This window comes from Shewanella sp. 8A (assembly GCF_023475945.1).
In the GTDB taxonomy this organism is placed as follows: Bacteria; Pseudomonadota; Gammaproteobacteria; order Enterobacterales; family Shewanellaceae; genus Shewanella; species Shewanella xiamenensis.
The window spans coordinates 1-57,671 of the sequence record NZ_JAMDJP010000014.1 but is presented as its reverse complement, the minus strand read 5'-3'; the positions used below and the strand labels follow the sequence as shown (position 1 = coordinate 57,671).

Genomic DNA, 57,671 nt, shown 5'->3' with positions numbered 1-57,671 from the left:
ATGTATTACACGAAACACTCTTTCCAAAATATGATATTCAACATATAGCGCCAAGGGAGATACTTGCCAAGGCCTATACCAAACAACTTAATGTGTTTCGCGCTAAAGTGGCGCTTAATTTTTATCAGTCTTTAAAACAGCAAAGCTATCCCGATCTACAAGCAGAGTTTAGTAAGAGTTTTGGCGCAAATTGGGAACAACCAATTGACTATGCATATAGTTTCAATGCAATCGCTAATGAAGGTCCACGCTATTATCAATCCCTGTGGCAAACGCAATTAGCGAAATTTGTCTATTTATCCACACAAGACTGCCAAGATAAACTTGGGTTGTTTAATATGCTGGTGGTCAATGAGGCTGCACTCACCATAAGTGAGCAACTGCGTGACAGTATTGGCGAACCCGTTGATGCGGTATCGCTTATTCAACGGATTAGCACTGTCTCAGGCTCCCACGCACCCAATAGTCATTGCGCTTTTTAGCGGTTTAACGCTATGGCTAACATGGTCGATTTGCACATACGGCGCAGCTACTTAACAAACGTTAACCTATCAATCTTGCATCAGCGATAATCTCGGCGCCACGCCCGACGGGATGATCGTTTTCTCAATAAAATCATCGATACTATTGAAAAAGTGATCATCGCTCGCCAATATAGCGCTAAACCTATCGTTTTTTTAGTATCATTTTTTAAAACCTGTTGGTAAATATTAGGATCACCATGACTCGCGCTAAATCCACCCTTGAGCAATGGCGTATTTTACAGGCTGTCGTCGATTATGGCGGCTACGCGCAGGCGGCAGAAAAACTCAACAAGAGCCAATCGTCTCTCAACCATGCTGTCGCCAAGTTGCAACATCAATTGGGAATTGAGTTACTCGAAGTCCGTGGGCGTAAAGCCTATCTGACGCCACAGGGCGAAGTATTATTGCGCCGTTCACGCCATGTCACTCAATCTGTGAATGAATTAGAGCAATTGGCCAGTAATCTTGAGCAAGGTTGGGAGCCAACGCTGACCATTGCCCGTGAAATTGTCTATCCGATGGAAAGCCTTGTATGTGCGCTAAGTGACTTTCTACCCCATAGCCGTGGTACTCGCATTATTATGCTTGATTCAGTGATCACTGGGACGCAGGAGCTGATCCTGCAGAATAAAGTCGATATCGCCATTTGTGCAGGCATCCCACCCAAAGGCTATTTATCCGAGCCTCTATGTGAACAAGAGCTGCATCTGGTTTGCCACCCGAGCCACCCCTTAGCCGACATTGGCACCTTAGATGATGACAAACTGTTGGCACAGCATCTGCAGTTAGTGATCAAAGACACGGGCGTGCAATCTAACATTGATATCGGCTGGCTCAAAGCCGAGCAGCGCTGGACAGTATCTAACTTCCATGAGGCGAAAGTTATTTTAAACCAAGGAATTGGTTTTTGTTGGATCCCATCCTTCCTTATCCAAGAAGAATTAGCTGCGGGTAAACTGGTGCGTTTACACCTGCAAGGCAGCCAGAAACGACGGATAATGCTTAGCCTTGTGATACCCAACCGCGATCACCAAGGCCCCGCCTCGAAACTGCTGGCCTCTTATATCCTAAAGCACCATGGTGTGAGCACTACCGATTGATAACGCTAAGGTTGTTTCCTCTAGCACAGCAAAATGAGCACTTGGGTAATAGGGAGTCACTGTTATTTGATTTATGGCTACTGAACTTGCAAACAGAGCACGCTTAAGCGATAGGCCTTAATGGGCAAACGCTACTCGGTTAATATTTGCGAGAATATCGAGAATTAGAGGCTAGGGCGTGTTGACGTTTCAGGGTTATTTTTGCAGCAATGTGGCTGGCTTTTATGCAAGGCAAAGTCCGTGCTGTGTAGTTATTCTACATAAACGGACGATAACGCGGCAGAAACGGCAGCCAAATGCTGCCCGAAGGGTTCGTCTGGCAAACACTTGCTCTTACTTTCTGTCATAAGAGCCGCTCGTCATTTGAGTAGAATAACTACACATCATTCCTCGTTTCGCGAGCACGAGCTTGCCAGAACGAACAAAATCTAATCTCGAAACGTCAACACGCCCTAGACATTCACATCTAAGAAACGCGGACGATGCAGTGCTAAAGTTTGAGGGTTGAACAGGCCGCGAGTGTCTTGGCGGTTTGATGACTCAAGTGTTAATCCATTGGAAATAAGACTATTCTCCCCATAAACAGTCGAGCTAGACGCCAATGCAGAATCGTCTATTGGTTCAGCTATCTCCCCACGATGTGCATCAACACTCGACTCATTGTGCACTAGTGTTGAGTTTTGATTAATGGCTAGCGCTGCTACGGCTACCGCATCATAGAAACGAACCGCATTGCTGTCCCTTTGGTTAAGATTCAATGCACCCTTGTTGAATAAGCGAGCGGATGATTCGAGTCGCTGTGAGGAAATCTGCGGATTTTCAGCTTGGCTAGATTGCACAGAACCAACGGCCAAGGTTGCTGTTGGAGGTTCAATTGTATCGCTATTTTCAACCTCTATGGCATTTACGGCATCAGAGGTATCACTCGATGCAACCTGCGCCGCAATGCCTTTATTAATCTTATCAATCACTTCGGTAACAGGAGCCGATGGCTCGTCTTGGGGGACCGTGATATTACCATCGGCATCAACCTTACCCGTGACTTGAATTTGACGTTCTTTGAGCGGTGGCAAGTTTTCAAGTTGCGCCTCGGCGCCTATTAAGGTTTCCGTTGTGGACTGGTCAACAATCTGCTGTTGACGTTCCTCAGCAAGTTTAGCCTTGGCCTCATTCATTTTCTGCAGTGCTTGCGCCGCCACGCGAATATCGGCGGAAGATGGGTCAACTGGCGCCATCGCGGCCGCATAGACTTGCTTCATTTTATTGATGGTCGCCAGAGGATCGCCTGGTACTATCGACACATCGATTTGTACTTCACCGTCGGTGGCATAGCGTTGGCCATCAGCTCCTTTTTCATATTTAAAACTAGGGCTTTGGGCATATTGACCACCCACGCTGGCATGAGCGTGCTCATGAGCTTTGACTTCTGTGTCCCTTGCTTTTAATTCGTCAATTTGGGCTTTTTGTTGCTCTATCGCCTTTTCTTGTGTCTGTTTGACTTGCTCTTTCGCTAAGTCTTGCTGGCGAGTTTGTTCGCCCTGTGTCTGCTGAGCTTGTTGGCTATTATCGGCTTTAGCAAAGGCTTCGGCTAATGCTTGTTGTTTTTGCTCCTGCTCTTGTATAGCCTTTTCCCTTGCTTGCTTAGCTTGCTCATCACGAACTTGTTCAGCTTGATTTTGCTGAATGTGAGAAAGTTCGCCTGCTACCGATTCACTCCCAACTGGTTCCTTGGTCGCATCAGGTTGGCCAAAGATATGACTAAACTGCTCACTCAAACTGTTTGCCTGAGGCGAGGTTTTATCACCAACATTGGCCACCACCGAATCGCGGGTCCCCGAAGTAGTACCCACGACATCAGCCCCTGCAAACTCAGTAGCAAAAGGATTAATTGCAGTACTAGTGGCCTTTTGTTGTCCCAATGGTGCGACACTTGTTGTGATCGGATCTGAAGTCGGGAATATATTGGTGATATCCGAATTTGACGAAGTAATACTACCGATATCGCTTTCAGTTGAGTAAGCGGTTGTGCTTGGCGCCAAAGAAACCAGAGGATTAACGGCACCATTCAAGGCTGAAAGCCCCATATCCGGAGCACTCAACACTGACACGGCTGTCTGAGAGGCAGCAATTTGCCCACCTCTCATTCCACCTATGGAACGAGGTCCTGTGAGTAAACTAAAACTTTTATTAGTTGAAGACTGTGAAGTCGAATCTATCAGTTTTGGAGCGGAGGGGTTTGCATATAGCTGGGCAGAAGCGTTTACACCTAAATCTACAATAGCTTTCTGTATCGCACTCGCATCAACATTATTCGCGCTAGAAGAAAGGCTCGCATAACTCGATTTAGCGCCTGCCAATAACTCAGGCTGAGTCCCAGTGAAAGGCAAAGTTTGGTTGGACGCAGCAGTAAAGCTACTTAAAGACGGTTCAAGTGCCCCACTCACTTCGGATTTTGGTGCATGCAGGCTAGCCGTTGAAGCGCTATGGTTAGCAACCGTCTGACTATTGTCACCTTGATAAACCAGTCCACTTTGAGGTCTTGCTCCTTTTAGCGGCTCAATCGGCTTATCAGCACTCAAAAACGAATTGGATGGCGCGCCAACCTGGGATGACAGCGCCATGACCGACATAGTTACACCTTGATGTTAATAATCGAACCTATGGTTTCAGATTCTCTCTCTAGTACCTCAGTCGATGCTTCACCTTGTCGCAATGATGAATTGGCAGCAACTAATGCGGAGGTTTTATCGGTTTCATCTACCGCCTTAGCGGTTTCTGTGGGTGCAGCGCTTTGCGAAGGACTCGGTTTAGCCACATCAATCGTAGCCTGTGTTAGTCCTGATTGAGCCGTTTGCAAGCCTTGCAGACCGGAAGCATAAGCAGATTGGATTTGCATAAAGGGATTCCTGCATCTGGTGAACACTAGGTTAATTATTGACCAAACCTACCTTGATGTACAGATTTATCCCTCTTATGGAGAGCTTTTTTGCTCATTTTCAGCTCCTTTTTAACAGGCTATCCAAGCCGATTCCCAATCCTTAAAGACGGGGTTAAATCCCTTGAGCCGCATTTGACTGATGACCTGCTCAACAGTTCGCTCATCGCTGATCTCAAACTGATCGAGCTGACTATCAGGTGCTTGGTAACCGCCGGGCTGAGTTGAACTGCCCGCACTCATTTGCGTTATCCCAAGAGGCAGTAAATTGTCCCGAAGCGATGGTGCCTCGCGGGTCGATAAACTGATATCAAGTTGTTGATTAAAAAGTCTAAAGGCACAGATCATTTGCACCAGTCCAAGATCGGTTAAATGCACTTTTGGTGTTATGCCACCAGTACAAGGCCGCAAACGTGGTAGAGAAATACTAAAACGAGTACGCCAGTAATGCCGTTCTAAATAGTCCAAATGATGACCCATCAACAAGGCATCGAGCCGCCAGTCATCTAATCCTAGTAACACACCTAGGCCTATCTTATCGATACCTGCACGGGCAACGCGATCGGGCGTGGCAAGCCGATAGGCGAAGTCCTGTTTTTTGCCTCGGGTGTGATGTTTAGCATAAGTCGCGGCTTGGTAGGTTTCTTGATACACCATCACAGCATCGAGTCCTCGCTCGACAAGCTGGCGATAATCAATCTCCTCAAGCGGCTGCACCTCCATAGCCAGATAACTAAACTGCTGTTTTACCAACGGTAAAACCCGCTGAAAGTAATCCATTCCAACCTTAGTTTCATGCTCTCCCGACACTAGCAAGATAGAATCAAAGCCGCGGGATTTTATAATTGCCATTTCGGCAGCAAGTTCCTGCTCATTGAGCACTTTGCGCTTGAGCTTATTGCTCATGCTAAAACCACAGTAATCACATTCGTTAGCGCAAAGATTGGACAAGTACAGTGGTAAGTACAATCCGATATTGGCCCCAAAGCGTTGCCGAGTGAGCGCTGCCGAGCGCTGTGCCATCTCTTCGATATAGGGCTCGGCCGCAGGAGACAGCAAAGCGAGCAGACTCTGTAAGTTGCCTTCTGGTTGAACTAGGGCACGTTCAACATCAGCAGCAGTGCATGAATACAACGCCAGCAATAACTTATCCCGTTCGATGCGGGCAAAATGGTCGACAAAACTCATTGCTGTAGGAATCCGGTTAGTGGGCTGGTATGCACCGCCTGAGTTTGCACCCGGCCAAGCCCAGCTTCAAAGGCGCGTCGCCCGCAATCTACCGCATCCTTAAAGCACAACGCCATTTCAATCGGAGATGCGCTGCTGGCAATGGCGGTATTAACCAGCACGGCATCGGCACCTAACTCCATCGCGTGCGCTGCATGGGATGGCGCGCCAATTCCAGCATCAATCACCACCGGCACCCTTGCTTGCTCGATAATCATCTTGATGAAAGGCTCCGTCACCAGCCCCTGATTGGTGCCAATTGGGCTTGCCAGTGGCATCACAGCGGCGCAGCCGACATCCTCTAAACGTCGACACAGCACAGGGTCGGCATGCACGTAGGGCAGCACGATAAACCCGCGTTCACAGAGGATTTTGGCTGCGGCTAATGTCTCGACCGCATCGGGCATCAGGTATTTGGGATCGGGATGAATTTCAAGTTTAACCCATTGTGTTCCCAGCATTTCCCGCGCTAATTCAGCAGCAAATATCGCTTCCTTAGCATTACGCGCGCCCGAGGTATTAGGTAAGAGCCGCACGCCCGCTTGCCGAAGTGGCGAGAGCAGATCATCGGCCTTTGTTTTTAAATCAATTCTTTTCATCGCAACTGTCACCAACTGCGGCTGAGACGCCTTAATTGACTCCAGCATCAGCTGACTTGAGCTGAATTTTCCCGTGCCCGTAAATAATCGCGATTCAAATTCCACACCTGCAATCGTTAGCATATTAACCTCCTGCGACTACGGCAAACACATCGATTTTATCCTCATGGTGGCAGAGGATAGATGACCATCTATGCCTTGGCACTACGGCCTCATTTAGCACTAATGCGACTGATTGTTGATTAATATTTTGTGCTTCTAACAAGGCTTGTAAACTCAGCGGTTGTTGAACTGTTTGGGGCACATTATTGAGATGAATTAAAATCATAACAAACCTCGATTAGGGACAGATTTGAATGAAGCAGCTGTGGTTGATTGCATTAATGCACTCGGCTTTAATCCGCACACCTTGCACTCGGGATCACGGGTTAATGCGGCCGAATGCCATTGGAATAACTTGGTATCGAAACGCCAAAATCGGCCAAGTAGCGCTCTCGTGGAGGTGACTGGGTGACTTGTCTCTTCGAAAGACTGATTACCCGTTTGTTTTGTTGTAGAAGTTGGCGGCGTGGCTAAGAGCAACAATTGCATCGCTAGCAGCGCCTGCATCGATGCCATCACGCCGACACTGGGGCCGAGCACTCCTTGACTGCTACAGTTTTGTGGCGCGCGAGTATTCGAGGGGAAGATACAGTGATAACAGCCTCCCATAGGGAAACGCTGCTGATCAACGGCAAACAGTTGGCCGTTGAAAGCGGCAATGGAGGCACTCACCAGAGGTAAGGCATGCTCAATACACAACCGATTGATACAATGGCGCGCAGTAAGATTATCAGTGCAATCAAGTACTAAACGAGTTTCTTCGCTATGGGTTAACAGGTGAGCTAATACATCGCTCGCAGACTCAAGAGTCAATTGCTCGGCAAAGGCATCAATCTCACAACCTTGCGCCAACACGGCTAATTTCTGTTTAGCAATGAGGGCTTTGTGATGGTCAATATCGTCGTCACTAAAGAGTAATTGTCGCGGCAGATTGGATAATTCCACCCTATCGCCATCGACAAGCGTTAAGCGCCCAACACCGGCGCAGGCTAAATATTGCGCCGCCAATTGCCCGAGGCCGCCGAGGCCTACGATAAGCACATGAGCCTGTTTAAGCTGCAACTGGCCAGCCTCGCCGACCTCGGGTAAAAATATTTGCCGCGAATAACGAATAAAGTCTTTATCGGCAAGGGATTGCGCCTGCTCTTGTGTGATGCTCATAGGCTTGACTCCCAAGCTCGCGTCAATTCGGCAAAGGCCATTATTGGATCGCTTGATTCGGTAATCGCCCGCACCACGGCAATATTGCTCACCCCAGTCGCTTTGACTTGGGCAAGATTCAAAGGCCCGATGCCGCCAATTGCCACTAAGGGATAATGCGTATTTAACAGCTCAACATAATGAGTGAGTTTACATAACCCCTGCGGCGCCGATGGCATTTGCTTGGTGGTCGTCGGGAAGATATGCCCAAGAGCGATGTAAGATGGTGCATGTTGATGGGCACGCAGCAACTCGAAATAACCGTGGCTCGAAATGCCAAGCGCCAATCCCGCTGCATGAATGGCGTTAAGATCCGTCACTGCCAGATCTTCTTGTCCAAGATGGATCCCAAATGCGCCATGTTTTATCGCTAACTGCCAATGATCATTGATAAACAGCTGCGCATCATAATGCTTACCTATGGCAATCGCGGTTTGGATTTGTGCCTCAAGTTCGTCCGACGCCAGCACATTAGACTTTAGCGCATTAGACTTTATCCTGAGCTGTATCGTCTTCACGCCCGCCGCCAATAACTGTTCGAGTAACAGTAAGTTATCGACAACTGGATAAATCCCTAAGTCAGGATCAAGGCGCTTAAACGCGCCGCATTGCAAATCACTGGATTCATTCAAGCTATTTTTAGGGTAAGAAGTGACGTAAGGATACGCCATTAAGCTGTGCGGCCATGCGGTACGCGCGAGTGGTCCAGGGCCTTGGCCGATCCCCACTGCATAAGTTAAACCTTGATTGACATAGGCTTTTGCTACCACAACCGCATCCTGCAATACAAAGCCAAAGGCTAACACCGAGGCGATGGCTGAAGACAGAGTACAACCACTGCCGTGGTTATGGCGCGTGTTTATCCGCGCACTACTGAGCCAAAAACCACCATTCGCGTCAAGCGGTGAGCAGCCAGTAACCTGATGACAAATCAACAAATCCTCCGCCAAACGCTGATTCTCTGTAGCGATGCGATGACTTGTGATATCGCTTTTTGGATCGCTTAAGGCATCACTGGTGTTAATGCCAGCACTTGCCTGAGCCGCAAAATCAATATCGCCGCCCTTGGCTAATACACTGCACGCTAATTGCGCTGAGAGTTGCATTGCCGCAGCGGCGAATTCTGCTTTTGTATGAATGGCTGACGCTCGTTTGTCTGTGGCGACAGTAAGCCTTGCCAACTCCTGCACATTCGGCGTTATCAGGCTAATCAAGCCCTTAAAGGGTGCAAAATCCAGAGGTTTACTCGCCGTGCTCTTATCGCCGAGTTCGTCTCCACAGCTTGCAACCATCACAGGGTCGAGAATAACGGGGACGAGTGAAAATTGGGTTTTAAAACCAGCCAACCAATCGGCTACTAAGTGCACTTGTTGCTGATTTGCGAGTAAACCAATCTTAATCGCCTGAGGCGGTAGATCGGCTAACAGGGTCGAGAGCTGTGTGAGTAACATTGCCTCACTCACAGGCTCAACTAACGCCACCGTCACCGAACTTTGGGCCGTTAGCGTGGTGATCACGCTGCATCCATGGCCGCCCAAATCCTTGATGGTGGCTAAGTCGGCTTGGATCCCCGCGCCGCCACCGCTGTCTGAACCGGCAATGGTCCAGACGATAGGTTTAGGCGCCACCTGGCTAATATGTTTCGCAGGGGTCATTATCAAACCTCCGCAACCTGTGCTGTTGGTTTGAGCTCACTCCCATCCTGATACTTGCCCGATTCATTGGCAGTTTTAGCTGTATTAGCCTCGCCCATCGGTAGATACAACTTGGCACCCGAAGCCGCAAACTCTGCCGATTTTTGCGCCATGGCCGCAGCTAATTCATCTTGGGTTTTAACTCTGATCTGCTGGATTGCTTCTGTGTTTGATTGCCCTTGTTGAGCTGGTTTTATCGATGCAAGCGCTTCAGCGCTCTCAACATTCTGGCTTGACGAAGCCCCTGCTAATGTACCCGCCGCTAAACTTGCCGCATAGTCGCGCACATCTTGGGTGATCTTCATTGAGCAGAACTTAGGGCCACACATAGAGCAAAAATGCGCAACCTTGGCCGACTCCTGTGGCAGGGATTCATCGTGATAGGCTCGGGCGGTCTCAGGGTCAAGTCCGAGGTTATATTGATCTTCCCAGCGGAATTCGAATCGCGCCTTAGATAACGCATTGTCGCGGATCTGAGCGCCCGGGTGGCCTTTGGCAATATCGGCCGCATGGGCGGCAATCTTGTAGGCAATCAGCCCTTGTTTGACGTCCTGCTTATTGGGTAAACCTAAGTGCTCTTTCGGCGTCACATAGCAGAGCATGGCGCAGCCATACCATGCGATCATAGCCGCACCGATCCCTGAGGTGAAATGATCGTAACCCGGCGCAATATCGGTAATTTGCGGCCCTAGGGTATAAAACGGCGCCTCGGCGCAGTGGATAAGCTGCTTATCCATATTCTCCTTGATGAGCTGCATCGGGATATGCCCAGGCCCTTCGATAATGGTCTGCACATCGTATTCCCAGGCGATTTTGACTAGCTCACCTAAGGTTTCAAGCTCGGCGAACTGCGCCTCATCATTGGCATCGGCAATGGAGCCAGGTCGCATACCGTCGCCTAATGACAGCGATACATCGTAGGCGACACATAGCTCGCAAATCTCACGAAAATGGGTATAGAGGAAGTTTTCTTGATGGTGGCTCAAGCACCATTTGGCCATGATTGAGCCGCCGCGGGACACAATCCCTGTCACCCGTTTAGCGGTCATAGGCACATAGCGCAATAACACGCCCGCATGGATGGTAAAGTAATCGACGCCCTGCTCCGCTTGCTCAATCAAAGTATCGCGAAACACTTCCCAGGTCAGGTGTTCAGCAACACCATTCACTTTTTCCAGTGCTTGATAAATCGGCACTGTGCCAATCGGCACTGGCGAGTTACGGATAATCCATTCACGGGTTTCATGGATATAGCGGCCAGTGGACAAGTCCATCACAGTGTCCGCGCCCCAACGGGTTGACCAAACAAGCTTTTCCACTTCCTCCTCGATGGAAGACGTGACCGCCGAGTTACCGATATTGGCGTTCACTTTGACTAAAAAGTTACGGCCAATAATCATAGGCTCAGCTTCGGGATGATTGATATTTAACGGAATAATGGCGCGTCCACGGGCAATTTCGTCGCGGACAAACTCAGGGGTAATTGGTTTACCTATTACGGCACCAAAGGATTCACCATGGCCGCGGCGGTTTAAGATTTCATCTTGCACCTGGGCGAGCGCCATATTTTCCCGAATCGCCACATATTCCATTTCAGGGGTAATAATCCCTTGGCGGGCATAGTGTAGTTGGCTCACGCGTTTACCAGGTAAGGCACGGCGAGGACGAACAATCGCACTTGAGCCTGCTTCGAAACGCAGATGATCGAGCCCATCATCCTTTAGGCGTTGCTGGGTAAAATCTGAGGTCGCGCAATCGAGTACTTCGGTATCTTGGCGCTCGATAATCCACGGTAATCTGAGTTTGGCTAGTCCTTGGCGCACGTTAATTTGCGCAGCCAGATCGGAATACGGGCCAGCGCAGTCGTACACCGGAATGGGAGGATTTTTCTCAACGTTGGCCGCGATCGCCGTGCCGCCAATCCGCGTATCGGTTTGCAGAATTTGCCGCATCCCCACACGTAAATCCGCACGGCTTCCCTGCAAATAAAGTTTTTGCGAATTAGGATGTTGTAATGGTTTAAGGGTATCGATAAAGGCTTGCGCCTCGGCGCGCGCCACACGGCGGTTCGTTTGCCCATGAGTGTTCACGGCAAGTGATTCTGAGGACGATTCTAAACTGGACATAAGCAATCTCACTTTAACAAATAAAAATGGGGTTGCTTGTCTGGAGACTTGAGTGTTGAGAGCTGAGCCTTGTAAACCGTAAGTGGATTTACTGACTCAATAACGACTAAATCGATGGGTAAATAGACGGCAAAAGATTGCCGCTGATACGATTTAATGGAAGTTATTATGCTTGTTTCCTTCGCAGGTTTTAACCTGATCAGGTTCAACGGATCCCGAATAAACGGTCTCAGCCAAGAGGCACTCCGACAAGATGGGCAAAAGTATAGGCAGAAGCGCTGCGAACAAACAAGCGTAATTTAAGGACAAAAACTTAACTATCAATCAAAAACAAAGAATACATAAGCAACTGTATATTATAGTATTTAATTTTATAAAACTTTTAAACTCATCATTACCATTATTTTGGGTGAAAATTTATCATCGTTATTTTTTAGCCTTTTGGCCGCTTTACCATCATTTTATCGAGCTGCGCCTTAATGGCATCGTCAATTTCTTGGTTCATTTTCTTGCCACTGCAATCGAAGGGAAAACCTAAATTCTCGGCATAGGGATTAATTGGGGTGCCTACTTTGACGACCCGATAACAGGTATTACCTTGACGAACGATACGATTCGGATCCAGTTCTAAATCCAAACTGGTGGGGCCGCTAAAATCGTCGGCATTGGGCACAATCAGTACCTCCATCTCGGGGCTCATTTCAGACAAATTCGACCGTTTGCTGTAATGATTTGCTTGCTCTAACACTAAATCATCTAAAGCTTGCTCACGCTGTCGTTCAAAATAACGCTGAGTAAACAATCCCACACTGCCCGCCGCCCCACCGCTTTGCCCACTGGCCGCAGACTGTTGAGTGCTTGCCGCATGAGCCGAGCTTGATTGGACTTCTGCCTTTTTCGGTTTAACAGCCTCTTTTGAACTCTGCTGGGTTTGGCCCTGAGTTGAGGTGTTAGGCACAGATGTGTTTGGTACTGATGCTTTTGATTCTGTTACTTTTGATTCTTGGGCGCTAACTTCTGGTGGTTTGGCTATCTGCTCCATGGGTTTTGGCGTCAGCTTTACTGCGACTTTTGGTGACACTTTCGCTGACTGCTCAATATCAGCTGCCGGCTTTACGGTATTAGGCGGTGAGGTTATCGGCTCGCTAGTGTTAATAAACTCTTCCACTGAGATATCTTGAGCAGAATCCGCTGGAGCAGTTTGCGTTGGCGGCGCATAAATAAAATATGCCTTTAACGCTTTGGTTGTAGTCCGTGCGTTAGCAGATGATTCAGTAAAATGCAGCCCTAAGTGTTCCGACTGGGTTCGCCATAAAAAAATTAATAAAAACAGCAGTAAGCCATGGCCAAACATGACCCAAAGCAATAGCTTAAGATTGAAATAATGTGGCCGCTCTCGCCCGCTTAGATTTGAAGATGTTTGAAATGCGCTATCGATTGATCTTTGGTCTGCTTCACTTAAATTGAGGTGTAGATTGTTATCGCAAGACTCGGCATGAACACTTAAAGCGCTAAAAGGCTTAGTGTTCAAATCTGTAGCGCCTTGGGCTGTAGCACTTAAAAACGTTGCACAAAAAGGCAAAGCGGAAAATGGTAAAGCCTCGTCCTTTGTGGCACTGCAGTGCGCATCAAATCTGATGCTATCTTCTGGGGCTATATTCGATCGAACAGGCAAAATCCATCCCTTAGTACTTAATGAATAAAGTACTTAACAAATCCATGACATCTTACGGAGAATTAGAGAAAGTGAGTCGAACAAAGTTCCAAAGCAGTGACATTATTCAGTTGTAAACCAGTACCATAATCTTGTACAAGGACAACAGAACTCATCAGTGTTATAGCCGATGGCAAGAACACGCAAAACAAATCAGCTTACATGTGTAAGCCAATTGTAGCTTTCCCTTTTATCTACTGATAGACTCAATCATTATCGTCATCGAGTGGATCAACAGCATGCCAAGCCAGAGTTTGATAGAGCCGCAAATGAGTCATGAAAAACCTTTAAATATCAGCGGGTATAGCTTAAGCGAAGAGATAGCCAATAGCATTAGCCATGGCCTAGGGGTGATTGCAGGTGTAGTGGGCTTAATCTTTATGCTACTTAAGGGCGCAGATCATCTCACCAACATTCAACTTACAGGCGTTATTATTTATGGCGTAAGTCTTATCCTGTTATTTTTAAGCTCAACCCTGTACCACAGCGTAACGCATGTTGGCTGGAAACATAAACTTAAGATTGCCGACCATTGTGCTATCTACTGCTTAATTGCGGGCACCTACACCCCACTGATGTTAATCAGCCTGCAAGGACAGCTTTCAACCATTATTCTTACGGCGATTTGGTCTTTGGCTATTGGTGGGATTTTATTTAAGACCTTATTTATTCACCGATTTAAAAAACTCAGTCTTGTGTTATATCTGGCCATGGGTTGGCTTTGTATAACGGTGATTGGCGATTTGACAGCAGCAATGTCACCGCTTGGATTTAATCTACTGCTATTGGGCGGGTTGTTTTACACCCTTGGAGTGATCTTTTATGTCGGCAAACGTATTCCGTACAATCACGCGATTTGGCATCTGTTTGTGCTAGCTGGCGCGATGAGCCATTTCTTCTGTATTTATTTAACAGTGATCTAGCCACGCACGCTCAGTCACACAAGCCATCCTCTGGGTGGCTTTTTTATGTCTATGCTTTGAGACTGAGTTTTATGGCTAAGTGATAAAGTCGCCAGCCAAGCGTTATCTACAATAATTCTGCAACTATCTGTTTCAGCAAAAAGGTTTCCCTGTCGATAGATTGGCCTTTGTTGGCGAAGGTGCGCTGAATTTCTTCATTATGGGCAATGGCTTGATGGATATTGATCCACTCAGGGCGCATGCCGTTTTTCACTTCATGGGCTTCAAGCATTGGCTCACCTAAGCCACGGTTACCTAAAGTCATATCGATTTCACACAGGTAGCAATAGGAATCCATATGCACGACGTTGGCGCCTTCGCGAAACCAAGGTCGATATTCTTCATAGCGGCCAAAGGGTGCAATAACGTTAGCGGCAATGGCGCCGGTTTCTTCCTGTAACTCACGAATAAGCCCAACCTCGATGCTCTCGCCCTTATCCACACCACCGCCGGGCAAGCCGTAATCTCGATATTTTTGGGTATAGAGCAGCAAAATATCTTCCCCCGACAGCACAATGGCTCGGGCGGCTTGGCGATAAAAGATCCTTGCCTGTTTTAAATTAATATTGGCAGCTTGGGTGGACTTCAATAAACGCATAGAAAAACTCAAGATTAACGGCCTAATAGCATAAACCAACTTTATAGATTTATAGAGCAAAACCGTTTTCAAGCAACACGCACAACAATACGTACACTTGAAACGGGTTAATTCAGTTGCTTAGTTGCCGCAAGATTTGCTGATAGGCCGCAACTATTTGCGCCTTATTTGGCAAGCGGCTCTCGGGGATACGCTGGTAGTGGCTGATTGTCTGCACAAGATAACGCTTAGCCTGGCTGGTTTTATCCGCATCTAACCCTTGCCACATAATTGAGCCTGTCGAACTTAAGGGCGCCACGTCATTGCGCTTCGAAGCTATACTCGAATGGGTTAAATGCAATATCTCATAGAAGCGCTGATTTTCTTCGAGTAAATATTCCTGCTTAAGGGATAATCCCAACTCTGCAAGTGAGCTGCGCACATGATAATTATGATGCACGGGACACAAAATAAACTCGAGCGGGCAGGAATGATAAGAATGGTTGTGATTGTCGCTGTGATACTGGCTATAACACGACACGATGCTGCGCACCAGTTCAACCAATAACTCGCCCCCCACACCCGCAATAATCACTAAGTGCTTGGCTTGCTTGCCGTAATGCGCCAGTGGCAACGCCGCCACATCCAGACAATGCACTTGCCATTCACTCTGGGCATGGGTGGTTTGCTCAGTTTCGTTTTGAGCGTTTAAGATAGGCTGCTGGGGGAAAAACCTAGCTAACTCAAGGCTGAGTTGCTGCATTAAGGGCGCCACACAATCGACAAAATGCACTTTAGGCGCGGCATTTCTTTGCAGTAACAGCATGCCGAGTAAACCATGATCGCAGCAGCAGTCCCAAATATGATCGTATCCTTGCTCTACCATCTGATTGATCTGCTGTAATCGCTGACTGATTTTCACCGCTGACGCCTCAAAAATCGCGCCCATACATGCTTGAGCGCCATAAAGCCGCGCATTCTACCCGAGTCAGCGGTTAAAACCCATCTCTTTAGGTTTGACTATCAGGCTGCCAGCCTCAAGGCCACACTGGTGAATACGTATGCAACCCATTGCGAGCAAAAAGCCATCACCACTAGTATGCATTGACCCATATTCACTATAAAAACAAGGATCAGGGAATGTTCAGCAATCTGCTTACCCACGCACGCCACATCAACTCGCCAACGCGAAATCGACACAATTTATTCACGCCCAGCTTGCTAGCACTCAGCATTGGCAGCCTGTTGAGTACAGGTGTCACGGCGCAAACCCTTAACCTGAGCTCCCCCGATAAGCAAATCGTCTTGAGTCTGAGTGATGATACGGGCCGCCCCGAATACCAAATCCATTTTCATGGCAAATCCATTGTCGAACCGAGTCGCCTAGGGTTAGTCTTTGCCTCACTGGGCGAATTAGGCCAAGGTCTTCGCATTAAATCGAGCCAACCCGCCAGTGCCAATGAAAAATGGCAGCAACCTTGGGGTGAACAAGAGTGGATAAAGGATCGACACAATCAACTGAGCGTGGTATTAACCGACGGTAAAATCGACTTAAACCTAGAGTTTAAGGCCTTTGACGATGGCATCGGCTTTCGTTATCACTTAGCTGCCCAAAACGCCCTGCCAGCCAATACGCAGCTTGCCATTACCGATGAACTCACCGAATTTAATATTGGCCAGAGTGATAAGGCCACCGCCTGGTGGATCCCTTCTCGGGGATGGAACCGCTACGAATATCTGTATCGCACCAGCGCGCTCAATCAGGTCGACCGAGCCCACACTCCTTTTACCTTTAAACTGGTCGATGGCACCCATTTGAGTATTCACGAGGCGGCGTTAGTTGATTTTGCCTCAATGACACTCGATCAACAGCGCGATGGCAAGCTCAAGGCCGATCTCACCCCTTGGTCAGATGGCACTCGCGTTAAAACCCAAGCGGGCTTTTATACCCCATGGCGCACGATTCAAATCGCCGACAAGGCCACGGGGCTGCTTAATTCTCAGCTTATCCTCAACCTGAATGAGCCCAATAAACTGGGGGATGTCTCTTGGGTTAAACCGGGTAAATATGTCGGCATTTGGTGGGGGATGCACCTCAATGAAAACACTTGGGGCTCGGGCCCAGCGCATGGCGCAACCACCAGCGAAACAGAGCGTTATATGGATTTCGCCGCAAAATACCAGTTTGATGGTGTCTTGGTCGAAGGCTGGAACCAAGGTTGGGATGGCGATTGGTTCCATAATGGCGATCAATTCAGTTTTACTAAGGCCTATGATGATTTCGATTTACCCGCCATTACCGCCTACGGCGCGAAAAAAGGCGTGCGCCTGATTGGTCACCACGAGACCGCAGGCTCAGTCACCCACTACCGCAAGCAAATGAATGATGCCTTCGCCCTGTATGAAAAACATGGCGTGACCCAAGTCAAAACCGGTTATGTCGCTGACGGTGGACAAATCAAACGCATCGATGAAAACGGTATCACCCGTCACGAATGGCACGACGGTCAGTTTATGGTGGGTGAATATCTTCACAGCGTTACCGAAGCCGCAAAACACCATATCAGCATTAATACCCACGAGCCGATTAAAGATACTGGGCTGCGCCGCACTTATCCTAACTGGATCTCCCGCGAAGGTGCCCGCGGCCAAGAGTACAATGCTTGGGGCAGCCCACCAAATAGCCCAGAACATACCGCCATGTTGCCCTTTACCCGCATGCTGGCTGGACCAATGGACTTTACCCCGGGGATTTTTGATTTGGCGCCTAAGGGGTTAGATGCCGAAAATCGTGTGCAAACCACCTTAATGAAGCAACTCGCCCTGTATGTGGTGCTCTACAGCCCAATCCAAATGGCCGCCGACTTGCCACGCAATTATCAAAAACATCTAGATGCCTTCCAGTTTATCCGCGATGTACCAACAGACTGGTATCAAAGTATCGCGCTGGCTGGCGAAGTGGGTGATTATGTGGTGTTTGCCCGCCAAGCCAAGGATCAGCAGGATTGGTACTTGGGGGCGCTGACCGATGAAAATGCCCGTCAGATCAAGGTTAAACTGGGTTTCCTCGATCCAAACAAACGCTATCAAGCCCAGATCTACCGCGATGGTCCAAAAGCCGATTGGAAAACCAATCCCTATGATTATGTGATTGAAACTAAAGAGATCAGCGCCAAAGACAGCCTAACCTTAGCCCTCGCCAGCAGTGGTGGCACAGCGATCCGCTTTAAGGCTCTTTAAATTAATAGGGCGACCAAGATGGTCGCCCTATTAGGTTTGCAATGCGATTAATTTAAGCTGAAATCGGGATAACGAGTGTCGAAAAAGTCTAAATATAACAAACAAAATCAATGCTATAGCGAGCTATGGTTAGACAGAGCAACGCAGAGAGGCCCGAAAAGGGCCTATTCAGCGGCGCTACTTATCCCGAGCTCAGGTTAATTTAAAGTCAACGCCACAATTTTAAGGGGATGATTATCATCGAACGACGGGAAATCCTCATGGGGATCGAGCCAAGTGTGATCAACCACACCTCGGCCTTGTTTTTCAACGCAGCGAACTAGACTATCAAACCAATCTTGACGGTCTACTTTGGCGACATTATTGCAACACACAATGGTGCCACCAGCCTTGGTTGATAATAATGCGGGTTTAAATAAACCTTGGTAATCATTAACTAAATCGACAATCCCGAAAGCACTCTTGGCATAACGAGGCGGATCAAGAAATACCAGATCAAATTGGGTTTGCGGCAATTTGGGGTAACTGGGTAATTTTTGGTTGCGGCGCCCTCCCACACTTAAACCAGCTAATTGGCGCAAGGCCGGAAACGCATCACTCTGCACAAACTCACACACCTCAGACACTTGGTTTAATTCGGCATTAGTTCGCCCAGCGGCGAGTGCAAAGGAGGAAAAGTCGACATTCACAACCCGTTCTGCGCCGCCCATAGCCGCAGCAGTGCCGATACCACAGGTGTAAGAAAACAAATTCAGCACGGTTTTATCTTGGCTATGTGCCCGCACATATTCTCGGCCAATACGCATATCAAGAAATAGCAGCGGATCTTGTCCTTCGTGGCGTAGCTTAGTGGTGAATTTAATCCCATTTTCCTGCATCACCAACTCGGCACAGGCAATATCATCCAGTTCAGGGCTTAGCGCATTAAGCACCCGCGAATGGCCAGCCGAGCGGTCGTTATACACTACCGGCAGGGCCACTTCTTGGGTGAGCACGTCCACTACTTCAGCCAATTCCTCAGCGGTTAAGGTGTGGTGAAAACTCTGTACTAACCAATTATCGCCGTAGCGATCGACATTCAAGCCACTGACACCTTCGACCGTGCCATGGAACACCCGAAAACAATCGGTATGATCTTGTTCTGCTTGTAGTAAAAAATCATGGCGTTTAGCTAAAGCCGTCGATAACAGCGTTTGAATAGACATAAAAAGCGGGACTCATACAGCGGAAACCTGCGTAAGGTTTCAAGGGGAAAACGGCATGATAGCAAACTCAGCGACAAAATATCGGATAAATTCCCCCAGTATCCAATCACAGACTATACAAGCAGAGCCGTTTTAGCTTAAGGCACTAAGTGAGGCAGCCCCTTTGGCTCACCCCTTCCCTTAGCGCCTACACCATTAGTAGCTAGTAGCTAATAGCCGCAAACTACACCACTAGACTATGTCACTAAAACGATGCCGCTCAGACTATGCCTTTCTCTCTGCAAACGATGCCTGATAAACGGGATAATCGATATAGCCAGCTTCACCGCCGCCATACAAGGTAAGCCTTGCATCCGCATCAAACTCGGTTAATGGCCAGTCATGGGCAAAGCGCGCGACTAAATCCGGATTGGTCACAAAGGGCGTACCAAAGGCCACAAAATCAGCATAGTGTTGGTCGAGTAAACGCTGAGCAGATTGCTTGGTTAATTTCCCCGCCACCATTATCGGGTGTTGATACACACGGCGCACTTGCTGACGAAACGCGTCAGACACTTCCACATAGCGCGAGATGTTTTCAGAAAAATGCACATAGGCAAGATTCATCGGTTGCAGCTTTTGTAGCAAGGCGAGTGTTAATTGGATGATGTCAGGGTTGTCACCGGTAAATCCCTCGCCAATATGGGGAGATATCCGCACAGCGACTCTCCCAGATCCAATGGTCTGTGTAAGGGCTTGTAAGGTGTCGACTAAAAAACGCAACCGATTTTCTTGGCTGCCACCGTAGCGATCTTGCCGTTGATTGCTTTCTAAGCGCATAAAAGTATCAAATAAATAGCCATGGGCTGCATGCACTTCAACCCCATCAAAACCGGCTAACATCGCATTTTGTGCTGCTTGCACAAAATCGCTGATAGTCGCTTGGATATCTTGTTCGCTCATCGCCTTTGGCTGCTGGGTTTCAATCATGCCAAAGCCACCTTCAGGCAATGGACCAAATACCTGATCGGGTATTTTTATTGCCGATGGCGCAAGAGGCTCAGCGCCAGACACACTCGAATGGCTGCGACGACCAACATGCCAGAGTTGGATAAATATTTTCCCACCTTCTTGGTGCACCGCTTCCGTGACTTTTTTCCAGCCCTCAATCTGTGCTGGAGTATAAATCCCAGGGGTCATTGAATACCCTCGCGCCACCGCTGACACAGGTGCGCCTTCGGTAATAATCAATCCTGCGCTTGCTCGCTGGCGATAATAGGTGGCCATCATCTCGTTCGGAATATCCCCCGGCTGAGTGCTACGTGAGCGAGTCATTGGAGCCATCACAATACGGTTTTTAGTCTCTAACACATGACCTTTGAATGCCTTGAACATACTTTCCCCTAGGCTTGATAAGTTGGATAGTCAGTTAACCCTTTTTCGCCACCACCAAACAGCGTTGTTGGGTCATGCTCAGCCAACGGATAGCCGTGTTTTAGCCGCTCGGGTAAATCTGGATTGGCAATAAAAGGTCGTCCAAAACCAATCATATCAGCCAAACCATCGTTAATAGTTTGTTCCGCTGTGTGTGCGTTGTATCGTCCGGCATAAATCAGCACGCCCTGATAAGCCTCACGCAATGCTTGTTTGAATGAGCGTGGCGTATCAGGTGCATCATCCCAATCCACCTCGGCAATATGTAGATAAACAATTCGATGTTTGTTAAGTAACGCAGCGGCAGCGGTATAGGTCACAATCGGGTCCGCATCCACAGTGCCATTGAGGGTCGTAAGGGGCGCTAAACGCACACCCACACGCTCAGCACCAATAGCATCGACCAATGCCGCAACCACTTCGTCTAAAAAACGTAGGCGATTTTCAAGACTACCGCCGTACTCATCACTACGGTTGTTGGCTTCGGAATCAATAAATTGGTTGATCAAATAGCCATTAGCGGCGTGGAGTTCAATGCCATCAAAGCCAGCCGCCATAGCATTGAGCGCTGCTTGACGATAATCAGCGATCACTTGCGCAATATCAGCCTTTGTCATTGCCCGAGGCGCAACGACATCAACAAAACCAGGTTCATCAGTGCCGTTATCGACAAACACTTTTACGTTTTCCGCTTTTAATGCGGATGAAGAAATCGGTTGTTGCCCACCAATATTGTCAGGATGGGTGACTCGGCCTACATGCCATAACTGAGCAAAAATCACTCCGTTCTTGGCATGAACTGCCTCAGTGACGATATGCCAGCCCGCGATCTGTTCGGGAGTATAAATACCAGGAGTCCAAGCATACCCTTTTGCAGTTGGAGAAATCTGTGTGCCTTCAGAGACAATGAGCCCCGCACTCGCACGCTGAGCATAATAGGTTGCCATCATATGATTGGCCACATCGCCTGGCTGACTGGCTCTTGAACGGGTCATTGGCGGCATAACGATGCGGTTTTTGAGTGTTAATGTACCCAAGGTGATCGGTTGAAACAGTGATTGCGTCATAATATAACCCTCTCATTTCGTTGCAAACATACTAGCAAACTCAACAAGAGACATTGAGCGCAATAAAGACAAATGATTTTTGTTGTAACTACAAAAGTGTTTACTGACACGTCAATACGACAAGTGTTGCCCTACCGCTTACAGGGTTAGCTTAGGCTGAATAAAATCAATAAAGGCCGAGATACGTTTCGCGACGGTAGAAGATTTATAGTACACCGCATTGATCTGCTCTCGGCCGGTATTGGTGATTTTTTCACTCTCCAATAAGGGGATTAAACGCCCCTCAGCGATATCCTTTTTCACCATAAATCCCGATAAGCAGGCAATTCCATTACCCGTTAATGCAAGCTGCCTTAACGTTTCACCGTTACTCGAGGTTAATGTAGGTGTAAACCGAGTAAATCCTTTCAGTGGCCAATCATTGAGGGCTTTTGGGGTAGAAAATCCCAGCAAATCGTGGTGAATAAGATCGCTGCTTTTATTGGGAAAACCGCGCCTTGATAGGTAATCTGGTGAGGCTACAATGTACAGCAAGCTTTTCCCAAGTGGCCTAGCATGCAAAGTCGAATCCGTTAAGTTGCCAATGCGGATCGCGAGATCGGTTTTCTTTTCAAGCAAATCGACAAAACCTTCGTTGGAGGTGAGTTCCAATTCAATCTCGGGATAGGTTTGCTTAAATGGCTGGATAAGCGGCACTAATTGATGAAACACAAAGGGACTTGCGGCATCGACACGTAAACGGCCTCTCGGTAGCTCTCCACGAGTAATGATATCCTCTTCAGCCTGCTGGATCTGTAATAAGCCAATTCGGATGGCTTCAACAAACTGGCGACCTTCCTCGGTTAATTCGATCCGGCGAGTCGTGCGATTTAAAATAGAAACGCCAACTTGGCTTTCAACCTTGCTCACCGCCCGAGACACGCGGGCAACTTGAATATCTAACAGTTCAGCTGCCGCCGAAAAACCACCACTGTCGACGACAGCAAGCAGTATTTCTAAATCATCGGACCGTGTTTTCATTTTATTTCTCGCACCACACCCGCAATTATTGCATTTATAGCAAATATCATTGGTATAAATATCTGTATTTTACAATTTGCAAAAATCACTAAAGTGTCTCAATGAGTTGCTCGAATCCTGCGGCGGCTTTGGTTGGCACAAATTCCACCACATCAAATTCAGCCACGTCTTCGGTATAGAAAGGATCTTGCTGCAAAATAGCCTCGAGTACTGCACGCGACTCCGCCTTAGCGAAGATCACACCGCCCGTGCGTGGCACCTTACGGCCCGAAGCGATAAAAACGCCCTTGGCGTAATACGCATCAAGATAATCAATATGAGCAGCTAAATGTAACTCAACATCTGCCAGCGGCTTTTTGTAGGTTAAGGTGATAACAAACATAGATATCCTTTATTCAAAACATAATCGATTTTGACAGGTGCTAACCATGATTACATGAGAGCATCTGCTGACATACTGTTCCATTATTTTTGCAGTATCAATCGCATAATGCGTCTATTGCTCACTGCTGCTGACACTTTAGCCACTGACTAGATACCCACACAACCCCATAGGAGTGTAAAATAGGCTGCTATTAGGTTACACGGCTGTTTAACTTGAGTTATCAATGGATGATGAATACGTATGTAAGCGGTTGTGCGTCAATCGACGCTGCGGCTACTATAAATTCGCTAGTTCCACCCTCTGCTTGTGGGGTTGAACACTGTGAGGTCGTTTCTGGTGGTTGCCTTTGAGGATAGCTGTCAGGCTTAGGTTCTTTTCTGCTTCTGAGCATTTGCATCATAGAGTATGAAAATGAATTTATTGGCGAATATGCTTCTGAGGGAGAGGTATATTCGCTATTTTTTAGCATCAAAACACACCTTTATAGCGACCAAACCGAACTGGCACAATAATGCGTAAACTGAGCCAAAGCTATTGATTAAGCTTTCAAATTATAACGATAAATGACTCAAGGCAGCACTGCTGTCCGCTACTGAAGGGAAGTTGCATGTCCACGGATCAACAAACGATTACCCCATTAGAAAGTGTCTCACCCAAGGTGGTGCATCGCGCCGTACATAAGCTACAACCCGAGCTGAATTTCTGGCAAATTTTTAATATGTGCTTTGGTTTTTTGGGGATCCAATTCGGTTTTGCCCTGCAAAATGCCAACGTCAGCCGTATTTTCCAAACCCTTGGCGCCTCTATCGATGACATTCCCATCCTGTGGATTGCCGCACCGTTAACGGGTCTGCTGGTTCAACCTATTATTGGTTATCTGAGCGATAATACTTGGGGGCGCTTAGGTCGCCGTCGGCCGTATTTTTTAATCGGCGCTATTTGTACGACTCTTGCGATATTTGTGATGCCACATTCCCCTACATTATGGATTGCCGCGGGCATGCTGTGGATTATGGATGCCTCAATCAATATCGCCATGGAACCCTTCCGTGCCTTTGTGGGGGATAATTTACCTCCCAAGCAGCGCACCCAAGGCTATGCCATGCAAAGCTTTTTTATTGGCATCGGCGCGGTGGTGGCATCAGCCCTGCCCTATATTCTCAGTAACTTCTTTGATGTCGCCAATACCGCGCCCGCGGGCGAAATAGCCGATTCGGTGCGTTATGCCTTCTATTTTGGTGGCGCCGTGCTGTTTCTCAGTGTGGCTTGGACAGTGATCTCCACCAAAGAATATTCCCCCGATGAACTTGCCGCCTTCCATGGCAATGCTGACGCAGGCGCAGATGAGCAACAATATCGCACTCGCACCCATCAGAATTATCAATTTGCCGCTATTGTTTGGATGGCTGTAGGCGCACTACTGACGCTTGCGGTGTGGACGCAGGATTTAGATAAGCAGCTGTATATTTTAACCTTAGGGATTTTTGCCTTTGGCCCATTGCAACTTTACTGCGCCCTGCGCTTAGGTAAATCAACGCCCTCACAGCGCGCGCAACTGGGTATTGTCTTTAATGTGGTCGATGATTTATTCCATATGCCAAAGGCCATGCATCAGTTAGCGATAGTGCAGTTTTTCTCTTGGTTCGCGCTCTTTGCGATGTGGATATACACCACCTCGGCGGTAACGTCCTACCATTTTGGCAGCAGCGATGTGTTATCCCCAGCCTACAATAATGGTGCCGATTGGGTGGGTGTACTATTCGCCTCCTACAATGGATTTTCGGCCATTGCGGCGCTGTTTATTCCGCTACTTGCCAAACGGATCGGGATCAAACTCACCCATACCTTTAATATGTTCTGCGGTGGTTTTGGCTTAATAAGTTTCTATTTTATCAAGGATCCCAGCCTGCTATGGCTGCCGATGATAGGGGTGGGTATTGCCTGGGCCTCAATTCTATCTATCCCCTACGCGATGTTATCCAGCACCTTACCGCCGAAAAAAATGGGCGTGTATATGGGAATTTTTAACTTCTTTATCGTGATCCCACAGCTCCTTGCAGCCAGCGTCTTAGGCGTAATCCTCAATGGATTATTTGATGGTCAACCCATCTATGCCCTGCTCACCGGCGGCGTCCTCATGCTCTGCGCCGGGATTGCCGTGCTCTTTGTTGAGCAACCGAATACTCAGTACACTCAAGCGTAAATCGCAGATCCTACAACTCGGCACCCTTGGCGTTTGGGCAACTAAACGCCAAGAAGCATGGCCAGATAGCTTACAACAAGAATAAATCGCAATTAGCACCATCTATTGATTGGGGAGATTTTGATGAATATGGCATCGACAACAGTACCTTCACAGCAGGTTCGCAGCTTAACTGACCGCCGCAACTTAACTCGTAAGCCGATTGCGCTCGCAATTGCCGCAAGCCTTATCGGCGTTGCCAGCTTAACGGGCTGCTCACCCTCGGCCCCCAATGCAGACACATCAACACCGACCGTCACCAAAGCTACAGACGTACAAATTGCCCCCGGCGCCCCCGGCAAAGCCCCGACCTGGGCGTTCTCTGGCAAAACCGGTATCGGCACTTCCTATGAGCCTTATACTCAAGGGCAATACCAGGATAGCGCGCAAAATCCCATTAGCCGCGTGTGGTTCTCCATCGCGCAGGGGATTTTAACCGAAACCATGTATGGCCTTATTCACAACGCTCAGCTCAAAGAGTTGCAATTTGTGATCACCGGCAATGGCTTCGTCGATACCGAAAAAGACAACACGATCAGCAGCATTGAATACTTAGATACCGATGCTAACGGTCGCCCACAATCCTTGGCCTATAAGATTATCAATCGCGACGTTGAAGGTAAGTATCAGATAGAAAAACATATCTTTACCGATCCCGACCGCGATACGCTGATGATGCGCGTGACGTTTACCGCCTTTGAAGCGGGCATCACACCGCATTTATACGTTAACCCCCATATCGATAATGCGGGCGCGAATGATATGGGCAGAATCGATCATCAAGCCCTTATCGCTCGTACGGCGAATCCCCACAGCAGCGTGATGACGGTGAAATCAGATATCGATTTTGCGCAGGCGACTACCGGTTTTGTCGGTGTATCCGACGGTTTGGCCGATTTAGCCGATAACGGCAAGCTCGATACGTTGTATCAGGCCACCAGCAGCGCCGAAAAGCCTACTCAAGGCAACATTGCCTTTACCGCCAGTTATCCAGCACTCCAAGCTAATCAACCTCTTAATGTGAATTTTGCGATTGGTTTTGGCCAGGATGAGGCCAGCAGTTTAGCCAATGCCAACGCCAGCTTAACGGCGGGGTATGATGCGGTGCTGAGCCAATACAACGCCGGTTGGCACAGTTATTTACAATCGCTGCCCGCGATGCCAGCTATGGCGCAAAGCACAACAGATAATGGCAAGCTGCTGTATACCAGTGCCATGGTACTCAAGGCGCAGGAAGATAAAACCTACGCGGGCGCCCTTATCGCGTCGCTTTCTAATCCTTGGGGCGATACCGTCCCTGCTGTCACACCCAGCACGGGTTACAAGGCCGTTTGGCCGCGCGACTTTTACCAGTGCGCCATGGCATTTCTCGCCATGGGCGATACCCAAACACCTAAAGTCGCCTTTGAATATCTTAAAAAGGTGCAAGTGAGCGATAAAACCCCAGGCTTTAGCGGCACACCCGGTTGGTTTTTACAAAAGACCCATGTGGACGGCCAAATTGAATGGGTGGGCGTACAGCTCGACCAAACAGCGATGCCTATCATGCTCGGCTGGAAACTCTGGCAGGCAGGCGTACTCAGTCAAGCTGAACTGAACCATTGGTATCAAGAGATGTTAAAAGCTGCGGCGGACTTTTTAGTCAGCGGCGGCGAAGTCAATCTTGACTGGAATCACACCCAAATTACGCCACCAAAAACCCAACAAGAACGTTGGGAAGAACAGGCAGGTTATTCGCCCTCCACCACGGCCGCAGTGATCGCAGGCTTAGTGGCTGCGAGTGATATTGCCAAGGCAGTAAACGACAGCGATGCCAGTCAGCGTTATTTAGCGACCGCTAAAACGCTTAATCAACAACTTGAAAAACACTTAGTGACGACCCAAGGTTTGCTCACAGATAGCCAAGGCATTAAGGCGCCTTATTATCTGCGATTAAGCCCCAATGGCGAACCAAACAGCGCCGAGCAACTCGCCGCCAATAATGGCCGTGCGGGATTAGATCAACGTCAGATCCTCGATGGCGGCTTTTTAGAACTGGTGCGCTATGGCGTGCGTGGCGCCACCGATAAGCTGATTAATCAAAGCCTAGCGCTGGTGGATAATACCGAGCTTGAGGACAATTTACGCCTCAAATACAACTTTACTGCCAAAGATGGCAGCAGCGTTCCCGGCTTTAGGCGTTACGGTAACGATGGCTACGGTGAAGATACTCTCACTGGCGCAAACTACGCCGAATCGGGCAGTAATAGCGACAACCAACGCGGCCGCGTCTGGCCCTTCTTTACTGGCGAGCGTGGGCATTTTGAATTGGCCCTTGCCAGCGCCAAGGGAGAGCTAAGCGGTGCTCACGCACAGCAAACCAAGCAGCAACTTATCAATACCTATGTACAAGGGATGGAAACCTTCGCCAACGCGGGTCTAATGCTCCCCGAACAAGCATGGGACGGTGTGGGTAACGCCACTCGTTACCAATATCAACTCGGCCAAGGCACTAACTCCGCCACCCCGCTCGCCTGGACCCATGCTGAATATATCAAGCTGGTACGTTCAATGAGCGATGGTCGAGTCTGGGATAACTACCCTATCGTCTCAGAAGCGTTGAAATAGTGTTTTAATACTGATACGAGTCAATAAAGCCCGCACAAGATTAGTTGTGTGGGCTTTATGATGAAAAACAGCATACTCCTTTAATTCGCCCCACATCATCCATTCTGCGCACCGTAAAAGCATTCTCTGTTTTTATGTGAATACTTGTTTTTATTGCCGTTACTTCAATAAAAAATTGACTTACATAAGTCCGTCAAGATGTTAAGATACTTGCGCTTTTGTTAATTTATCGATAAATGGAGTTTTGATGAAGCCTTTAAAAACCGTAATCAAATGGATTTTGCTCACGTTATTCTTGGTGCCAGTGAGTCTTTATCTGATCCTTGCCGCCATCAACATAAAAGATAGCCCAGCTTCAGAGCAGGCCAAAACCTACCTAGACGAAATTCAAAAGAGTGATAAGGCATTAGCGAATAACCAAGCTCAGAATGCGTATCTCTATGCGCTGGGCTTTGATGTGAATAGTGGCGCCTCACCGATGGATGCAGGGATTTCTCGACTTAAAAGCATACAACAGCTTGGCATTTTGGAACGCTCCCCAACGCTAAACACAACTCCTATAGACAAACCGCAAACCCCTTTTAACGAATGCCTTAACCGTGATGATTTTCTGTCCAGTTGTCTCCCTGTACTGACAGAACAAACGTCTTTTGACGAACTCATCGCAACAAACGCCGAATTAATCACGCGATATAAAACATTAATTCAGTTAGATACCTGGCAAGAAGGCAGCCAATTTAATGTCTTTTTGTCTTCTCCGTCACTTTCACATCTGCTCACGGCACAAAAACTCTACTTCATCGATTTACTGGCTCACGCTCAAACCATGTCTGCGCAGCAGGTTGCCGATGTGATTAATCAAGATATGTTGTTTTGGCAACGCGTAGCAGCTAACACCCATGTGCTACTGATAAAAACCGTTAGTCAAAACGGCATCACAACAAATATGAAATTTGGCGAATTGATACTAGGCCAACTGCCAGCCTCTCAATTAAGCAACGTCATCCCCACTAGCTGGCAAACGCCGATCCCTGCTGAGGTGACTACATTTGAAAAAATAAAAATGGGTGAATGGTATTACTTTACAGCCATGGCCAAAGCATTGCAGACAATTGATGATGAAGATATCACCACAAACGTGACGCAATGGTTGCTGACACCGTTAATGAAAGATCAAGACACAGCGAATCGTTACGCGGAAATTTTAAATGGCACGACTCCTCCGCAGACTTGCCCTGCTCCTTGGTCAATCGCTGACATGAGCCAATTTATATATAACCCACTTGGTAAATTTGTACTCTGCTCTGGCATTACATCATTAGACCGTTACCAACAAGATTTTGATGAGCTCGAGCCACAAAGAGCACGCTTGATCACGAGACTCCAATAGGGTGATTGTTTACTTAAGCAAATACATGACATAAACGCCTTCGACATGTGCTAAAGTTAGCTTATACTGTGTATATGTACAGTATATAGATGCATATGATCATGGTTACTCCTGAACAATCAAAAATCCAATATCCTTTCTTTAGCACATCGGTGGCGGCGGGATTTCCTTCTCCCGCCAATGATTATATTGAGCAATCGCTTGATCTAAATGAGCTTTGTATCAAACACCCCACCGCAACCTTTTTTGTCAAAGTTCAAGGCGATTCGATGGTCGATGCCGGAATTTCCTCTGGTGATATATTAGTGGTTGACCGAGCCTTACAAGCCACCCATGGGGATATTGTAGTGGCGGCCATCAATGGGGAATTTACGGTAAAGCAATTGCAATTACGTCCTGTGGTGCAATTATTGCCATGTAACCCAGCCTACAGTGCAATTCCACTGAGCCACGAGTCAGAGTTAGACCTATTCGGTGTCGTGACTTGCGTGGTGAAAAAACTCAAATGACCGCCAACTTATTCGCCCTCGTAGACTGTAATAATTTTTATGCGTCCTGTGAGCGTATGTTTCGGCCCGATCTACAGGGCAAACCTATCGTTGTGCTGTCAAATAACGATGGTTGTGTCGTCGCGCGTTCATCGGAAGCAAAGCAATTAGGCATAAAAATGGCCGTGCCAGTTTATCAAGTGATGGAGATGATCCGCGCCCATAATGTGGCGGTATTTTCGTCCAACTATGCCCTTTACGCTGATATTTCAAATCGCGTCATGACCACACTTGAGCAGATGGTGCCTAGGGTTGAAGTCTATTCAATCGATGAGGCTTTTTTGGATTTGTCTCGGCTCGATAAATGTCAAGATATTAACCAGTTAGCCATGGATATTCGTCAGCGGATCCAGCAATGGATAGGGATCAGTGTCTGCGTAGGAATTGGGCCGAGCAAAACCTTAGCCAAGCTAGCTAACTATGCCGCAAAACAGTATCCCGCCACCCAAGGCGTTGTCGATTTACGCGATAAAGAACGCCAACGCCGGTTAATGGCGCTCACTCCCATTGATGAAGTTTGGGGCATTGGCCGAAAAATTGCGCAACGTTTAAAACTGATGGGCATCCATACCGCTCTACAGCTTGCAGATGCCCATCCTAAACTTATCCGAGACAATTTTTCCGTCATGGTTGAGCGAACGGTGTACGAGCTTAACGGTATTGCCTGTGATGATATTCAGCAGGTGGTAGCGACAAAGCAGCAAATCATCAGCTCGCGCTCCTTTGGCGCACGTATTACCACCTTTGAGGCGATGCAGCAGGCTATCAGTGACTATACCTTTAGGGCCTGCGAGAAATTGCGAGCGGAGGGGCAGTTTGCCCGCACCTTATCGGTGTTTATTCGCAGCAGTTATTTTACGCAACATCAGCCCCAATATAGCCAAGTACTCACAGGTCATCTTGTGTATCCCAGTGACGATACCCGTGATTTTATCGAATTAGCGCAGCGACTATTGCATCGGCTTTGGCGTGCAGGTCCCGCCTATGCTAAAGCTGGCGTCATGCTAGGAGATTTTTATGCGCCGGGAGTATTTCAATTAGGCTTGTTTGACGAGGCCAAACCACAACCTAAAAGTAAAGAATTGATGAAACTGCTTGATGGTATCAATCACAGTGGTAAAGGAAATATTCAATTTGCAGGACAAGGACTGAATGCCGATTGGAGAATGAAGCGTGGTCAACTCTCTCCCCGCTACACTACCCAATGGAGACATATTCCGATAATAAAATAAGCCATAAGCATGAATAACGAAATAATATGCTAGAGCTGTTCCATTTGTTAAATCCGCTAAAACACAGTCAATAATGGTCTATATTTCAACAGCTAATAAGATTCATGCTATTAACACCTTTAATCTTAAATTGATAGCGATCACATTATTCAAAACTGACCTAAACAAAAAATTCAGCCTAAAGATTGACATTGTAAAGATGATGTTACGTTACATTGCGATACAATCTAGCCTTTTTCACATGCAGCACCGCATCTTATTACTTCAAGCCAACCTTAATTAGCTTCCGCAAGTTTACATTAGTAACACGCGATTAACACAAAACAAACAATTAAGCTGTTGATATTAAAGTTGTTAATGATAGTTTTCCGACTATGGAGGGCAGTTGCACATAAAATATAAGCCTTGATGAAACCCTTCCTGATCATCACGGCATTGTTAAGGGAATGAAAATATGATTACGCAAACAACCGTTGCACGTGCGGTTCGTTTTAGTTTACTTGCTTTAGTATCAACATCTTTATCACCATTGGTTTTCGCAGCTGATGAAACCGCGGTTGCCGAGGATAAAGTTGAGCGTATCGAAGTAACTGGTTCACGTATTAAGCGTACCGATCTTGAGAATGCTTCACCTGTAGTGGTTGTCAGTGCAGCCGACATTGAAAAAGGCGGGTTTAACTCAGTCCAAGATGTTTTAGGTAACCTATCGCAAAACTCTGGCGGCTCCATGACTCAGCAAGAAGTGCATGGTTTCACCCCAGCAGCCTCAGCAGTGAACCTGCGTGGTGTGGGTGCCGGCCGTGTGCTGACCCTCATCAATGGTAAACGCGTACCTAAATATCCTTTTGGGGCTGGTGGTACAGATAGTTTTGTCGATACCGCAAACATTCCGTTAGGAGCGATTGAACGCATTGAGATCTTAACCACAGGTGCATCAGCCATTTACGGCTCGGATGCCATGGGCGGCGTTATCAACATTATCTTGAAAAAAGATGTTGAGCAAAGCACCTTGAAATATCGCTTCTCCGATACCGTTGATGGTGGCTTACAAAACAACCAATTCTCCTTTATGACGGGCGTAAGCAGCGATAAAGCGAACCTAACTTTCTTCGCCGAATACGAAGATCGTCAAGCCTTAAAAGGAACAGATCGCCCAGAATGGGGAACAGATATCGTTCCGGGCAACCCTTATGCGGCTTACAGTTCATATGGTGCGAACATTGTCACCAGCGATAATAAACTGTTTAAAACCTTATCTGCTGCAGAATGTGAGGCACGTGGTTATCAAGTGATGTCCAATGGTCGCTGCGGTTTTGATCGCTCGCCACAACGGGATTTCTCTCCAGAACAAAAACGCTATTCAACTATGGTGAACCTCACCAAAGAACTGAATGATGACCATCAGCTCTACTCCCGAATTGACTATACACATGCCTCAACTTTTACCGAAATTGAGTCAGCAACTGTCGGTGATGACTTTAAATATAAAGTAGTTGGCGATGATGTCACTATCTACAACAAGTCAAAAGGCCTCTCACAAACCTTCAAAAAATCATCAGCCTTTGGCGGTGATTTTGCCAGCGCAGCCGATGGAGAATATTTCTACACTCGTCGTATGTCAGAGTTAGGTCCACGAACTTCTGATTTTGAAACCAATAACTTCTCGTTCTTGATCGGTGGTAAAGGTTATCTGACTGAAGGCATCGAATATGACACATCTTGGTCTATTGCCCGCCAAACCGTAGAATCTACCACAACGGGTTCACCAACTTACCAAAGTATGTGGGATTATTTGACCGAAGGAACCAATGGTGATTCTCTATTGGATGTTATTTCCAATGAAGATGCCGCCATGCTGGATTATCAAGGTGGTAAAAAAGGTCAATCAACCCTATCAAGCTTTAACGCCGGTATTAGTGGCGAAGTCTTTGAATTACCAGCAGGCGCCGTAGCTTATGCTGCTGGTATCGAATATGGCAAAGAATGGTTTTATGACAAATCCGATAGCTTTACCACTAACGGCGGTGTCATGGGTAAAGGCGGTAGCAGCGCTCAAGGTGAACGTGAACAATATGCTAGCTACGCTGAAGTGGCTGTTCCTGTGATTGAAAACCTCACAGTGACCTTAGCTGGCCGTTACGACTATTACGATGACGAATCAGATGTGGGTGGTCAATTCAGTCCTCAAGTGGCTGTAGAATACCGTCCTATCGACAGCTTACTGCTACGTGGTCTATATGCAGAGACTTTCCGTGCTCCAGATATGCAGCGTTTATTTGGAGAACCCACGTCAGCCTATAGTACTGTGATTGATACTCCTACTTGTGAAGCCTCTGGCCCTGGTCCTGCTTGCGATAAGATCGAATCCTTGCCAATTACCATTGGTGCTAACCCTGAGTTAGAAGCTGAAACAGGTAAAAACTATAACCTTGGTATGGTATGGGATTACAACGATCTCAATCTGACATTAGATTACTGGATTGTTGAAATCGATAACCTAGTGAATGATCCTAGCGCCCAATATATTCTGGATCATTCAGATGCATTTACAGACAAAATTATACGTGATGCGAATGGCAAGTTAATTCAGGTGAATACCCAAGCGATTAACATGTCATCACAAAAAACCTCTGGTATCGACTTCTCTATCGGTTATCGCTATGAAACTGCCAACTTAGGTGATTTAACCGCCCGCTTAGAAGGCACCTACTTACTGAAATGGGAAGAGCAATTAACCCCAGATTCAGAGGCATTAGATCTTATTGATGGTGAAGGTTCAGCGCCTAAAATCCGCGGTAACTTGAACTTAGGTTGGAGCTATAACGATTTTGCGACTAACTTATTGTTCAAATACACTGACAGCATGAATGGCGATCGCATGGATTACTTTGTCGAAAATGGTCTGGACGCAGATTACAGCGTAACGATCGACAGCCATGTTGAAGTGAACTGGTCAGCAAGTTATCTTGTCAACGATGCACTAAAAATCTCAACCGGCATCAACAACTTGTTTGATGCGGGCCCTGAGATTGATCAAACCCAGTCATCGTGGCCACATTATCCACGTTCTTACTACAACGTAGTAGGCCGTGAGTATTACCTCGCTCTGGAAATGAACTTTTAATTAAAAACATTTCCAAAGACAAAGCCGAGCATATTTGCTCGGCTTTTTATTTGCATACTGATACCCAAATTAACATCAAATATTTCACTTTTACCTACATCGACCACCTATCAAATCTTTGCGGCTATCTTACCTTATTCTCAACATGCCCTAGGCAATATCCCCTTGTAGCATCCAGCGCACAATGCCACAATGCGAGCAAAATCAATGCGTGCCAACGGCGCCCCTCGATAGGAGCATCATCTTGACCCTTTTTGGTATTAAAAATTGCGATACTGTGCGTAAAGCACGTAAATGGATTGAAACCCATCAACTTTCGGTCAACTTCCATGACTTTAGGGAAGATGGATTAGCAGAAAAGGATCTGCAGCATTGGTGTCAAATTGCAGGATGGGAAACCGTCTTTAATAAACGCAGTACCAGTTTTCGCGCCTTAAGTGATGCCGATAAAGCGGATATCGACCAAGCCAAAGCCATTCAACTAATGCTCACTCACCCGACACTGATCAAGCGCCCAGTGCTGGTTGTGGGTGAACAAGTGCTAGTGGGCTTTAACGAAGCCGAATATAAGAAGGTGTTTTCCCTATGACGTACGCTTCGAATACTCACCCGGTTACCGAACTGACTAAAGCGTTAATCGCTCGTCCTTCGGTCACACCGCTAGATGAAGGCTGTCAAAGCTTAATGGCCGAACGTCTTGCCGCTATAGGCTTTAATATTGAGCCCATGGTCTTTGAAGACACCACCAATATGTGGGCGCGGCGCGGTAATACAGGCCCGGTATTTTGTTTTGCCGGCCATACCGATGTCGTACCAACAGGCGATTTAAGCCGCTGGCATACTCCGCCTTTTGAGCCAACCATTATTGACGGTTACCTCTATGGCCGCGGTGCTGCCGATATGAAAGGCTCGCTCGCCGCCATGATCGTCGCAACCGAACGTTTTGTGGCTAAGCACCCAAATCATCCTGGCTCGATTGCGTTTTTAATCACTAGCGATGAAGAAGGCCCCTTTATCAATGGCACCACACGGGTTATCGACACCCTAGAAGCCCGTAATGAAAAAATCACTTGGGCATTGGTGGGTGAACCCTCGTCGACCTTAAAACTCGGTGATGTGGTTAAAAATGGCCGCCGTGGTAGTCTCACCGCCAACTTAACCGTTAAAGGTATTCAAGGCCATGTGGCCTATCCGCACCTTGCGGATAACCCTATCCACAAAGCCGCCCCCTTTTTAGCCGAGTTAAGCCAAACCCATTGGGATAATGGCAACGAATTCTTCCCGCCCACCAGCATGCAAATCGCCAACATTAACGGCGGTACGGGCGCATCGAACGTGATCCCAGGCGCCTTGGAGGTGATGTTTAACTTCCGCTATTCCACCGAAGTGACCGCCGAGATACTCATCGAGCGCGTGGAAGCCTTATTAACCGCCCACGAACTGGATTATGACATCAGCTGGACCTTCAACGGCTTACCCTTTTTAACCGGCGAAGGCCCACTGTTAGATGCGACCCGCCATGCTATTCGTCAAGTCACGGGCTATGATACCGATCCACAAACCACCGGCGGCACCTCCGATGGGCGCTTTATTGCGCCAACGGGCGCCAAAGTGTTGGAACTTGGCCCAGTAAACGCCACAATCCATAAAGTGAACGAGTGCGTGAAGGTAGACGATCTAGAACAATTAGCGCTGTGTTACGAAGTGATTTTGGAACAATTACTGTGTTAAACACCATGGCAATCACGGCAAAAAAAGCCCTGCTCTATGGTCTAGAGCCAAGGGGAGAGACAGGTTTAACAGCGGATCTAGACTCTGACTCAATGAGCGACTTAGTGCTCGTTGAGTTACTCAGCCCTTATCATCAGCGAGAAACGCGGTTTAAGTTAGAGTCACAAACCGCCCTTGCCTTTCAGGCAATGGCCGACAGTGCCGCCAAAGACGGTATTAAGCTAGCGATTTGCTCTGCCTATCGCCCCTTCGATCGGCAACTCGCCATTTGGAATGCCAAGGCCAGCGGTAAACGAGTGGTCCTGGATATCAATGAGCAGCCCGTGGATATCGGGCCGCTCAGCGATGATGAGTTAGTCGATTTGATCTTACTCTGGTCGGCACTGCCTGGTGCTTCGCGTCACCATTGGGGAACGGATATCGATGTATTTGATGCCGAGCAAATTGAGGTCAAATCCCTGCGTCTGGTGGACGCCGAATACCGTGACGGCGGCCCCTGCGCCCACTTGCACCAGTGGCTAGTGGCTAATGCCAAGGATTTTGGGTTTTATTTTCCGTTCCAGAAAGGCCAAAGCGCGGTAAGTGCAGAGCCTTGGCATATTAGCTATTTCCCCGTGTCTCAAACCCTGTTACCCCAATTTGAGGTTCAGGCCTTAGCGCAGGTTATCCAGCAGAGCGATATGTTGCTAAAAGACGCCGTGATCCGGCGTTTACCCGAGTTAGTAGCGGAATATGTACATCGGATTGCGCAGCCTTAATGGCTTTTTCTGAACGTTTTAGCCGACGTCCCTTCCCGTTTTTGGTTTTATAGATTAAGTAGGTTTTATGGATTTATCATCATACAGACAACAAATTAGCATCGCGGGTAGCCAACTTAGTTACCTTGATATTGGCACAGGCCCTGCCCTGTTATTTGGCCACAGCTACCTGTGGGACAGCGCCATGTGGGCGCCACAAATTGCGCTCTTAAGCAAAAGCTACCGCTGTATCGTCCCCGATCTCTGGGGACACGGCCAATCTGGCACCGTACCGGAAAACTGCCATAGCCTGTTAGACATTAGTGAGCATATGTTAGCCCTGATGGACGCCCTCGAACTTGAGACATTTTCCCTCATCGGTTTATCCGTGGGCGCCATGTGGGGGGCAGAGCTGGTGCTTAAGGCGCCTGCTCGCGTCAAGACGCTTGCCATGCTGGACAGTTTTATTGGTTTTGAGCCAGAAATCACCCGTGCCAAATATTTTGGGATGTTAGACATGATCCAAACCGCTGGCAGTATTCCGCCAGCACTTATCAAAGCAATTTCACCGCTGTTTTTTGCAGATAATGCCAAAGCGAATAATCCCGAATTAGTGCAACGTTTTGAAAGCGACTTAGCTGCGCTAACGCCAGAACGCATTCCCGACATAGTAAAACTTGGACGGATCATTTTTGGTCGGCGCGATACCCTAGAATTTGCCGAACAATTTACCTTACCTTGCTTAATCATGGTGGGTGTAGAAGACAAGGCGCGCAGTGTTTTAGAAAGTTATTTGATGAGTGATGCCATTAATGGCAGCCAATTAGTGCATATTCCAAATGCTGGCCATATTTCAAGTCTAGAACAAGCCGAATTTGTTAATCAGCAATTATTAGCATTTCTGAGCCAATACGCTTAATACGCACCATGATGGTTAGAGCATGTCACCCATGCTCTAACAGATTCATATTCTAGAACCCTCAATAAGAATGAGTCTTTTGCCTATTACTCGAAACCTTTTCCAATAATCTTGGAGTGCTATCCCACTTGAGGCTTAACAAACATCGATTTGTTAACTGGCCCTCAAAAATGTTGCAAAATCGTGAAAACACCAAAAATTCAACTACCTTTAAACTGTATTCCCTCAAAAAGGTTTCCTAACATGAGAAAAAGTACAGTTGCATTAGGTGTGTTGACCGCACTCTATATTCCATCCCTTTACGCGAATGTTGAAATAAACGGCTTTGCCTCCATTGTTGCTGGCTCAAGTTTATCCGATGATAAAAGTTACTACGGTTATGATAAAGAAATCGACTTTAATAATGACTCCAAAGTCGCACTACAATTTGCTGCAGATTTAGGGAGCGGCTTACGAGCAACCGCACAAGTCCTCTCCCGTGGCAGTGACGATTATAGTGCAGAGTTTGAATGGGCTTATATTTCCTATGACATTAGCGATAAGGTGATGCTAATGGCTGGAAGACAACGATTTAATCTTTACAAATATTCCGATTATATCGATGTTGGCTATGCCTACCATTGGATAACGCCACCAAGGGGAGTCTATTCGCTCCCCTTTAATTCTGGCGAAGGCGTTGGTTTAGTTTATTCAGATTTATGGGGCAATACTGAAGTTGGCTTAACCTATAAATATATTACGACATCGGTGTCTGACTATGCGCCTGTTGGTTCATCAACGCCCCCAGCGCCCTTTTCCGCCAAGGGCCATATTATGAACTTCAATTTTAGCACCGCTGGATTTGAGTACGGTTTAAATGTAGGGATAGTCACGGATTTCTCATATGAACTGCCAGCACTACTTGGTTTGGGTGAAGCCATTTCCCAAACAGGTTTATTCGATGATCAAGTTGTAAATGACTTATTAGCGATAGAGGATAGTGCCTTACTTATTGGCGCTAACGTCAAATATGACGCAGGAAAGTGGTTTATATTAGCGGAATACACCCGAATAGACGTCGACCCTAGCAGTTTTAATATTCAAGATTCTGCCTTTGTTTCAGCGGGTGTTCGTTACCATGATTTTACCTTCCATTTAACCTATGGCATTGATAAAGGTGACCCACAATATAATGCCTATGATGCAATGTTGCCTGTCTACAACGCCCTACCACCGGCCAATCAAGCAGCTCTCGCGCCATTAGTGATGGGAACGAAAGCCGCATTAGAAGCACAACAAGAGGATAGTTCCTATTACATCATCGGAACCCGCTGGGATTTTCATCCCTCTGCGGCGCTAAAACTGGAATACACCAATTACAGTAATGATAAGCCGACCTCCGACGAACAACTCTTAAGCATGGCTGTTGATCTTGTTTTCTAAGGAGTCATTTATGAATTTACCTCACATTGCTAAATACATCGTCAAGCCAATCAGCTTGTGTGCACTCCTATTGCTCAGTCAATGGGCTCAAGCGGAAATCGCCGTAATCGTTCACCCTTCGAACAGTTCAGAGATATCAGCTGCCGATATTTCAAGAATTTATTCGGGAAAGCTTAAAACCTTTTCGACAGGAGGCACGATTGTCGCACTCGATCAAGCGGAAGGCTCACCTGTCAGGGAAGCCTTTGTAAAACAAATCCTCAATAAAACAGAAAGTCAGTTAAAAGCCTATTGGTCAAAACTCGTATTTTCTGGACAAGGACAACCGCCTAAAGTAGTCGAATCCAGTGCTGAGATTCTTACTCTCGTCGCCGCCAATCCAAATATGATCGGCTTTGTGGATGCAGCAGAAGTGACGCCCAATGTCAAAGTTGTAGGTAAGTTTTAGGGATTAACCTGATTGTACCTATTGATGCCTTCTTTCAATAAGAAGGCATCTAATTTTTGCATTAATCATTTAAATCATATAGATATATACAAACCCGGCCTAAGTTAAACGAAAAGCTCAGCGTGATTGCGCCATGCGCAATAACAGATTTACCCATTCATTCCCGTGTTCCCTCTTTTGCCAACAGTAACATTGAGCTCTTAGGTGTAGGGTAAATAAATTTTATCCCTAAAAATTCAAAGCATTAGACCAAATTATTTAACTGTTGATGGAATTAAGTCACGTTCAAACCTGAGTTTAAACTTAATTGGATAGACCAGAGGCCACGATTTTGCTGGTATACTCAATCGCAAAAAAGGTGCGGCTTGCATCATTTAGGGCAAAAGACATTTTAATATGTCCAATAAAACAATAGGTTAAAATGAAATTACTCAAACCCTTATTCGATAATAACCGCCGTTGGGCCGGACGCATCAGTCAAGAACACCCTGATTTTTTTGAACAACTGGCAAAACAGCAAAACCCTGAGTATCTCTGGATTGGTTGTTCAGACAGCCGAGTCCCTTCTAACCAAATCATCGATTTAATGCCTGGCGAAGTCTTTGTTCACCGCAATATAGCCAATATGGTGATCCATACCGATCTTAACTGCCTGTCAGTACTGCAATACGCCATCGATGTGCTTAAAGTGAAACATATTATGGTCGTCGGTCACTACGGCTGCGGTGGTGTACGTGCCGCAATGGGTAATCAGCGCCTTGGACTTATCGATAACTGGCTCGGCCATTTGCGCGATGTCTATCGCCTACATCATGATGAATTAATGCAAATGGATGAAGCCAAACGTTTTGATCGCCTGTGTGAGCTCAATGTGATTGAACAGGTTTCCAATGTGACCAGCAGTACTATCGTGCAAGAAGCCTGGTCTCGCGGCCAAGAACTGGCTGTCCATGGGTGGATTTACGGTATCGATAATGGTCTATTAACGGATCTTGATGTTACGGTAGACCGTGCACAAGTCGTGTAAATGCTCATACTGCGATTGAGATTAACACCGAGATTGCATGACAAGGTTACACCACAAAAACCTGCCACGGTGCAGGTTTTTGGTTTTACGCCCTAAAGGCAAAGACTCGCTATTCATTTACGAGGAATGACCAAAATCTATCTCAAGGAGACCATTTCACTTCATCGCGTTAGACAACATTTATCATTTCATTCATCTAGTCTTGCTAAGTGAGCAAAAACTAAGCGCGAAATCTCAACATGACCTTATTTTCATCAAGAAAACATCGCAAGGGATCTTTAGCCCAGTTATAATCCGCCAGTTAATTGCAGCGCGACCATGCGCCACAAATTCTAAGGAGATACCTTCCATGCCCGGTTTTGAATTATTTGGTCCAGAAGAAAAACAAGAAGTTGCCGATGTGATGGAGCACGGCTTTACCTTCCGTTATAACTTCGACCATATGCGTAATGATCGCTGGAAGACTCGCGATATGGAGCAACTGCTCTGCGAGAAAATGAATGTTAAGCATGCTCATCTGTTATCAAGCGGTACAGCCGCGCTGCAAACGGCGATGATGGCCGCGGGCATTGGCGCTGGCGATGAAGTTATCGTGCCACCTTTTACCTTTGTTGCGTCTGTAGAAGCGATTTTCATGGCCGGTGCAGTACCGATTTTTGCCGAAATCGACGAAACCCTGTGTTTATCACCAGAGGGCATTGAAGCGGCAATTACTCCACGTACTAAAGCGGTAAACTTAGTACACATGTGTGGCTCTATGGCCAAGATGGACGAAATCAAAGCCATTTGTAAAAAGCACAACTTAGTATTGTTAGAAGATGCTTGCCAAGCCATTGGCGGCAGCTACAAGGGCCAAGCCCTCGGTACTATCGGTGATGTCGGTTGTTACTCTTTCGATTCTGTTAAAACCATCACCTGTGGTGAAGGCGGCGCGGTGATCACCAATAACACCGAAATTTACGATAACGCCCACCAGTTCTCCGATCATGGCCATGACCATATTGGTAAAGACCGTGGCGCCGAGTCACACCCGATTATGGGTCTGAATTTCCGTATATCTGAAATGAATGCGGCCTTAGGGTTAGCCCAGTTACGTAAACTCGATACCATTATCGACATTCAACGTAAAAACAAAAAAGCCATTAAAGAAGCTATGGCGAGCATTCCTGAAGTCAGCTTCCGCGAAATCCCCGATCCAGAGGGTGATTCAGCTGGCTTCTTAAGCTTTATGTTACCAACAGAAGCCCGTACCCAAGAGATCAGCAAGAAATTAGCTGCAAATGGTGTAGATGGCTGCTTCTACTGGTACGTGAACAACTGGCATTATCTGAAAAACTGGAAACACATTCAGGAGCTTAAGGCCCCTGCTGCGTTACCAATCACATTAATCGCCGACCGACCTGACTATACTCAAATTTCTGTGCCGAAATCTGATGCCATTATGAGCCGCACTATTTCTATGCTCATTAAATTGTCTTGGACCGATGCTCAGATTGCCGAGCGTATTGAAAACATTAAGAAAGCATTTGCCCAATAATTAAACGGGAGTTTTTGCAATGAGTTTTAAAAATTTTAAAGTAGTTGAAAAGATGATCTTCGGTCGTGGCTCTTTCGCTCAGTTAGACGACGTCTTAGCTGCACAGCGTAAAAACGACGATGACTTCGTGGTATTTTTAGTCGATGACGTTCACCAAGGCAAACCACTCGAAGCACGCATCCCAGTCAAAGCCCAAGACTTACTGATTTGGGTTAACGTTGATGAAGAGCCAAGCACGATTCAAATCGATGCCCTGACCGAACAAGTGCAAGCTTTCAATAGCAAACTGCCCGTCAGCGTCGTTGGTTTAGGTGGCGGTTCAACCATGGACGTGGCAAAAGCGGTATCGCTAATGCTGACCAACCCAGGCGGCTCAGCCATGTACCAAGGTTGGGATTTAATCAAAAACCCAGCGGTACACCACATTGGTATTCCAACAATTTCTGGTACCGGTGCTGAAGCATCACGCACAGCGGTATTGTGTGGTCCAGTGCGTAAACTAGGTCTGAACTCAGACTACACTGTGTTCGACCAAATCATCATGGACTCAGAGTTAATCGATGGCGTTGAAACTGACCAGTGGTTCTACACCGGTATGGATTGCTATATCCACTGTGTGGAATCCTTAGAAGGTACCTTCTTAAACGAATTCTCTAAAGCCTATGCCGAAAAAGCCATGGAGCTTTGCCGCCAAGTGTACTTAGAAGATCACCCAGAAAAAGACGACAAGCTGATGATGGCGTCATTTATGGGCGGTATGAGTATCGCTTACAGCCAAGTAGGTGCATGCCACGCGGTATCCTATGGTCTGTCTTACATCCTCGGCTACCACCATGGTATCGGTAACTGTATCGCCTTTGACGTGTTAGAAGAATTCTACCCAGAAGGTGTGGCAGAGTTCCGTCAGATGATGAAGAAACACAACATCACTCTGCCAAAGAACATCTGTAAAGATCTACCAGATGAAACCATCGCGAAAATGGTTGCCGTGACTAAGAGCATGGGTCCATTATGGGCAAACGTGTACGGCCCAACATGGGAAGAGAAAGTCACTGACGAAATGTTGACTGCCCTGTTCCGTCGCATTTAAGCTCTCAAGCAGATGACAAGGGCTCATTGTGAGCCCTTTTGTCTATCTACACTGCATATCTCTGATAAAGTAGGATAATTTAATGAATGTGACTCTGTTAATCCCGGCGCGTTATGGTTCAAGCCGCTTCCCGGGCAAGCCCTTAGCCCCGATTAACGGCAAGCCGATGATCCAACACGTGTATGAACGCGCGTCGTTAGCCAAAGGCCTCACCAATATTTACGTTGCAACCGATGATGAGCGTATTAAAAGCGCCGTAGAAGGTTTTGGCGGCAAAGTGGTCATGACCAGCCCTGATGCGGCATCGGGCACAGACCGTATCAATGATGCGATTAACCAATTAGGTTTAAAGGATGACGATCTGGTCATCAACCTTCAGGGCGACCAACCCCTAATCGACCCGACTTCCATCGAGCAAGTGATCAGCCTCTTCGAACGTCATCCAGGCGAGTTTGAAATGGCGACCCTCGGCTATGAAATTGTCAACAAGGCCGAACTTGACGATCCTATGCATGTGAAGATGGTGTTCGATAACGACTATTACGCGCTGTATTTCTCCCGCGCGCGGATTCCCTTCGGTCGCGATACCAAAGATTATCCAGTTTACAAGCACTTAGGCGTGTATGCTTACACACGCAGATTTGTGCAAGCCTTTGCAGCCCTACCTTTAGGTCGTCTCGAAGATCTTGAAAAGTTAGAGCAGCTACGCGCTCTAGAACATGGCCATAAGATCAAAGTTGCCATCAGTGCCTTCGACTCAATCGAAGTTGACACGCCAGAAGATATTCGTAAGTGTGAGCAGCGTTTAGCCGTTGATTAATCAGGGTGTTGCTCAATAAGGAGTTGTTATGTCGAGCTTAGAAGTGTGGATCATTATAATTTTGGTGGTAGGTGTGATTGCCAGCAATCTTGCCGCACTGAAATACAGTGCCAAATTCAAACTGCCACAGTTTGGTCAGCACGATAAAGAGAAACAACTAAAATCCGACATGACTCAGCCTCCACACGAAGCCGATGGTAACGAAACGCAAAATCCAGATAAGTCATCGAATCAGTCCAAATAGACTAAGATTAACATTCATCTTGATCTCCCCTCACAAAAAGGCGCATCGGCGCCTTTTTGCATTTCTTACCATCCCTTTAAATCCTACTTCAGATTTTGTAACAAACGAACTCAAGTGATTCATCCATAAACTAGCGGTTAGCACAAAGCTACAATTAACATTCGCGCATAAAAAAACCAGCCGAAGCTGGTTTTTTATGTATTAAGTCACGCATTAAGCAATCAGGATAAAGCCAAAGAATGCAATAACCGCTGCAATTAACGCATAAGGTAGCTGAGTCACAGCATGGCTTACTAAGTTACAACCCGAGCCTTGGGCAGCTAAAACGGTTGAATCAGAGTAGAAACACGCTTGGCTACCAAAAGAAGAAGCCGACAACAGCGCACCAATCACTAATGGAATATCCGCACCCACCGATTGCGCCAGAGGCATCACGATTGGGATGGTTACTGCAAAAATTCCCCAACTAGAACCCGTCGCAAAGGCCAAAATCGCCATTGATAGGAATACCACGGCAGGTAACAGCTTAGGCGTCATAAATGGGCTTAAAGATTCAATCACGTACTGTGGCAGTAATAGCGCATCACACACATCTTTAAACACAAATGCCGCTATTACGGTACCAATAGCTGGCAACATGCTCTTAAAACCATCAATCATTTGATCCATCATTTCAGAGAGAGGCATCAAACGCTGAACTGCATAGTAAGGGAGCGTGATAACCAGCGTCGCTAATAACCCTTTCCACACGTCGATATCAAAATAAACGGTAAAAGCAACCAGTAATAAAATTGGCACTAAAAAGTTATGCAATTTGCCTTGATTGTCAGCATGCTTAAACTCTTCTTCAATTGCCGCGATGGCATATTCATCAGAGGTTTGCACTTGGTCTAAATCGACTTGCGCTTCAGCGGGCTCGCCTTTTGCTGCGCGCAGCTCGGCTTTTTTCATCGGGCCAATAGCAGGTACCACGCCCAATGCAACCAGTAATACCATCGCGACGGCTAACCAAGCATAAAGCATATAGGGTATAGCTTGCATGTAGACGCTAATGCCCTGACCTTCAGCGGCCACACCGTTATCGACCAGTAAGCCACCAAAAAACACCGCCCACGTGGAGAGCGGCACTAATACACACACAGGAGCCGCTGTGGAATCCACCACATAAGCCAGCATTTCGCGGGAGACTTTAAACTTATCCGTTACACGCTTCATGGTTTCACCCACAGTTAGCGCATTCAGATAGTCATCAATAAAAATCACAATTCCCAGAATAAAGGTCATAAACAGGGAAGATCTTGGCCCTTTTGCAAATTTCAATGCATTTCGACCAAATGCCAAAGCACCGCCAGTACGTACTAACAGCGCAATCAAGGCACCAAAACAGCCACACACCAAAATCAACCAACCGATAGTTTCATCGGCCATGACTTTTAATGAAGTACTTGCAAAATTATTTAAAACTTGCGTTGGATCAAGTAACAAAAAACCCGTTACCGCACCAATGATCAAAGATAAAATGGGGCGGCGTAACCAAACGGCCAACACCAATACCACCAAAGGTGGAATAAGACTTAACGCTGTCGGTTCAGACATGCACTTAGGTCCTCTAAATAAGTCGCCTAAAAGGCAAAAGTTTTTAGAACAGCGCCTGAAATCACCTCGATAACGGACGCCAATATTGCTGCTTCATGATGACTAACTCCGCTGATAAAACCTGCTAAAAGCTTGTTATCTTAGGTGCCCTGCCGAAAACATCGCGCAGAAAATAAAGCGCATCGAATATCGAGTCAACTATAAATTTATGCTAGCGCTAAATAATTTTTCATCTTGAATTAAAAAACGATTTATCAACTTGATTTTAAACAAAATAACCAGAGTGTGATGAATTTTTTATTTCAACCTAAATGCTTAATAAGCATTCAGTTAATCTGCCTAAATATGGAAAAATTACCGAATGCAGGATAATGCGACATTAACTTAAATCAACTCTGATAAATCAGCAGTTAAGCAAACACTGATTAACATTTTTACTAACATCTTGCCCCTAGGGTAATGCGGTTGTAGTAAAACAGAGTGCATGAGCCAATGCAGCCTAATTGATAGGTACAAAGGCTAACCCCATAACAAGATGCAGTATAAAAAATCAAAATTAGACACAATAACGGCACATATAACTTGTATAAATTTATTTAATGCCAGGTTAAAGCATATTTAACTAGTACGTTTAATAAAAAAAACATGGTATTTGTGCTCAATGCCCCTTCCTTAAATCAGATAATTTCGTTATGGTGCACAAACTTAAGCCAAAATTAACTGCATGTTTCGAGGTGTAAATGCGCCCTATCATCAAATCCAATAAGCTGGATACTGTTTGCTACGACATCCGCGGCCCAGTGCACAAGGAAGCCAGACGTTTAGAAGACGAAGGCCACAGGATCCTCAAACTCAATATTGGTAACCCTGCTCCCTTCGGTTTTGAAGCACCAGAAGAAATTGTGCGCGATGTGATCCTTAATCTCCCGAGTGCCCAGGGCTACTGTGAATCAAAAGGATTATTCTCAGCCCGCAAGGCGATCGTGCAGCATTATCAAGCGCAGGGTATCTATGGCGTTGATATCGAAGATGTCTATATTGGTAACGGCGTGTCAGAACTGATCATGATGGCCATGCAGGGCTTATTGAACACCGCTGATGAAGTACTGATCCCTTCACCCGATTACCCACTGTGGACGGCCGCAGCTAACTTAGCCGGCGGTAAAGCCGTACATTATCGCTGTGATGAAGAAGCGGATTGGTTTCCCGATCTTGATGATATTAAGAGCAAAATATCTTCTCGCACCCGTGGTATTGTACTAATCAACCCGAATAATCCTACAGGTGCGGTTTACAGCAAAGAATTACTGCTGCAAGTTATCGAGCTTTGCCGTGAACATAACCTGATTTTATTTGCTGATGAAATTTACGACAAAATTTTATACGACGAAGCCAAGCATATTCCTGCGGCTAGTCTGTCGGACGATATTTTAACGGTTACCTTCAATGGGCTATCTAAGGCTTATCGCGCTGCTGGCTTTCGTGTTGGTTGGATGATGTTGTCTGGTAATCTTAAGGCTGCAAAGAGTTATATCGAAGGGTTAGAGATGCTCTCCTCGATGCGCCTGTGTGCCAACGTGCCCAATCAACATGCGATTCAAACCGCACTCGGTGGCTATCAAAGTATTAACGAGCTGATACTGCCTAATGGCCGCCTCACAGTCCAAAGAGATGCATGTTACGAGCTGTTGAATCAAATCCCAGGCGTGAGCGTGAAAAAGCCTAAGGGCGCACTCTATGCTTTCCCCAAATTGGATATGAAAAAGTTCAATCTCAGGGATGATGAGCGCCTAGTACTCGATTTATTAAGGGATAAAAAAATCCTATTAGTGCACGGCACTGCCTTTAATTGGCCGGAACCTGATCATCTCCGTGTGGTGTTTTTACCCTATAAAGAAGATCTAACGAAGGCATTAACTGAATTTGGTAACTTCCTGGAAGCCTATAAACAATAAATGGGTTTAAGCATCACGCTTACTTAGCAAACCTAGGCAATAAAGCGATCAACAAGATCGCTTTATTTTTGTATTTGTTCTGTAAATCCTACCATTATTTCACTCACTTATCCTTGCGATAAGTGTTAGGCTTACGCTCAATAGCCGTACTTGCACTTTGCTTTTCACTTATCTTCAGAGTCGAGTGACGCGCCTTTTAGCCTTCATTTAAAGGAGCCTTATGAGTCATTTATTTGCCCACCTTGCCAGAATGAAACTTATCCAGCGCTGGCCTTTAATGTACAACGTGCGCACCGAAAACGTTCAGGAACACTCTCTGCAAGTCGCCATGGTGGCACACGCCTTAGTCATTATCAGTAATAAGAAATTTGGCACGACTCTCGATGCCCATCAAGCTACCAGTTTGGCTATATTCCATGATGCCAGTGAGATTTTAACTGGCGATTTACCCACCCCGGTGAAGTATTTCAATAAAGAAATTGAAGCCGAGTATAAAAAAATTGAAGCCATTGCCGAACAGCGCATGCTCGATATGGTACCTGATGAATTTAAAGAGGATTATCGCAGCCTGTTTATCAGCGATAACGCCGATCCAATCTACAAAGCCATAGTTAAATCAGCCGATACCCTGTGTGCTTACCTGAAGTGTTTAGAGGAAAATCGCGCTGGCAATACTGAATTTAACACCGCACGAAAACGCCTCGAAGCCATGCTCGAGTCCAATCCTAACCCTGCAGTGAAATATTTTATGGATTGCTTTGTGCCCAGTTTTACCTTGAATTTAGACGAAATAAACAAGATGCTCTGATGTACCACTCCCGCTAGGAATGCATATGACCGCAAGTGTTTGGCAAGAACGCCGCCATGGTGAAGATAAACAAAGACGTAATGATCATCGCAGCCCATACCAAAGGGACAGGGCGCGGATCCTCCACTCTGCTGCATTTCGTCGCCTGCAAGCAAAAACCCAAGTGCTTGGCGTAGGCATGAATGACTTCTATCGCACGCGCTTAACCCACTCACTGGAGGTCTCACAAATCGGCACGGGGATCGCCGCTCAGCTAAGTCGTAAATATCCCGAGCATAAGCCCTTATTAGACTCAATGAGTTTGCTGGAATCATTATGCCTTGCCCATGATATTGGTCATCCGCCCTTTGGTCATGGTGGTGAAGTTGCCCTTAACTATATGATGCGCCACCACGGAGGCTTTGAAGGCAATGGCCAGACATTTCGTATTCTCTCTAAACTCGAGCCCTACACCTTAGATTTTGGGATGAATCTGTGCCGCAGAACCATGTTAGGAATTTTAAAATATCCCGCACCACAATCGCACCTGTTTGTCGCAGGCAATCATCCTGAAATCACCAACCACAGACAACTTAAACCGTCACAATGGCCGCCAGTTAAAGGCATATTCGACGATGATAATGACATCTTCGACTGGGTGCTTGAGCCATTAACTGCGGCAGATAGAACTCGCTTTACCTCAGTCCAACCAAGTGTTCAGCCCAACTATCCGCACCTGCGTACCCAATATAAATCCTTCGATTGCTCCATCATGGAGCTAGCGGACGATATTGCCTATGCAGTACATGATCTTGAAGATGCCATCGTCATGGGGATAGTAACGGCATCACAATGGCAGCAGGATGTGGCGCCAACATTTGAGCACAGTAATGATCTCTGGATCCGCCAAGAATTGGCCGATATCGGTACTAAACTGTTCTCCCACGAGCATCATCTGCGTAAAGATGCCATAGGTACCTTAGTGAATGGCTTTGTCACCGCCATTATCATCAATGACGATCCGGCTTTCGAGGAACCGTTGCTGCGGTTTAATGCCAGCCTTGAACCCGACTTTGCCCATGCGCTCAATGTGTTAAAACAGCTAGTGTATAAATATGTTATCCGTAAACCCGAGATCCAAATGCTCGAATACAAAGGGCAACAAATTGTGATGGGGTTATTTGAAGCATTTGCCTCCGATCCCGAGCGCCTGTTACCGCTTAACACTCAAGAGCGTTGGCGCGCAAGCGAACAACAGGGTCTAAACAGTCACAGAGTCTTAGCCGATTATATATCAGGGATGACGGACGAGTTTGCCGGACGGCTCTATCAACAACTCTTTAGCCCTAAGGCTGGCTCAAACGTGGAGTTGAGTAAAGAAATGTAGCCTTTTGATTTAGTAATAAAAAACCACCGAAAAGGTGGTTTTTGTTCGCAAATTAATCCGTGAAATAGCGGATTAAAGTCCGCCAATCGCCTCTTTACAAAGCTGAGTGATACGATCCCAATCGCCCTGCTCCATCGCATCAGTAGGTGCAATCCAACTGCCACCAATACAATCCACATTTTTCAGCGCTAAGTAATCTTTATAGCTGCTCGGTGTAATACCACCTGTCGGGCAGAAGCGGATATCGGCTAACGGGCCAGAGAAAGCCTTGAGTGCATCCACTCCACCAGACGCTTCAGCAGGGAAGAATTTAAAGTGGGTGTACCCAAGCGCCATACCCGTCATCACTTCGGAAATACTAGCAACGCCAGGAATTAACGGCACCGGGCCTTGCATCCCCGCTTTGAGCAGTTCAACTGTTGCACCAGGGGTGATAATAAATTGCGCACCCGCAGCAATCGCTTGCTCAAGCTGGGCTTCATTTAAAATAGTCCCAGCGCCGACTAGCGCCTCTGGTACTTCCTTAGCGATTTTGGTGATCGCTTCAAGAGCACACGGCGTGCGTAATGTCACTTCTAACACGCTAATCCCACCGGCGACCAGAGCTTTGGCTAACGGCACCGCATGTTCAATCTTGTTAATCACCATAACAGGAACAATAGGGCTGCGTTTAAAAATATCTTGTGGTTGTAATGACCAGTTATTCTCAAGCATTGCGTTATTCTTCCTTTGTATTAGTAAAGTTCATCGATGGCGCTAGTACTACGCGCACCGGTTTCTGGACTGCTTAAGTTTGAACGCAGTGCCCCAAATAACTCACGACCCATGCCATAACGAGAATGGCGTAAATCAATTTCAGCGGCAGTTCTGGCTGCAAGCTCGGTGTCTGAGACTAATAAACTCAGCTCGCCAGTCAGCGCATCAACACGAATTAAATCGCCGTCTTGTACCTTGGCAATTAACCCGCCATCAATCGCTTCTGGGGTTAAATGAATCGCCGCAGGCACTTTGCCCGATGCACCCGACATACGACCGTCGGTCATCAGCGCCACTTTAAAGCCTTTATCCTGTAGTGAACCAAGCAGCGGCGTTAGTTTATGCAGCTCTGGCATACCATTGGCTTTCGGCCCTTGGCCTTTCACCACCACCACACAATCTCGGTCTAATGCACCGGATTTAAATAACGCATCGAGTTTGTTTTGATCGTCAATCACCACAGCGGGCGCTTCCACCACTCGATGCTGCGGTTGAACGGCAGACACTTTTATCACCGCGCGGCCTAAGTTGCCCTTAAGCAGTTTTAAACCACCGTTGTTTTGGAAAGGTGTAGCGACAGAGGTTAATACTTCGGTATCTAAGCTGACGGTTGGACCATCGACCCAGCGCAGCTCGCCATCGAGTAATTTGGGCTCTTGGGTGTAACGACGTAGACCAAAACCTGCAACTGTGTTGACATCCTCGTGCAGTAAGCCCGCATCGAGTAATTCCTTGATAAGGAAGGCCATCCCGCCAGCGGCGTGGAAATGGTTAATATCCGCATGACCGTTTGGATAAACCCGAGCCAGCAATGGCACCGCATCGGATAATTCAGAAAAGTCATCCCAGTTGACAATAATGCCCGCTGCACGCGCCGCCGCCACGATATGCATGGTTAAGTTTGTTGAACCACCAGTCGCCAGCAGTGCAACAATGCCGTTCACTATCGATTTTTCATTAACAATTTCACCGATTGGGCTGTATTGAGTGCCCAGCTCGGTTAAGCGACACACCTGCTTGGCCGCCATTTTATTCAGGGCTTCACGCAGTGGATCGTCAGGATTCACAAAAGATGAACCGGGCAATTGTAGGCCCATGACTTCGAGCATCAATTGGTTTGAGTTAGCCGTACCATAGAAGGTACAAGTACCCGCACTGTGGTAAGACTGGGCTTCCGCTTCGAGTAGTTGTGCTCTATCGACCTTACCTTGGGCAAATTGCTGACGAATACGGGCTTTTTCCTTGTTAGGAATACCCGATTTCATCGGGCCTGCTGGCACAAACAGCATGGGTAAATGGCCAAAACTTAACGCACCAATCAATAAACCAGGCACAATTTTGTCGCAAATACCAAGGAGTAAGGCGCCATCGAACATATTGTGGGATAAGCCAACCGCGGTTGCCATGGCAATCACTTCACGACTCAGTAAGCTCAGCTCCATCCCGGGTTGACCTTGAGTCACGCCGTCACACATGGCGGGAACACCACCGGCCACCTGTGCAACACTACCCACTTCCTGACAGGCCTTTTTCAATAAATCAGGATACGTTTCATAGGGTTGATGTGCCGACAACATATCGTTGAATGCAGTAATAATCCCGATATTGGCCTTCGTCAATTGACGTAATGCGTTTTTATCATCGGGGTTACAAGCCGCAAAACCATGGGCTAAGTTACCGCAGCTTAACGAGCTACGGTGTACGCCATGGTTACGGGCATCGTTTAATGCAGCAAGGTATGCTTCACGTGATGCTTTGCTACGGGCAATAATTCTGTCGGTAACAGATTGAACGACTGAGTGCATGAGAGTGACTCCTTAAGCGCTCCAGAACACGTCAACGGGCGTTTTACGCTGCGCTAATACGGCTCTGATAGGCATAGCATTAACATCATCATTTTCTAAGGCTTGACGATATACGGATAATTTCTGTTCCCCAACCAAATGCAGATAAATCTGTCTGCTATTGAGGATCGCATTCTTAGATAATGTGATCCGACCATGGGGCGCCGTGGTGGGATTGGTTGCCACGCACAAAGCTTGAGTAGTTAAGGCATCGTTTAACTCAGCACTGCAAGGGAACCATGAGCAAGTGTGACCATCGTTGCCCATCCCGAGCACCACCACATCGAAGGGACGCGGGAAGTTAGACAGCAACTCGGCGGTCATATCGGCGCCCGCTTCGGCGGTGGAAAACATATTCTTCAATCCGCGGAACTTGGCATTGGCCGCGCGGTTTTGCAATAAATGCTCGCGCACTAAACGTTCGTTAGAGGCGCTATCTTCGACATCGACCCAACGCTCATCGGCAAGCGTAATGTAAACATCACTCCAGTCGATAGATTTCATGCTAAGCAGCTCAAACAGTTTCAGCGGCGTTGAGCCGCCAGAGACCACTAAACTCGCCTTACCACGGGCATCCACCGCTTCTTGTAACTGGCTAGCGATCTTATTCGCTAACTGTTGCTCGAGCGCAGCAGGTGTATCAAAGGATTTAAATACGGTTTCTTTAATCATCAAAGCCCCCTATTCATCCCACGAACGACCGTCTTTGGTGATCAGCGCGACGGAAGCCACGGGGCCCCAAGTGCCCGCAGGATAAGGTTTCGGTTTTTCATTGCTCTGTTCCCATGCTTGGATGATGCCATCAACCCATGTCCAAGCTTGCTCCACTTCGTCTCGGCGAACGAACAAGGCTTGATTACCGAGCATGGCTTCAAGCAATAAACGCTCGTAGGCATCGGCAATGCGCTCGTTTTTGAAAGTATCCGAGAAACTCAAGTCGAGTTTGGTGGTTTGCAGACGTTGTTTTTGCTCTAACCCTGGCACCTTGTTCATCATCTGGATCTCAACCCCTTCGTGTGGTTGCAGACGGATGGTTAACTTGTTAGGTGGCAAGTTACGGTAGCTAGAGCGATACAAGTTATGCGGTGGATTTTTAAAATACACCACAATTTCAGAACTCTTAAACGGCATGCGCTTACCGCTGCGCAGATAGAACGGCACGCCAGCCCAACGCCAGTTATCAATGTCGACACGCAGCGCAACAAAGGTTTCAGTATGCGAGTGTACGTTCGCCCCTTCTTCCTCTAAATAACCAGGCACTGGACTGCCCTTGAGGAAGCCAGCACTGTACTGACCACGGACGGTGTTTTCATAGACATTGTCAGCATTAATCGGCCGCAGCGACTTCAGTACTTTCACCTTTTCATCGCGGATACTGTCAGCATCTAAGTTAACAGGTGGATCCATCGCAACCAGCGTCAACACTTGCAGTAAGTGGTTTTGGATCATATCGCGCATTTGACCAGCTTTATCGAAGTAACCCCAACGGCCTTCAATACCCACTTCTTCGGCAACCGTGATCTGGACATGGTCAATGGTCCGGTTATCCCATTTAGAGGCAAATAAGGAGTTAGCAAAACGCAGCGCAATTAAGTTTTGAACGGTCTCTTTACCGAGATAATGGTCGATACGGTAGACTTGGCTTTCTTTAAAGTAGGCAGAAACTTGATCGTTAATCACACGGGAAGATGCGAGATCAGAGCCAATGGGTTTTTCGAGAACGACGCGCGAGTCGCTGTGGATCAGATTTTGTTCATGTAAACAGCGGCAGATATCCCCAAAAATCGACGGTGGAGTGGCAAAGTAACTGACCATGACACGCTCTTCTGGTTTGAGCAATTCATGGAAGGCGCTGTAACCTGCTGAATCAGTAAAATTAGTGCCGACATAATGACAACGGGACACGAATCGGTTAAGCGTTTCTTCGCAGAGGGGTTCTTTGACGAAGGTGTTTAACGCAAGAATGACTAGCTCTCTAAACTCATCCTGACTAAATTCATCTTTTGCGACACCGATCACCTTAGTATCTTTGTCGAGAAGTTCAGCCTTATCTAACTGGTATAAAGAAGGTAACAACTTGCGTCTTGCCAAGTCGCCTTTAGTACCAAAGAGTACGAAGTCACAAGCTTTGGCGCCTGATGATGTTTTGCCCATTGCGTTACGCTCTCCTTTGTATGTCGTGTCCCTTCATGCTAATGAAGGAATCCACACTTTTGTTGTAATATAACAACAGAATTTGTTAAATGCATCTCTTTTTATCAATATTAACATTCTAGCTAACTAGGCACCTAAGGCATAAATCTGATATGATTTTTGTGCTTAAATTACTGATGATAGTAAATTCTTATTTCAAAAACCGACGTAAAACTTACTTAAGCAATCTTGATTAGTGGGATCGTCAAGCTGATCTGTGGCACTAAACAAAAAAAAATAAAATTACATACTCAATTTAGCGGACATACGCGTATGAATACCCTAGAAAAGGTTCAAAAAAGCCTCACCCATTTTAGTAAGTCAGAACGCAAGGTTGCAGAGGTCATCTTAGCCTCTCCGCAAACAGCTATTCACTCCAGTATCGCCACACTCGCTAAGATGGCAGATGTCAGTGAACCTACTGTGAACCGTTTCTGTCGCCGCTTAGATACTAAAGGCTTTCCTGATTTTAAGTTACATCTGGCACAAAGTCTCGCAAACGGCACGCCTTATGTGAGTCGCCATGTGGAAGAAGATGATTCTCCCGAATCATACACAACAAAAATATTCGAATCTTCAATGGCTTCTTTAGATACTGCCCGTCAAAGTTTAGACGTAGCGGCCATCAATAAAGCCGTTGATATTCTGACTCAGGCCAAGACAATTTCATTCTTTGGCTTAGGGGCATCAGCCTCAGTCGCCCATGACGCACAAAATAAATTTTTCCGTTTTAATGTGCCTGTCATCTGTTTTGACGATGTTCTGATGCAACGCATGAGTTGTATCAACAGCAATGAAGGCGATGTTGTGGTTTTAATTTCCCACACAGGCCGCACTAAGTCATTGATTGAAATAGCACGTTTAGCAAGAGAAAACGGCGCTGCCGTTATTGGTATTACGGCTCGTAACTCGCCGTTATCGATGGAATGTACACTGCCTGTGACGATGGAGGTGCCAGAGGATACAGATATGTATTTACCTATGGCCTCGCGTTTAGCGCAATTGGTGACTATAGATGTATTGGCGACGGGTTTTACCCTACGCCGCGGCCCTCGTTTCCGTGATAATTTAAAACGGGTAAAAGAAGTGTTGAAAGAGTCTCGTATCAATAAAGATCCGATACTGTAATTCACTTCCTATCTTTAAAAAGGCTAGCGCAAACCCTACGTCTAGCCTTTTTTAAAGCAAATTTCAGCGATACCTCACAATTTTAAAACATAACTTCAGATCAATTTGATTGTAACTTTACTACATAATTTGGAATTGCATGCTAATATAGTCACAAGATTTTTTTAACTTTAACGGAGTATCTTATGTTCCGCAGAACCAAAATCGTCACCACCCTGGGCCCCGCCACTGACCGTGACGATAACTTACGCCGCATTATCGCGGCAGGTGCAAACGTTGTTCGTCTTAACTTCTCCCACGGCTCCCCCGAAGATCATCTCAAACGCGCGACTCAAGCTCGCGAAATTGCAAAAGAATTAGGTGTACATGTAGCGATTTTAGGTGACCTACAAGGTCCTAAAATCCGTGTCTCTACCTTTAAAGACAACAAGAAAGTCCAACTGAAATTAGGCCAAGCTTATATTCTTGATGCTGAACTCCCCAAAGGTGAAGGCGATGAGAATCAAGTCGGTATCGACTATAAGCAATTACCTGATGATGTGAATGTTGGCGACATCCTGATGCTCGATGACGGCCGTGTCCAACTACGTGTTGAGCGCGTCGAAGGTCGTAAAGTCCATACGACGGTAACGGTTGCGGGTCCTTTATCAAACAATAAAGGGATCAACAAGCAAGGTGGTGGTTTGTCCGCTGCGGCACTGACCGAAAAAGACAAGGCTGACATTCTCACCGCAGCGATGATCCAAGTGGATTATCTAGCCGTTTCCTTCCCACGTAGCGGTGCCGATTTAGAATACGCACGTTCTTTAGCACAGCAGGCTGGTAGCAATGCACTGATCGTCGCGAAAGTTGAACGTGCAGAAGCGGTTGCTAGCGATGAAGCAATGGATGATGTGATTTTAGCCTCTGACGTTGTCATGGTTGCCCGTGGAGATTTAGGGGTTGAGATTGGTGATGCTGCACTTGTGGCAGTGCAAAAGAAACTCATCGCCCGTTCACGTCAGCTCAATAAAATCGTCATCACAGCGACCCAAATGATGGAGTCAATGATCTCAAGCCCAATGCCAACCCGTGCAGAAGTGATGGACGTGGCAAACGCCGTGCTTGATGGTACCGACGCTGTGATGTTATCAGCCGAAACCGCTGCCGGTGACTTCCCTGAAGAAACGGTTAAAGCAATGGCGAATGTGTGTGTTGGTGCAGAATCTCACCCAAGTGTGAAAGTCTCTAAACACAGATTGGATGCACGTTTCACCTCAGTTGAAGAAACCATCGCCCTATCGACTATGTATGCGGCAAACCACCTAGAAGGTGTTAAAGCGATTATTGCTTTAACAGAATCAGGTGCAACACCTAAACTGATGTCGCGTATCAGTTCATCTTTACCAATCCTTGGCCTATCTCGCCATGACACAACACTGGCGAAGATGGCTCTGTACCGTGGTGTATTACCGATTTACTTCGACTCAACGATCTATCCAGCCGATGAGCTCGCGCAAAAAGCATTGGAATCATTAACCAAAGCGGGTTACTTACACAGCGGTGACTTAGTGTTAATGACCAAAGGTGATGCGATGGAAACCATCGGTGGCACTAACACCTGTAAAGTGCTAATCGTCGCTTAATCTTTGCTGATTGGCTTTCGCTAGACGAAAAAGTTAGGCTAAAAGTCATTAAACTTAAAAACAAAAACCACCTCAGTTGAGGTAATGCCGTTCACTTAAGAGTGAACGGCATTTTTCTTTGCTCTAACCGGGAACTTGTTTTTGCTCATTTTAAGGACTCGTGGATATGCCCTTTCCCGTTTACCATCCAGC

Annotated in this window: 48 protein-coding genes and 1 riboswitch (1 of these 49 running past the window's edge); of the genes, 27 read left to right on the top strand and 21 right to left on the bottom strand. The window is 46.9% G+C overall.

Going from position 1 to position 57,671, the window contains the following annotated elements; all coding sequences use genetic code 11:
- Both M0413_RS12585 and M0413_RS12580 read left to right on the top strand, forming a co-directional pair.
- Positions 1–482: the end of a gluzincin family metallopeptidase gene (locus M0413_RS12585; protein WP_249554441.1), read on the top strand. The gene continues 1,378 nt to the left of window position 1, outside the view; 482 of the gene's 1,860 nt are visible here — the last part of the coding sequence; the start codon falls outside the window, past its left edge; its stop codon occupies positions 480–482.
- A 239-nt stretch (positions 483–721) separates the two neighbouring features.
- The gene (locus M0413_RS12580) at positions 722–1,624 is read left to right on the top strand and encodes a LysR family transcriptional regulator (protein WP_037431654.1); all 903 of its coding nucleotides are present in this window, start codon (positions 722–724) and stop codon (positions 1,622–1,624) included.
- A 452-nt stretch (positions 1,625–2,076) separates the two neighbouring features.
- On the opposite strand, the gene M0413_RS12575 is transcribed toward M0413_RS12580, so the two are convergent.
- The 9 genes from M0413_RS12575 to M0413_RS12535 all read right to left on the bottom strand — a co-directional run bounded on the left by M0413_RS12575 (position 2,077) and on the right by M0413_RS12535 (position 13,038).
- The gene (locus M0413_RS12575) at positions 2,077–4,254 is read right to left on the bottom strand and encodes a putative metalloprotease CJM1_0395 family protein (protein ID WP_249554439.1); all 2,178 of its coding nucleotides are present in this window, start codon (positions 4,252–4,254) and stop codon (positions 2,077–2,079) included.
- 2 nt (positions 4,255–4,256) lie between these two features.
- Positions 4,257–4,520 (bottom strand): hypothetical protein, encoded by a 264-nt coding sequence (locus M0413_RS12570; RefSeq protein WP_037418823.1) that lies wholly within the window; start codon positions 4,518–4,520, stop codon positions 4,257–4,259.
- Positions 4,521–4,631: 111 nt separating this feature from the next.
- Positions 4,632–5,747 carry a 2-iminoacetate synthase ThiH gene (gene thiH, locus M0413_RS12565; RefSeq protein ID WP_099458118.1) on the bottom strand — a complete coding sequence of 372 codons (1,116 nt, stop codon included), beginning with the start codon at positions 5,745–5,747 and terminating at the stop codon, positions 4,632–4,634.
- Complete coding sequence (locus M0413_RS12560) at positions 5,744–6,508, bottom strand: thiazole synthase (RefSeq protein ID WP_249554438.1); 765 nt, start codon at positions 6,506–6,508, stop codon at positions 5,744–5,746. The genes thiH and M0413_RS12560 overlap by 4 nt, the downstream gene beginning before the upstream one ends.
- A gap of 1 nt (position 6,509) precedes the next feature.
- Positions 6,510–6,713 carry a sulfur carrier protein ThiS gene (gene thiS / locus M0413_RS12555; RefSeq protein ID WP_069454988.1) on the bottom strand — a complete coding sequence of 68 codons (204 nt, stop codon included), beginning with the start codon at positions 6,711–6,713 and terminating at the stop codon, positions 6,510–6,512.
- Complete coding sequence (locus M0413_RS12550; protein ID WP_249554437.1) at positions 6,710–7,648, bottom strand: HesA/MoeB/ThiF family protein; 939 nt, start codon at positions 7,646–7,648, stop codon at positions 6,710–6,712. The genes thiS and M0413_RS12550 overlap by 4 nt, the downstream gene beginning before the upstream one ends.
- Positions 7,645–9,342, bottom strand: a complete 1,698-nt coding sequence (gene thiE / locus M0413_RS12545) for a thiamine phosphate synthase (protein ID WP_249554436.1) — start codon at positions 9,340–9,342, stop codon at positions 7,645–7,647. Before thiE ends, M0413_RS12550 begins: the two co-directional genes overlap by 4 nt.
- Before the next feature lie 2 nt (positions 9,343–9,344).
- Entirely contained in the window at positions 9,345–11,507 is a 2,163-nt protein-coding gene (gene thiC / locus M0413_RS12540) for a phosphomethylpyrimidine synthase ThiC (protein WP_249554435.1), read from the bottom strand.
- A gap of 159 nt (positions 11,508–11,666) precedes the next feature.
- A riboswitch (TPP riboswitch) is annotated at positions 11,667–11,765 on the bottom strand.
- 175 nt (positions 11,766–11,940) lie between these two features.
- Positions 11,941–13,038 carry a hypothetical protein gene (locus M0413_RS12535; RefSeq protein WP_249554434.1) on the bottom strand — a complete coding sequence of 366 codons (1,098 nt, stop codon included), beginning with the start codon at positions 13,036–13,038 and terminating at the stop codon, positions 11,941–11,943.
- Here M0413_RS12535 and M0413_RS12530 point away from each other — a divergent pair.
- On the top strand, positions 13,031–13,210 hold the full coding sequence (locus M0413_RS12530; protein WP_249554433.1) for a hypothetical protein: 180 nt from the start codon (positions 13,031–13,033) through the stop codon (positions 13,208–13,210). The two genes, M0413_RS12535 and M0413_RS12530, sit on opposite strands and share 8 nt — an antisense overlap.
- 250 nt (positions 13,211–13,460) lie before the next feature.
- Entirely contained in the window at positions 13,461–14,144 is a 684-nt protein-coding gene (gene trhA / locus M0413_RS12525; protein ID WP_249554432.1) for a PAQR family membrane homeostasis protein TrhA, read from the top strand.
- A gap of 106 nt (positions 14,145–14,250) precedes the next feature.
- On the opposite strand, the gene M0413_RS12520 is transcribed toward trhA, so the two are convergent.
- Positions 14,251–14,781, bottom strand: coding sequence for an NUDIX hydrolase (locus M0413_RS12520; protein ID WP_249554430.1), 531 nt, complete (start codon positions 14,779–14,781; stop codon positions 14,251–14,253).
- 112 nt (positions 14,782–14,893) lie between these two features.
- On the bottom strand, positions 14,894–15,682 hold the full coding sequence (locus M0413_RS12515) for a tRNA (adenine(22)-N(1))-methyltransferase (protein ID WP_249554470.1): 789 nt from the start codon (positions 15,680–15,682) through the stop codon (positions 14,894–14,896).
- Positions 15,683–15,900: 218 nt separating this feature from the next.
- Here M0413_RS12515 and M0413_RS12510 point away from each other — a divergent pair, with 218 nt between their 5' ends.
- Complete coding sequence (locus M0413_RS12510) at positions 15,901–18,000, top strand: glycoside hydrolase family 97 protein (protein WP_249554428.1); 2,100 nt, start codon at positions 15,901–15,903, stop codon at positions 17,998–18,000.
- Positions 18,001–18,197: 197 nt separating this feature from the next.
- Here M0413_RS12510 and M0413_RS12505 read toward each other — a convergent pair whose 3' ends face one another.
- The 5 genes from M0413_RS12505 to M0413_RS12485 form a co-directional block, all read right to left on the bottom strand.
- Entirely contained in the window at positions 18,198–19,205 is a 1,008-nt protein-coding gene (locus tag M0413_RS12505) for a class I SAM-dependent rRNA methyltransferase (protein WP_188870382.1), read from the bottom strand.
- A gap of 264 nt (positions 19,206–19,469) precedes the next feature.
- Entirely contained in the window at positions 19,470–20,579 is a 1,110-nt protein-coding gene (locus M0413_RS12500) for an alkene reductase (RefSeq protein WP_218738517.1), read from the bottom strand.
- Positions 20,580–20,587: 8 nt separating this feature from the next.
- A complete protein-coding gene (locus M0413_RS12495; protein ID WP_249554426.1) occupies positions 20,588–21,685 on the bottom strand; it encodes an alkene reductase in 1,098 nt (365 codons plus the stop codon).
- Between the two features lie 138 nt (positions 21,686–21,823).
- Positions 21,824–22,705 carry a LysR family transcriptional regulator gene (locus M0413_RS12490; RefSeq protein WP_249554424.1) on the bottom strand — a complete coding sequence of 294 codons (882 nt, stop codon included), beginning with the start codon at positions 22,703–22,705 and terminating at the stop codon, positions 21,824–21,826.
- Positions 22,706–22,793: 88 nt separating this feature from the next.
- The gene (locus M0413_RS12485; protein ID WP_037431416.1) at positions 22,794–23,087 is read right to left on the bottom strand and encodes a YciI family protein; all 294 of its coding nucleotides are present in this window, start codon (positions 23,085–23,087) and stop codon (positions 22,794–22,796) included.
- Between the two features lie 610 nt (positions 23,088–23,697).
- Here M0413_RS12485 and M0413_RS12480 point away from each other — a divergent pair.
- The 17 genes from M0413_RS12480 to M0413_RS12400 all read left to right on the top strand — a co-directional run bounded on the left by M0413_RS12480 (position 23,698) and on the right by M0413_RS12400 (position 44,208).
- Positions 23,698–25,293: an MFS transporter gene (locus M0413_RS12480; protein ID WP_249554422.1), complete on the top strand. Its 1,596-nt coding sequence runs from the start codon at positions 23,698–23,700 to the stop codon at positions 25,291–25,293.
- 129 nt (positions 25,294–25,422) lie between these two features.
- Complete coding sequence (locus M0413_RS12475; RefSeq protein WP_249554468.1) at positions 25,423–27,939, top strand: glucan 1,4-alpha-glucosidase; 2,517 nt, start codon at positions 25,423–25,425, stop codon at positions 27,937–27,939.
- Positions 27,940–28,186: 247 nt separating this feature from the next.
- On the top strand, positions 28,187–29,329 hold the full coding sequence (locus M0413_RS12470) for a hypothetical protein (RefSeq protein ID WP_249554420.1): 1,143 nt from the start codon (positions 28,187–28,189) through the stop codon (positions 29,327–29,329).
- A 101-nt stretch (positions 29,330–29,430) separates the two neighbouring features.
- Positions 29,431–29,838, top strand: coding sequence for a translesion error-prone DNA polymerase V autoproteolytic subunit (gene umuD / locus M0413_RS12465; RefSeq protein ID WP_229777742.1), 408 nt, complete (start codon positions 29,431–29,433; stop codon positions 29,836–29,838).
- Positions 29,835–31,109 (top strand): translesion error-prone DNA polymerase V subunit UmuC, encoded by a 1,275-nt coding sequence (gene umuC / locus M0413_RS12460; protein ID WP_249554418.1) that lies wholly within the window; start codon positions 29,835–29,837, stop codon positions 31,107–31,109. The genes umuD and umuC overlap by 4 nt, the downstream gene beginning before the upstream one ends.
- Positions 31,110–31,563: 454 nt before the next feature.
- A complete protein-coding gene (locus tag M0413_RS12455) occupies positions 31,564–34,233 on the top strand; it encodes a TonB-dependent receptor plug domain-containing protein (protein WP_249554416.1) in 2,670 nt (889 codons plus the stop codon).
- Between the two features lie 244 nt (positions 34,234–34,477).
- On the top strand, positions 34,478–34,822 hold the full coding sequence (locus M0413_RS12450) for an ArsC family reductase (RefSeq protein ID WP_483151790.1): 345 nt from the start codon (positions 34,478–34,480) through the stop codon (positions 34,820–34,822).
- Positions 34,819–35,964, top strand: coding sequence for a succinyl-diaminopimelate desuccinylase (dapE, locus tag M0413_RS12445; protein ID WP_249554414.1), 1,146 nt, complete (start codon positions 34,819–34,821; stop codon positions 35,962–35,964). Before M0413_RS12450 ends, dapE begins: the two co-directional genes overlap by 4 nt.
- Positions 35,965–35,969: 5 nt before the next feature.
- On the top strand, positions 35,970–36,722 hold the full coding sequence (locus M0413_RS12440; protein ID WP_413740214.1) for a M15 family metallopeptidase: 753 nt from the start codon (positions 35,970–35,972) through the stop codon (positions 36,720–36,722).
- A 67-nt stretch (positions 36,723–36,789) separates the two neighbouring features.
- Entirely contained in the window at positions 36,790–37,620 is an 831-nt protein-coding gene (locus tag M0413_RS12435) for an alpha/beta fold hydrolase (RefSeq protein ID WP_169547650.1), read from the top strand.
- Positions 37,621–37,863: 243 nt separating this feature from the next.
- Positions 37,864–39,042, top strand: a complete 1,179-nt coding sequence (locus tag M0413_RS12430; protein ID WP_249554412.1) for a porin — start codon at positions 37,864–37,866, stop codon at positions 39,040–39,042.
- 10 nt (positions 39,043–39,052) lie between these two features.
- The gene (locus M0413_RS12425; RefSeq protein ID WP_037418757.1) at positions 39,053–39,490 is read left to right on the top strand and encodes a substrate-binding domain-containing protein; all 438 of its coding nucleotides are present in this window, start codon (positions 39,053–39,055) and stop codon (positions 39,488–39,490) included.
- Positions 39,491–39,911: 421 nt separating this feature from the next.
- Entirely contained in the window at positions 39,912–40,517 is a 606-nt protein-coding gene (gene can / locus M0413_RS12420) for a carbonate dehydratase (RefSeq protein WP_037418751.1), read from the top strand.
- A gap of 349 nt (positions 40,518–40,866) precedes the next feature.
- A complete protein-coding gene (gene kdnA / locus M0413_RS12415) occupies positions 40,867–42,054 on the top strand; it encodes an 8-amino-3,8-dideoxy-alpha-D-manno-octulosonate transaminase KdnA (protein ID WP_037418748.1) in 1,188 nt (395 codons plus the stop codon).
- A 19-nt stretch (positions 42,055–42,073) separates the two neighbouring features.
- Positions 42,074–43,144 carry a 3-deoxy-alpha-D-manno-octulosonate 8-oxidase KdnB gene (kdnB, locus tag M0413_RS12410; protein WP_088585631.1) on the top strand — a complete coding sequence of 357 codons (1,071 nt, stop codon included), beginning with the start codon at positions 42,074–42,076 and terminating at the stop codon, positions 43,142–43,144.
- Positions 43,145–43,226: 82 nt separating this feature from the next.
- Positions 43,227–43,964, top strand: a complete 738-nt coding sequence (gene kdsB, locus M0413_RS12405) for an 8-amino-3,8-dideoxy-manno-octulosonate cytidylyltransferase KdsB (RefSeq protein ID WP_011622622.1) — start codon at positions 43,227–43,229, stop codon at positions 43,962–43,964.
- A gap of 28 nt (positions 43,965–43,992) precedes the next feature.
- The gene (locus tag M0413_RS12400; RefSeq protein ID WP_037418741.1) at positions 43,993–44,208 is read left to right on the top strand and encodes a DUF2897 family protein; all 216 of its coding nucleotides are present in this window, start codon (positions 43,993–43,995) and stop codon (positions 44,206–44,208) included.
- A gap of 213 nt (positions 44,209–44,421) precedes the next feature.
- On the opposite strand, the gene M0413_RS12395 is transcribed toward M0413_RS12400, so the two are convergent.
- On the bottom strand, positions 44,422–45,804 hold the full coding sequence (locus tag M0413_RS12395) for a Na+/H+ antiporter NhaC family protein (RefSeq protein ID WP_037418738.1): 1,383 nt from the start codon (positions 45,802–45,804) through the stop codon (positions 44,422–44,424).
- Between the two features lie 740 nt (positions 45,805–46,544).
- On the opposite strand from M0413_RS12395, the gene M0413_RS12390 reads away from it, so the two are divergent.
- The 3 genes from M0413_RS12390 to M0413_RS12380 all read left to right on the top strand — a co-directional run bounded on the left by M0413_RS12390 (position 46,545) and on the right by M0413_RS12380 (position 49,933).
- Positions 46,545–47,759, top strand: a complete 1,215-nt coding sequence (locus M0413_RS12390; RefSeq protein ID WP_037418735.1) for a pyridoxal phosphate-dependent aminotransferase — start codon at positions 46,545–46,547, stop codon at positions 47,757–47,759.
- Between the two features lie 220 nt (positions 47,760–47,979).
- Complete coding sequence (gene yfbR / locus M0413_RS12385; RefSeq protein ID WP_037430288.1) at positions 47,980–48,567, top strand: 5'-deoxynucleotidase; 588 nt, start codon at positions 47,980–47,982, stop codon at positions 48,565–48,567.
- 25 nt (positions 48,568–48,592) lie between these two features.
- Positions 48,593–49,933: an anti-phage deoxyguanosine triphosphatase gene (locus M0413_RS12380; protein ID WP_249554410.1), complete on the top strand. Its 1,341-nt coding sequence runs from the start codon at positions 48,593–48,595 to the stop codon at positions 49,931–49,933.
- Between the two features lie 72 nt (positions 49,934–50,005).
- On the opposite strand, the gene M0413_RS12375 is transcribed toward M0413_RS12380, so the two are convergent.
- Genes M0413_RS12375 through zwf form a run of 4 tightly spaced genes read right to left on the bottom strand, consistent with a single transcriptional unit; the run spans position 50,006 to position 54,687 of the window.
- Positions 50,006–50,647 carry a bifunctional 4-hydroxy-2-oxoglutarate aldolase/2-dehydro-3-deoxy-phosphogluconate aldolase gene (locus tag M0413_RS12375; RefSeq protein WP_055648241.1) on the bottom strand — a complete coding sequence of 214 codons (642 nt, stop codon included), beginning with the start codon at positions 50,645–50,647 and terminating at the stop codon, positions 50,006–50,008.
- Between the two features lie 20 nt (positions 50,648–50,667).
- Positions 50,668–52,494: a phosphogluconate dehydratase gene (edd, locus tag M0413_RS12370; protein WP_249554409.1), complete on the bottom strand. Its 1,827-nt coding sequence runs from the start codon at positions 52,492–52,494 to the stop codon at positions 50,668–50,670.
- A 12-nt stretch (positions 52,495–52,506) separates the two neighbouring features.
- Entirely contained in the window at positions 52,507–53,205 is a 699-nt protein-coding gene (gene pgl / locus M0413_RS12365) for a 6-phosphogluconolactonase (protein ID WP_037418721.1), read from the bottom strand.
- A gap of 9 nt (positions 53,206–53,214) precedes the next feature.
- Complete coding sequence (gene zwf / locus M0413_RS12360) at positions 53,215–54,687, bottom strand: glucose-6-phosphate dehydrogenase (protein ID WP_037418717.1); 1,473 nt, start codon at positions 54,685–54,687, stop codon at positions 53,215–53,217.
- Positions 54,688–54,999: 312 nt separating this feature from the next.
- Between zwf and M0413_RS12355 the strand changes: the two genes are divergently transcribed.
- Positions 55,000–55,854: a MurR/RpiR family transcriptional regulator gene (locus tag M0413_RS12355; RefSeq protein WP_011072455.1), complete on the top strand. Its 855-nt coding sequence runs from the start codon at positions 55,000–55,002 to the stop codon at positions 55,852–55,854.
- A 185-nt stretch (positions 55,855–56,039) separates the two neighbouring features.
- Entirely contained in the window at positions 56,040–57,479 is a 1,440-nt protein-coding gene (gene pyk / locus M0413_RS12350; protein ID WP_037418713.1) for a pyruvate kinase, read from the top strand.
- Positions 57,480–57,671 lie beyond the last annotated feature (192 nt).

What these genes read in the sequence shown, in the direction of transcription:
- kdsB (WP_011622622.1), top strand. Translation starts at nt 43,227, where the DNA reads ATGAATGTGACTCTGTTAATCCCGGCGCGTTATGGTTCAAGCCGCTTC.
- yfbR (WP_037430288.1), top strand. Translation starts at nt 47,980, where the DNA reads ATGAGTCATTTATTTGCCCACCTTGCCAGAATGAAACTTATCCAGCGC.
- M0413_RS12480 (WP_249554422.1), top strand. Translation starts at nt 23,698, where the DNA reads ATGTCCACGGATCAACAAACGATTACCCCATTAGAAAGTGTCTCACCC.
- M0413_RS12440 (WP_413740214.1), top strand. Translation starts at nt 35,970, where the DNA reads ATGGCAATCACGGCAAAAAAAGCCCTGCTCTATGGTCTAGAGCCAAGG.
- M0413_RS12375 (WP_055648241.1), bottom strand. Translation starts at nt 50,647, where the DNA reads ATGCTTGAGAATAACTGGTCATTACAACCACAAGATATTTTTAAACGC.
- M0413_RS12490 (WP_249554424.1), bottom strand. Translation starts at nt 22,705, where the DNA reads ATGAAAACACGGTCCGATGATTTAGAAATACTGCTTGCTGTCGTCGAC.
- M0413_RS12355 (WP_011072455.1), top strand. Translation starts at nt 55,000, where the DNA reads ATGAATACCCTAGAAAAGGTTCAAAAAAGCCTCACCCATTTTAGTAAG.
- M0413_RS12470 (WP_249554420.1), top strand. Translation starts at nt 28,187, where the DNA reads ATGAAGCCTTTAAAAACCGTAATCAAATGGATTTTGCTCACGTTATTC.
- M0413_RS12390 (WP_037418735.1), top strand. Translation starts at nt 46,545, where the DNA reads ATGCGCCCTATCATCAAATCCAATAAGCTGGATACTGTTTGCTACGAC.
- M0413_RS12395 (WP_037418738.1), bottom strand. Translation starts at nt 45,804, where the DNA reads ATGTCTGAACCGACAGCGTTAAGTCTTATTCCACCTTTGGTGGTATTG.
- thiS (WP_069454988.1), bottom strand. Translation starts at nt 6,713, where the DNA reads ATGATTTTAATTCATCTCAATAATGTGCCCCAAACAGTTCAACAACCG.
- M0413_RS12475 (WP_249554468.1), top strand. Translation starts at nt 25,423, where the DNA reads ATGGCATCGACAACAGTACCTTCACAGCAGGTTCGCAGCTTAACTGAC.
- pgl (WP_037418721.1), bottom strand. Translation starts at nt 53,205, where the DNA reads ATGATTAAAGAAACCGTATTTAAATCCTTTGATACACCTGCTGCGCTC.
- M0413_RS12570 (WP_037418823.1), bottom strand. Translation starts at nt 4,520, where the DNA reads ATGCAAATCCAATCTGCTTATGCTTCCGGTCTGCAAGGCTTGCAAACG.
- M0413_RS12550 (WP_249554437.1), bottom strand. Translation starts at nt 7,648, where the DNA reads ATGAGCATCACACAAGAGCAGGCGCAATCCCTTGCCGATAAAGACTTT.
- M0413_RS12400 (WP_037418741.1), top strand. Translation starts at nt 43,993, where the DNA reads ATGTCGAGCTTAGAAGTGTGGATCATTATAATTTTGGTGGTAGGTGTG.
- thiC (WP_249554435.1), bottom strand. Translation starts at nt 11,507, where the DNA reads ATGTCCAGTTTAGAATCGTCCTCAGAATCACTTGCCGTGAACACTCAT.
- thiE (WP_249554436.1), bottom strand. Translation starts at nt 9,342, where the DNA reads ATGACCCCTGCGAAACATATTAGCCAGGTGGCGCCTAAACCTATCGTC.
- can (WP_037418751.1), top strand. Translation starts at nt 39,912, where the DNA reads ATGAAATTACTCAAACCCTTATTCGATAATAACCGCCGTTGGGCCGGA.
- M0413_RS12380 (WP_249554410.1), top strand. Translation starts at nt 48,593, where the DNA reads ATGACCGCAAGTGTTTGGCAAGAACGCCGCCATGGTGAAGATAAACAA.
- M0413_RS12520 (WP_249554430.1), bottom strand. Translation starts at nt 14,781, where the DNA reads ATGCGTTTATTGAAGTCCACCCAAGCTGCCAATATTAATTTAAAACAG.
- M0413_RS12580 (WP_037431654.1), top strand. Translation starts at nt 722, where the DNA reads ATGACTCGCGCTAAATCCACCCTTGAGCAATGGCGTATTTTACAGGCT.
- pyk (WP_037418713.1), top strand. Translation starts at nt 56,040, where the DNA reads ATGTTCCGCAGAACCAAAATCGTCACCACCCTGGGCCCCGCCACTGAC.
- M0413_RS12560 (WP_249554438.1), bottom strand. Translation starts at nt 6,508, where the DNA reads ATGCTAACGATTGCAGGTGTGGAATTTGAATCGCGATTATTTACGGGC.
- M0413_RS12575 (WP_249554439.1), bottom strand. Translation starts at nt 4,254, where the DNA reads ATGTCGGTCATGGCGCTGTCATCCCAGGTTGGCGCGCCATCCAATTCG.
- M0413_RS12505 (WP_188870382.1), bottom strand. Translation starts at nt 19,205, where the DNA reads ATGTCTATTCAAACGCTGTTATCGACGGCTTTAGCTAAACGCCATGAT.
- M0413_RS12495 (WP_249554426.1), bottom strand. Translation starts at nt 21,685, where the DNA reads ATGACGCAATCACTGTTTCAACCGATCACCTTGGGTACATTAACACTC.
- M0413_RS12435 (WP_169547650.1), top strand. Translation starts at nt 36,790, where the DNA reads ATGGATTTATCATCATACAGACAACAAATTAGCATCGCGGGTAGCCAA.
- M0413_RS12485 (WP_037431416.1), bottom strand. Translation starts at nt 23,087, where the DNA reads ATGTTTGTTATCACCTTAACCTACAAAAAGCCGCTGGCAGATGTTGAG.
- umuD (WP_229777742.1), top strand. Translation starts at nt 29,431, where the DNA reads ATGGTTACTCCTGAACAATCAAAAATCCAATATCCTTTCTTTAGCACA.
- zwf (WP_037418717.1), bottom strand. Translation starts at nt 54,687, where the DNA reads ATGGGCAAAACATCATCAGGCGCCAAAGCTTGTGACTTCGTACTCTTT.
- M0413_RS12500 (WP_218738517.1), bottom strand. Translation starts at nt 20,579, where the DNA reads ATGTTCAAGGCATTCAAAGGTCATGTGTTAGAGACTAAAAACCGTATT.
- kdnA (WP_037418748.1), top strand. Translation starts at nt 40,867, where the DNA reads ATGCCCGGTTTTGAATTATTTGGTCCAGAAGAAAAACAAGAAGTTGCC.
- kdnB (WP_088585631.1), top strand. Translation starts at nt 42,074, where the DNA reads ATGAGTTTTAAAAATTTTAAAGTAGTTGAAAAGATGATCTTCGGTCGT.
- M0413_RS12510 (WP_249554428.1), top strand. Translation starts at nt 15,901, where the DNA reads ATGTTCAGCAATCTGCTTACCCACGCACGCCACATCAACTCGCCAACG.
- thiH (WP_099458118.1), bottom strand. Translation starts at nt 5,747, where the DNA reads ATGAGTTTTGTCGACCATTTTGCCCGCATCGAACGGGATAAGTTATTG.
- edd (WP_249554409.1), bottom strand. Translation starts at nt 52,494, where the DNA reads ATGCACTCAGTCGTTCAATCTGTTACCGACAGAATTATTGCCCGTAGC.
- M0413_RS12455 (WP_249554416.1), top strand. Translation starts at nt 31,564, where the DNA reads ATGATTACGCAAACAACCGTTGCACGTGCGGTTCGTTTTAGTTTACTT.
- umuC (WP_249554418.1), top strand. Translation starts at nt 29,835, where the DNA reads ATGACCGCCAACTTATTCGCCCTCGTAGACTGTAATAATTTTTATGCG.
- M0413_RS12425 (WP_037418757.1), top strand. Translation starts at nt 39,053, where the DNA reads ATGAATTTACCTCACATTGCTAAATACATCGTCAAGCCAATCAGCTTG.
- M0413_RS12430 (WP_249554412.1), top strand. Translation starts at nt 37,864, where the DNA reads ATGAGAAAAAGTACAGTTGCATTAGGTGTGTTGACCGCACTCTATATT.
- dapE (WP_249554414.1), top strand. Translation starts at nt 34,819, where the DNA reads ATGACGTACGCTTCGAATACTCACCCGGTTACCGAACTGACTAAAGCG.
- trhA (WP_249554432.1), top strand. Translation starts at nt 13,461, where the DNA reads ATGCCAAGCCAGAGTTTGATAGAGCCGCAAATGAGTCATGAAAAACCT.